Origin of the sequence: Alicyclobacillus acidiphilus NBRC 100859 (assembly GCF_001544355.1) — a bacterium.
Taxonomy (GTDB): Bacteria; Bacillota; Bacilli; order Alicyclobacillales; family Alicyclobacillaceae; genus Alicyclobacillus; species Alicyclobacillus acidiphilus.
Genome location: NZ_BCQI01000005.1, coordinates 56,718 through 114,058 on the forward strand (window position 1 = coordinate 56,718; position 57,341 = coordinate 114,058).

At 57.4% G+C, this 57,341-nt stretch carries 53 protein-coding genes, 2 pseudogenes, 1 riboswitch and 1 other annotated feature (2 of these 57 cut by a window edge); of the genes and pseudogenes, 37 read left to right on the top strand and 18 right to left on the bottom strand.

The features are described 5' to 3' along the window. Nucleotides 1-671: the final stretch of an amidase family protein gene (locus tag AAC01S_RS03310; RefSeq protein ID WP_067618743.1), read on the top strand. Its footprint begins 763 nt before the window's first position; the window shows 671 of its 1,434 coding nt (coding positions 764-1,434); its start codon lies off the left edge, out of view; the stop codon is at nt 669-671. A gap of 41 nt (nt 672-712) precedes the next feature. Next, nucleotides 713-1,081, top strand: coding sequence for a DUF423 domain-containing protein (locus tag AAC01S_RS03315; protein ID WP_067618748.1), 369 nt, complete (start codon nt 713-715; stop codon nt 1,079-1,081). Here the strand turns inward: AAC01S_RS03315 and AAC01S_RS03320 are convergent. Continuing rightward, on the bottom strand, nt 1,022-1,963 hold the full coding sequence (locus AAC01S_RS03320; RefSeq protein WP_245630051.1) for a DMT family transporter: 942 nt from the start codon (nt 1,961-1,963) through the stop codon (nt 1,022-1,024). The genes AAC01S_RS03315 and AAC01S_RS03320 overlap by 60 nt on opposite strands. Nucleotides 1,964-2,146: 183 nt before the next feature. On the opposite strand from AAC01S_RS03320, the gene AAC01S_RS03325 reads away from it, so the two are divergent. After that, the gene (locus AAC01S_RS03325; RefSeq protein WP_067618751.1) at nt 2,147-3,322 is read left to right on the top strand and encodes a trans-sulfuration enzyme family protein; all 1,176 of its coding nucleotides are present in this window, start codon (nt 2,147-2,149) and stop codon (nt 3,320-3,322) included. Between the two features lie 25 nt (nt 3,323-3,347). On the opposite strand, the gene AAC01S_RS03330 is transcribed toward AAC01S_RS03325, so the two are convergent. Continuing rightward, a complete protein-coding gene (locus AAC01S_RS03330) occupies nt 3,348-3,971 on the bottom strand; it encodes a Maf family protein (protein ID WP_169793999.1) in 624 nt (207 codons plus the stop codon). A gap of 101 nt (nt 3,972-4,072) precedes the next feature. Between AAC01S_RS03330 and AAC01S_RS03335 the strand changes: the two genes are divergently transcribed. Continuing rightward, nucleotides 4,073-4,258 carry a hypothetical protein gene (locus AAC01S_RS03335; RefSeq protein WP_067618754.1) on the top strand — a complete coding sequence of 62 codons (186 nt, stop codon included), beginning with the start codon at nt 4,073-4,075 and terminating at the stop codon, nt 4,256-4,258. A 76-nt stretch (nt 4,259-4,334) separates the two neighbouring features. Beyond that, nucleotides 4,335-5,501: an MFS transporter gene (locus AAC01S_RS03340; RefSeq protein WP_067618755.1), complete on the top strand. Its 1,167-nt coding sequence runs from the start codon at nt 4,335-4,337 to the stop codon at nt 5,499-5,501. On the opposite strand, the gene AAC01S_RS03345 is transcribed toward AAC01S_RS03340, so the two are convergent. After that, nucleotides 5,410-6,702, bottom strand: coding sequence for a BaiN/RdsA family NAD(P)/FAD-dependent oxidoreductase (locus tag AAC01S_RS03345; RefSeq protein WP_067618762.1), 1,293 nt, complete (start codon nt 6,700-6,702; stop codon nt 5,410-5,412). The two genes, AAC01S_RS03340 and AAC01S_RS03345, sit on opposite strands and share 92 nt — an antisense overlap. Before the next feature lie 89 nt (nt 6,703-6,791). Next, nucleotides 6,792-7,700, bottom strand: a complete 909-nt coding sequence (locus AAC01S_RS03350; RefSeq protein WP_067618765.1) for an EamA family transporter — start codon at nt 7,698-7,700, stop codon at nt 6,792-6,794. A gap of 185 nt (nt 7,701-7,885) precedes the next feature. Here AAC01S_RS03350 and AAC01S_RS03355 point away from each other — a divergent pair, with 185 nt between their 5' ends. Beyond that, nucleotides 7,886-9,052 (top strand): iron-containing alcohol dehydrogenase, encoded by a 1,167-nt coding sequence (locus tag AAC01S_RS03355; RefSeq protein WP_067618767.1) that lies wholly within the window; start codon nt 7,886-7,888, stop codon nt 9,050-9,052. A 96-nt stretch (nt 9,053-9,148) separates the two neighbouring features. Here AAC01S_RS03355 and AAC01S_RS03360 read toward each other — a convergent pair whose 3' ends face one another. After that, on the bottom strand, nt 9,149-10,087 hold the full coding sequence (locus AAC01S_RS03360) for an aldo/keto reductase (protein ID WP_245630052.1): 939 nt from the start codon (nt 10,085-10,087) through the stop codon (nt 9,149-9,151). Between the two features lie 254 nt (nt 10,088-10,341). Between AAC01S_RS03360 and AAC01S_RS19165 the strand changes: the two genes are divergently transcribed. Beyond that, complete coding sequence (locus AAC01S_RS19165; protein ID WP_157071030.1) at nt 10,342-10,500, top strand: hypothetical protein; 159 nt, start codon at nt 10,342-10,344, stop codon at nt 10,498-10,500. Nucleotides 10,501-10,590: 90 nt separating this feature from the next. Here AAC01S_RS19165 and acnA read toward each other — a convergent pair. From acnA to AAC01S_RS03375, 3 genes and pseudogenes are all read right to left on the bottom strand, one after another. Further along, nucleotides 10,591-13,315: pseudogene (gene acnA, locus AAC01S_RS03365) on the bottom strand (aconitate hydratase AcnA). Nucleotides 13,316-13,578: 263 nt separating this feature from the next. Next, on the bottom strand, nt 13,579-14,733 hold the full coding sequence (locus AAC01S_RS03370; RefSeq protein ID WP_067618769.1) for a THUMP domain-containing class I SAM-dependent RNA methyltransferase: 1,155 nt from the start codon (nt 14,731-14,733) through the stop codon (nt 13,579-13,581). 132 nt (nt 14,734-14,865) lie between these two features. Beyond that, the gene (locus AAC01S_RS03375; protein WP_067618770.1) at nt 14,866-15,828 is read right to left on the bottom strand and encodes a glycosyltransferase family 4 protein; all 963 of its coding nucleotides are present in this window, start codon (nt 15,826-15,828) and stop codon (nt 14,866-14,868) included. A gap of 260 nt (nt 15,829-16,088) precedes the next feature. On the opposite strand from AAC01S_RS03375, the gene cyoE reads away from it, so the two are divergent. Beyond that, nucleotides 16,089-17,015, top strand: a complete 927-nt coding sequence (gene cyoE, locus AAC01S_RS03380) for a heme o synthase (protein WP_067618773.1) — start codon at nt 16,089-16,091, stop codon at nt 17,013-17,015. A gap of 103 nt (nt 17,016-17,118) precedes the next feature. Here the strand turns inward: cyoE and AAC01S_RS03385 are convergent, their stop codons facing one another. Further along, nucleotides 17,119-18,324 carry an ornithine--oxo-acid transaminase gene (locus tag AAC01S_RS03385; protein ID WP_067618776.1) on the bottom strand — a complete coding sequence of 402 codons (1,206 nt, stop codon included), beginning with the start codon at nt 18,322-18,324 and terminating at the stop codon, nt 17,119-17,121. A 248-nt stretch (nt 18,325-18,572) separates the two neighbouring features. Between AAC01S_RS03385 and ispG the strand changes: the two genes are divergently transcribed. Then, nucleotides 18,573-19,658 (top strand): flavodoxin-dependent (E)-4-hydroxy-3-methylbut-2-enyl-diphosphate synthase, encoded by a 1,086-nt coding sequence (gene ispG / locus AAC01S_RS03390; protein ID WP_067618779.1) that lies wholly within the window; start codon nt 18,573-18,575, stop codon nt 19,656-19,658. Between the two features lie 177 nt (nt 19,659-19,835). Here the strand turns inward: ispG and AAC01S_RS03395 are convergent, their stop codons facing one another. Next, entirely contained in the window at nt 19,836-20,129 is a 294-nt protein-coding gene (locus AAC01S_RS03395; RefSeq protein WP_067618783.1) for a hypothetical protein, read from the bottom strand. Nucleotides 20,130-20,281: 152 nt separating this feature from the next. On the opposite strand from AAC01S_RS03395, the gene AAC01S_RS03400 reads away from it, so the two are divergent. The 10 genes from AAC01S_RS03400 to AAC01S_RS03445 all read left to right on the top strand — a co-directional run bounded on the left by AAC01S_RS03400 (nt 20,282) and on the right by AAC01S_RS03445 (nt 29,445). After that, nucleotides 20,282-21,589, top strand: coding sequence for an ABC transporter substrate-binding protein (locus tag AAC01S_RS03400; RefSeq protein ID WP_067618785.1), 1,308 nt, complete (start codon nt 20,282-20,284; stop codon nt 21,587-21,589). A 161-nt stretch (nt 21,590-21,750) separates the two neighbouring features. Further along, nucleotides 21,751-22,887 (top strand): ATP phosphoribosyltransferase regulatory subunit, encoded by a 1,137-nt coding sequence (locus tag AAC01S_RS03405; RefSeq protein ID WP_245630053.1) that lies wholly within the window; start codon nt 21,751-21,753, stop codon nt 22,885-22,887. Next, nucleotides 22,881-23,540: an ATP phosphoribosyltransferase gene (gene hisG / locus AAC01S_RS03410; RefSeq protein ID WP_067618788.1), complete on the top strand. Its 660-nt coding sequence runs from the start codon at nt 22,881-22,883 to the stop codon at nt 23,538-23,540. The genes AAC01S_RS03405 and hisG overlap by 7 nt, the downstream gene beginning before the upstream one ends. Beyond that, a complete protein-coding gene (hisD, locus tag AAC01S_RS03415; protein WP_370670804.1) occupies nt 23,527-24,795 on the top strand; it encodes a histidinol dehydrogenase in 1,269 nt (422 codons plus the stop codon). Before hisG ends, hisD begins: the two co-directional genes overlap by 14 nt. Next, nucleotides 24,792-25,406 (top strand): imidazoleglycerol-phosphate dehydratase HisB, encoded by a 615-nt coding sequence (gene hisB / locus AAC01S_RS03420; protein ID WP_067618795.1) that lies wholly within the window; start codon nt 24,792-24,794, stop codon nt 25,404-25,406. Before hisD ends, hisB begins: the two co-directional genes overlap by 4 nt. Then, nucleotides 25,403-26,062, top strand: a complete 660-nt coding sequence (gene hisH, locus AAC01S_RS03425) for an imidazole glycerol phosphate synthase subunit HisH (RefSeq protein ID WP_067618797.1) — start codon at nt 25,403-25,405, stop codon at nt 26,060-26,062. Before hisB ends, hisH begins: the two co-directional genes overlap by 4 nt. Beyond that, nucleotides 26,059-26,814: a 1-(5-phosphoribosyl)-5-[(5-phosphoribosylamino)methylideneamino]imidazole-4-carboxamide isomerase gene (hisA, locus tag AAC01S_RS03430; protein WP_067618799.1), complete on the top strand. Its 756-nt coding sequence runs from the start codon at nt 26,059-26,061 to the stop codon at nt 26,812-26,814. The genes hisH and hisA overlap by 4 nt, the downstream gene beginning before the upstream one ends. Then, nucleotides 26,808-27,587, top strand: coding sequence for an imidazole glycerol phosphate synthase subunit HisF (hisF, locus tag AAC01S_RS03435; RefSeq protein ID WP_067618802.1), 780 nt, complete (start codon nt 26,808-26,810; stop codon nt 27,585-27,587). The genes hisA and hisF overlap by 7 nt, the downstream gene beginning before the upstream one ends. After that, entirely contained in the window at nt 27,566-28,339 is a 774-nt protein-coding gene (gene hisIE, locus AAC01S_RS03440) for a bifunctional phosphoribosyl-AMP cyclohydrolase/phosphoribosyl-ATP diphosphatase HisIE (protein WP_067618914.1), read from the top strand. The genes hisF and hisIE overlap by 22 nt, the downstream gene beginning before the upstream one ends. Nucleotides 28,340-28,428: 89 nt before the next feature. Continuing rightward, nucleotides 28,429-29,445 (top strand): HD-GYP domain-containing protein, encoded by a 1,017-nt coding sequence (locus AAC01S_RS03445; protein ID WP_067618805.1) that lies wholly within the window; start codon nt 28,429-28,431, stop codon nt 29,443-29,445. Between the two features lie 72 nt (nt 29,446-29,517). Here AAC01S_RS03445 and AAC01S_RS03450 read toward each other — a convergent pair whose 3' ends face one another. Next, on the bottom strand, nt 29,518-30,501 hold the full coding sequence (locus tag AAC01S_RS03450; RefSeq protein WP_067618809.1) for an aldo/keto reductase: 984 nt from the start codon (nt 30,499-30,501) through the stop codon (nt 29,518-29,520). Nucleotides 30,502-30,707: 206 nt separating this feature from the next. Between AAC01S_RS03450 and AAC01S_RS03455 the strand changes: the two genes are divergently transcribed. The 5 genes from AAC01S_RS03455 to AAC01S_RS03475 all read left to right on the top strand — a co-directional run bounded on the left by AAC01S_RS03455 (nt 30,708) and on the right by AAC01S_RS03475 (nt 35,884). Beyond that, on the top strand, nt 30,708-31,565 hold the full coding sequence (locus AAC01S_RS03455) for a DUF4097 family beta strand repeat-containing protein (protein WP_067618812.1): 858 nt from the start codon (nt 30,708-30,710) through the stop codon (nt 31,563-31,565). Between the two features lie 39 nt (nt 31,566-31,604). Further along, on the top strand, nt 31,605-32,528 hold the full coding sequence (locus AAC01S_RS03460) for a DMT family transporter (RefSeq protein WP_083511482.1): 924 nt from the start codon (nt 31,605-31,607) through the stop codon (nt 32,526-32,528). Next, nucleotides 32,521-34,452: a S9 family peptidase gene (locus AAC01S_RS03465; protein WP_067618817.1), complete on the top strand. Its 1,932-nt coding sequence runs from the start codon at nt 32,521-32,523 to the stop codon at nt 34,450-34,452. The genes AAC01S_RS03460 and AAC01S_RS03465 overlap by 8 nt, the downstream gene beginning before the upstream one ends. Nucleotides 34,453-34,512: 60 nt before the next feature. Continuing rightward, on the top strand, nt 34,513-34,902 hold the full coding sequence (locus AAC01S_RS03470) for a VOC family protein (RefSeq protein WP_067618820.1): 390 nt from the start codon (nt 34,513-34,515) through the stop codon (nt 34,900-34,902). Nucleotides 34,903-35,374: 472 nt separating this feature from the next. Continuing rightward, nucleotides 35,375-35,884, top strand: a complete 510-nt coding sequence (locus AAC01S_RS03475; RefSeq protein WP_067618823.1) for a GNAT family N-acetyltransferase — start codon at nt 35,375-35,377, stop codon at nt 35,882-35,884. A 441-nt stretch (nt 35,885-36,325) separates the two neighbouring features. Here the strand turns inward: AAC01S_RS03475 and AAC01S_RS03480 are convergent, their stop codons facing one another. Together AAC01S_RS03480 and AAC01S_RS03485 are read right to left on the bottom strand one after the other, a co-directional pair. Beyond that, nucleotides 36,326-37,024 carry a Type 1 glutamine amidotransferase-like domain-containing protein gene (locus tag AAC01S_RS03480; protein WP_067618920.1) on the bottom strand — a complete coding sequence of 233 codons (699 nt, stop codon included), beginning with the start codon at nt 37,022-37,024 and terminating at the stop codon, nt 36,326-36,328. Nucleotides 37,025-37,164: 140 nt separating this feature from the next. Further along, nucleotides 37,165-37,605, bottom strand: a pseudogene (locus tag AAC01S_RS03485) (IS1595 family transposase); the annotation flags it as partial. 76 nt (nt 37,606-37,681) lie between these two features. Then, nucleotides 37,682-37,910 (top strand) — a binding site (T-box leader). Between the two features lie 108 nt (nt 37,911-38,018). Between AAC01S_RS03485 and AAC01S_RS03490 the strand changes: the two are divergent. Together AAC01S_RS03490 and AAC01S_RS03495 are read left to right on the top strand one after the other, a co-directional pair. Further along, nucleotides 38,019-38,498, top strand: a complete 480-nt coding sequence (locus AAC01S_RS03490; protein WP_067618826.1) for a YbaK/EbsC family protein — start codon at nt 38,019-38,021, stop codon at nt 38,496-38,498. A gap of 158 nt (nt 38,499-38,656) precedes the next feature. Then, complete coding sequence (locus tag AAC01S_RS03495; RefSeq protein ID WP_067618829.1) at nt 38,657-39,436, top strand: class I SAM-dependent methyltransferase; 780 nt, start codon at nt 38,657-38,659, stop codon at nt 39,434-39,436. Nucleotides 39,437-39,898: 462 nt separating this feature from the next. Here AAC01S_RS03495 and AAC01S_RS19170 read toward each other — a convergent pair whose 3' ends face one another. After that, a complete protein-coding gene (locus tag AAC01S_RS19170; RefSeq protein ID WP_157071031.1) occupies nt 39,899-40,156 on the bottom strand; it encodes a hypothetical protein in 258 nt (85 codons plus the stop codon). A gap of 205 nt (nt 40,157-40,361) precedes the next feature. Here AAC01S_RS19170 and AAC01S_RS03505 point away from each other — a divergent pair, with 205 nt between their 5' ends. The 3 genes from AAC01S_RS03505 to AAC01S_RS03515 all read left to right on the top strand — a co-directional run bounded on the left by AAC01S_RS03505 (nt 40,362) and on the right by AAC01S_RS03515 (nt 44,898). Further along, nucleotides 40,362-41,240, top strand: a complete 879-nt coding sequence (locus tag AAC01S_RS03505) for an aminoglycoside phosphotransferase family protein (RefSeq protein ID WP_370670803.1) — start codon at nt 40,362-40,364, stop codon at nt 41,238-41,240. Between the two features lie 528 nt (nt 41,241-41,768). Next, nucleotides 41,769-41,875, top strand: a riboswitch (TPP riboswitch). 96 nt (nt 41,876-41,971) lie between these two features. Next, entirely contained in the window at nt 41,972-42,547 is a 576-nt protein-coding gene (locus AAC01S_RS03510) for an ECF transporter S component (protein WP_067618837.1), read from the top strand. Further along, nucleotides 42,544-44,898 carry an ATP-binding cassette domain-containing protein gene (locus AAC01S_RS03515; RefSeq protein ID WP_067618839.1) on the top strand — a complete coding sequence of 785 codons (2,355 nt, stop codon included), beginning with the start codon at nt 42,544-42,546 and terminating at the stop codon, nt 44,896-44,898. Before AAC01S_RS03510 ends, AAC01S_RS03515 begins: the two co-directional genes overlap by 4 nt. On the opposite strand, the gene AAC01S_RS03520 is transcribed toward AAC01S_RS03515, so the two are convergent. Further along, nucleotides 44,895-46,163, bottom strand: coding sequence for a glycosyltransferase family 39 protein (locus tag AAC01S_RS03520; protein ID WP_245630055.1), 1,269 nt, complete (start codon nt 46,161-46,163; stop codon nt 44,895-44,897). The two genes, AAC01S_RS03515 and AAC01S_RS03520, sit on opposite strands and share 4 nt — an antisense overlap. A gap of 243 nt (nt 46,164-46,406) precedes the next feature. Here AAC01S_RS03520 and tkt point away from each other — a divergent pair, with 243 nt between their 5' ends. Then, a complete protein-coding gene (gene tkt, locus AAC01S_RS03525; RefSeq protein ID WP_067618841.1) occupies nt 46,407-48,401 on the top strand; it encodes a transketolase in 1,995 nt (664 codons plus the stop codon). A 345-nt stretch (nt 48,402-48,746) separates the two neighbouring features. Here tkt and AAC01S_RS03530 read toward each other — a convergent pair whose 3' ends face one another. Both AAC01S_RS03530 and mnmA read right to left on the bottom strand, forming a co-directional pair. Then, nucleotides 48,747-49,634, bottom strand: a complete 888-nt coding sequence (locus AAC01S_RS03530; protein ID WP_245630056.1) for a LysR family transcriptional regulator — start codon at nt 49,632-49,634, stop codon at nt 48,747-48,749. 50 nt (nt 49,635-49,684) lie between these two features. Beyond that, nucleotides 49,685-50,812 carry a tRNA 2-thiouridine(34) synthase MnmA gene (mnmA, locus tag AAC01S_RS03535; protein WP_281178104.1) on the bottom strand — a complete coding sequence of 376 codons (1,128 nt, stop codon included), beginning with the start codon at nt 50,810-50,812 and terminating at the stop codon, nt 49,685-49,687. A gap of 82 nt (nt 50,813-50,894) precedes the next feature. Between mnmA and AAC01S_RS03540 the strand changes: the two genes are divergently transcribed. Further along, the gene (locus AAC01S_RS03540; RefSeq protein ID WP_067618847.1) at nt 50,895-51,812 is read left to right on the top strand and encodes a hypothetical protein; all 918 of its coding nucleotides are present in this window, start codon (nt 50,895-50,897) and stop codon (nt 51,810-51,812) included. A gap of 41 nt (nt 51,813-51,853) precedes the next feature. Here AAC01S_RS03540 and AAC01S_RS03545 read toward each other — a convergent pair whose 3' ends face one another. Next, nucleotides 51,854-52,189, bottom strand: a complete 336-nt coding sequence (locus AAC01S_RS03545; protein WP_067618850.1) for a hypothetical protein — start codon at nt 52,187-52,189, stop codon at nt 51,854-51,856. A 141-nt stretch (nt 52,190-52,330) separates the two neighbouring features. Between AAC01S_RS03545 and AAC01S_RS03550 the strand changes: the two genes are divergently transcribed. From AAC01S_RS03550 to AAC01S_RS03575, 6 genes are all read left to right on the top strand, one after another. Next, nucleotides 52,331-53,119, top strand: a complete 789-nt coding sequence (locus AAC01S_RS03550; protein ID WP_067618852.1) for an SDR family NAD(P)-dependent oxidoreductase — start codon at nt 52,331-52,333, stop codon at nt 53,117-53,119. Nucleotides 53,120-53,132: 13 nt separating this feature from the next. Continuing rightward, complete coding sequence (locus tag AAC01S_RS03555; protein ID WP_067618855.1) at nt 53,133-53,963, top strand: sulfurtransferase; 831 nt, start codon at nt 53,133-53,135, stop codon at nt 53,961-53,963. 13 nt (nt 53,964-53,976) lie between these two features. Continuing rightward, nucleotides 53,977-55,065: a phosphodiester glycosidase family protein gene (locus tag AAC01S_RS03560; protein WP_067618858.1), complete on the top strand. Its 1,089-nt coding sequence runs from the start codon at nt 53,977-53,979 to the stop codon at nt 55,063-55,065. An 89-nt stretch (nt 55,066-55,154) separates the two neighbouring features. Next, the gene (locus AAC01S_RS03565; RefSeq protein WP_067618863.1) at nt 55,155-55,466 is read left to right on the top strand and encodes a DUF1806 family protein; all 312 of its coding nucleotides are present in this window, start codon (nt 55,155-55,157) and stop codon (nt 55,464-55,466) included. Between the two features lie 62 nt (nt 55,467-55,528). Next, entirely contained in the window at nt 55,529-56,233 is a 705-nt protein-coding gene (locus tag AAC01S_RS03570; RefSeq protein WP_067618867.1) for a PIG-L family deacetylase, read from the top strand. Nucleotides 56,234-56,245: 12 nt separating this feature from the next. Further along, a protein-coding gene (locus AAC01S_RS03575; RefSeq protein WP_067618871.1) for an acyl-CoA dehydrogenase family protein crosses the window boundary here: on the top strand, nt 56,246-57,341 show its 5' portion. Its footprint extends 92 nt past the window's final position; only the first 1,096 of its 1,188 coding nucleotides appear in the window; the start codon lies at nt 56,246-56,248; its stop codon lies beyond the right edge, outside the window.

Sequence of the window (57,341 nt, forward strand, 5' to 3'; positions counted from 1 at the left end):
ATCAGGCGCAATTCTACCCGGCCTATCTGCGGCGCGGCGGATTGAATGGCGCGCGAATCGGCCTGCCGACGGCCTATTATCAGGGGATGGACGAGCAGAATCGCGAGGTGTTTCTGGCAGCCGTCGAGGACCTGCGAAGGGCTGGCGCGGTCGTGATCGACTGCGACATTGCGGAGAGCGAAGCGGGTCGCAACATCGACGTGCTTGTCCACGAATTCAAGGTTGCGCTGAACCGCTATTTGCAGACGGTGGAACCGTGGCTGTCCGTGCGTACGCTTGCGGATGTGATTCGGTTTAACGAGGCGCATGCGGAGGTGGCACTGAAATATGGCCAAGCGATCTTCGAGATGGCTGAGGCGACGAGCGGGCGGTTGGAGGATGGTACATATATTCGCCAGCGACTGAACGATCTCCAGTGGTCGCGCAACGAGGGGATCGACGCCGTCATGGATGCGCATCAACTTGACGCGCTGGCGTTCCCGAACAACTACGGCGCTGCCATCGCCGCGAAGGCGGGATATCCGTCAATCACGGTACCTGCGGGATACACGACAAGCGGCATGCCGCTTGGGCTCACGCTGACGGGGCGGGCGTTCTCCGAGGGCAAGTTGATTCATCTGGCGTACGATTACGAACAAGGCACGATGCGTCGCAAACCGCCGCAATTGTGAATCCGGGTCTGCGGCGGATCGGACGAAATGGGGGTTAAACCATGGGATTTGCAGTGATTGGCGGTATCCTTGCGTTTTTGTCGGTAGCGGTGGGGGCGTTTGGCGCACACGTGATCAGCAGTCGCATATCCAGCGACATGTTGAGCGTGTATCATACGGGCGATCAGTACCAGATGTATCACGCCTTGGCCTTGATTGCGGTCGGCATCTTGATTCGCCTCAACATTGGCGGCAAGTCGATGCACGCGGCTGGTTGGCTGTTTTTCATTGGAACGGTGCTGTTCTCAGGCAGTTTGTACATTCTCAGCACCACGGGTACGAAGGCTGCGGCCATCGGTGCACTGACTCCGCTAGGCGGACTGTGTTTCCTGGCTGGGTGGGTATGTTTTATCGTCGGACTTGTTCGCTGAGTAGCGCAAAAACCAGTAGACGCTGAGCAAACAGACAAGACCGCCGATGCCTTGCAAGAGGTTGATGGGCTGATTGAGCAGCAGCATCGCGAAAACGATGGCCACCACGGGTTCGCCGAGAATCGTCATGGCCACGGTGGTTGCCCGCACCCTGTCGAGCAGCCAATTGAAAATGCCGTGGCCAAGGACGGTGGATACGACCGCGAGTAGCGCGAACATCAGCCAGTTTTGGCCTGTGTAGTGGAGCAGCGGTTTGGCTGTCGCGAGACTGTAGAGAAACAGCACGAAGCCTGCCACGAAGAACACGAGCACGTTGTACAGCGAACTCGACACTCGCTTGCGGACTTGCTGCCCAGCCAACATATACACCGATACGGCCAACGTGCCAATCAGCGACAGGACATCGCCGTAAACGTGTTCTCTGCCTCGTCCAAAATCCCCTGACGCAACCAGTACGACTCCGAGCATAGCGATGATCATCGATACGAGGCCGTGCAGCCGAATATGTTCCCGGAATAGAAAAAAAGCGCCAATGAGGACGAAAATCGGCTCCAACGAAATGATGATCATCGACGACGCGACCGACGTTTCCTTCAGCGATTGAATCCAAAAGAGAAAGTGAAGACCGAGAAACAATCCGGAGAGCAGGACGAGGCTGAAATCGCGCCGCGTCATGTCCTTCAATTGGCCCTTCGCGCGCCATGCCGCGGGCAGGAAGACGCAGACGGACATCCACAATCTGTACATGCCAATGATTGGGGCAGGAGCTGTCGACCATTCAATGAATATCGCCGAAAATGACACCGCCGCGAGACCGATCATGAGGAAAAGCATTTGTAAGGGCTTCGATGCCGCGCTTTGCTCGGGAGCCAAACGGTTCATGGAGGTTTCCTCTCTTTATCGCGCTTTGTCGCGGCCGCGTTATGGCCGCCGCAGTGAGATAGTCTCTTACCACTCTACGCCGCTTTTGGCGGTCGGTAAAGCCTTGACTGTGGATAGGATGATCTGTACAGTTTTCCTATCATTTCGACCGACCTCTGTTTGAATTCGAAAGGGCGAATGGACATGAAGTTAGAATCGAAACTCGCGCAGATTGGAAACCGCCAGGATCCGGCGACAGGCGCGATTTCATTGCCAATCCATCATTCAACCACGTATTCACACCCGAAGCTTGGGCAGAGTACGGGGTTTGACTATACTCGCACGTTGAATCCGACCCGAAAGGTGCTGGAAGACGCGATCGCCGATTTGGAGTGCGGTGTTCGCGGTTTTGCGTTCGCTTCGGGAATGGCTGCTGTCCATGCGGTGCTGACGCTTCTTCGGCCGAACGATCACGTCGTTGTATCCAACGATCTCTACGGCGGAACCTATCGGGTGCTGGAGCAACTGCTGAAGCCGATGGGGATTTCGGCGACGTATGTGGACACGGGCGATCTCGCCGCTGTCGAAAGGGCCGCGACGCCCTCGACGAAGATGCTGTTTGTCGAAACGCCGACCAACCCGATGATGCAGGTGAGCGACATCGCGGCGTGCGCAAATTTGGCCAAGTCCAAGGGGTGGCTGTGCGTCGTCGACAATACGTTCATGACGCCGTACTATCAGCGGCCGCTTGAATTAGGCGCGGATATCGTCGTGCATTCCGCGACCAAATACCTTGGCGGACACAACGACGTCCTTGCAGGCTTGGTCGTCGTCAACACAGACGAATTGGCCAATCAAATGTACTTCATTCAAAACTCCATTGGCGCGGTGCTTGGTCCGCAGGACGCGTGGCTGCTGATTCGCGGCATGAAGACGTTGGCTCTGCGGATGGAGAGACATACGATGAACGCCTCCGCCATCGCGTCCTGGCTGGAAGCGCGGGACGACGTGGCAAAGGTCTTCTATCCAGGCTTGGACGGTCATCCTGGTAAAGCCGTGTGTGCGAGACAGGCCAGCGGTTTCGGTGGGATGGTGTCGTTCGAAGTCATTCACGCGGACATGGTTCCGTTCGTTCTGGAAAATCTTCAGTTGATCACGTTTGCCGAGAGTCTTGGGGGCGTCGAATCGTTGATGACGTATCCGGCGCGTCAGACCCACGCGGATATCCCAGAGGAGATTCGTAATCAGATCGGCGTCAATGATCGACTGATCCGGTTGTCGGTTGGCATTGAACACATCGGCGATCTCATCGACGACTTGAACACGGCGCTGGATGCCGCCGCGGAACAAGCCTTGGTCGGTTCCCGCAAGTCGCGGTGAAGCAAGGCGGCGAGTCGGCCGGATGTTACTGCGGCTTGCGGGATCGGATGAAGGATCGCAAGGAAAGTCCGATTTGGGCCAGCATGACGTCCAAATGTCCGACTGGCAGGCCGACGACATTGAAGTAGTCGCCGTCAATTCGCTCGACCAGCAGACTTCCGTACCCTTGAATGGCGTACGATCCAGCCTTGTCCATCGGCTCGCCGGTGGACACATACCAACGTATCCAGTCCGAATCGCGCTGGCGCATCGTCACGGACGTCCGGACCGCTTGTGCCGCAACGTATTCGTTCATGGGTACATACACGCACACGCCTGTGAAGACTTCGTGTGTTTGACCAGCCAGTTGCTCCAGCACAGAGACAGCTTCATCGGTGTTGGCAGGTTTTCCTAGGATCATCCCGTTCATGACGACGACTGTGTCGGCAGCGACGATCACGACAGACCGCGAACCATCCGACTGAGCCAGTTCTGCCGCAGCTTTCGACTTGCGCCGGGCCAGTTGGCAAACCGCCTCTGCCGGCGTCCACGTGGGATGGATGGTTTCGTCTGCGTCGGTCGCAACGACAGAAAATTCGAGTCCGAGGCTTTGCAACAGATCGCGACGGCGGGGCGAGCCAGACGCGAGAATCAGTTCTAACGGCATCATGGGCAAATCTTCCTTTGTTCGAATGGTTTCCCGAGCATGTCCACGGCTTGGCATGGTTACATTATGCCTGATTGTTAGCTTGGACTTAAGGAGGCGGTTCCATGACTTCGCGAAGAAAGTCGATTGGCCGCGGCGACGAGGCAAGCGGTCCAGTGATGAGCGCAGAGGCGAGCGCCGCAATGCGAAAGGGCAAGAAGGCGGACCATTCGGAACGCCACGGGAATCCGGAAAACGGGCGATATCAGCGTGCGGTGGACGGCGAATACGGAGCGTCCGTTCAAGACTAGATCGGTTACGGCCAGGCTGGGCGGATCCCCAGCCTGTTGACATTGGGTCTAAAGTTGCATATTGGAGCTAAATGCGATGCGAACTGCAATCATTTGTTATTTCGCGAGTGAACTGTTTCTCAGTTGGGGCATTGGCGTTGTTCAGTATGCCCAGCCGTTTTATTATGCGTCCATGCACATCGGGGACCAAAATATCGGTTATCTCTTTGCGGTCAATGGTATCTTTGGCGGATTGGGCGCGTTCGTCGCCGGACCCGTTGCTGATAGAGTCGGCGCGACGCGTTTGTTCAAACTGGGCACGCTGCTCATCGGCGTTGGCGCGGCGGCGACAGCTTTCTTTTACAGCTTGCCGCTGTGGTTTCTCGCGACAGCCGTCTCCGGGATCGGAGGGGCAATGCTGGCGAGCACGGAGAATGTCGTCTTGAATTTGCTCGTCACGGGCTTTGAAAAGTCCCATCTGATCAGCCGTTTCACTGCCTTCTATATGGTGATTATCGGTATCGGTGCGATGAGCGCCGGGTGGCTCGTACCCAAGTTTGGACTGCAGAGTACGATGATCATCGCGGCCGTCGTCACGTTGATTGCACCCATCATCCGCGCATTCGTTCGAGCCAGCGACACACGGCGCGAGTCGCTGCGCGGCCTGCCGATGAAGCTGCTCACGCAGATGGCCGTCTACGCCGTCCTCTTCGGCGTCGCAGGCGGGCTGTTCAATCCGTTTGCGACATTGCTCTTAAGCGAACGCCATCACGCGAGCACCGCTGTGACATCCATCGTGTACGCCATCGGACTGTTCATGGTCGCGGTTGGCTCGTATCTGGTGCGGCCGCTGTTGCGAAAAATGCGGCACGGTTCAACGCTGGTCATGTCGTACCTGCTGAGCGCGGCCTTCACCGTCGCGTTTGTCGCTGCGACCACCACTGCCGCATTTGTCGGTCTCTATTTTCTACTCACGATTGCGACGGCCATCCCCCAGCCCATCGTCGACGGTCTCTTCCTCGACGCCGTCTCGCCAACCGAATTCTCGCAAATGTTTGGTACGCGCGTCTTTGGCACGCGCGTCGGCAATGCCATCGGATCGTCCGTGGGCGGGGGACTGTTGAAGGGCAATCACTTTGATTGGGTCATGCTGCTGTCGGCAGCGATGTTCCTCATTGCCGGACTGTATCTGGGGATGATTCGGCGACGGCGGACAAGGCCGCAGAGCGACCAGCCAGTCGACCTGTCGAAAACGCGACCGTGATATTGTAGCCGCCCGTATGCGCATGAACGTCCATGACTTCGCCCGCGAAGTACAATCCACGGCAGAGCTTGGACTCCATCGTTTTCGGGTTGATCTCCTTGACACTTATACCGCCGCCTGTCACGGTGGCCTGCTCCAAGGGCAGGGTGCCGGTGATTCGAAATGCCAAGGCTTTCACGGCCGTTTGCAACGCGTTCATGTGTTCGCGCGAGAGATGCGTCAATTGCGTGTCCGCCGCGACCTGCGCCTGGTGCAGCATGTACGCGACCAGCCGCTCCGGATGCGTGGTTTGCAGATGGTTGCCGATGGAGCGTCGAGGATGGTCCTTGCGCGCCGAGATCAGCGACTCCAGCCATTCGTTCGGTCGAACGTCGGGCATCGTATCGATGGTGGCCCGCAGGAGGCAAGCCGGATCGCGACGCCGCGCAGTCGACACGTAATGGCTGCAGCGAAGCGCCGCAGGACCGCTGATGCCAAGATGGGTGAACAGGATGTCGCCGTATTCCGTTGTGAGGCGCTTGCCTTTCTCGTTCCAGATGGAGATGTCGATCCCGCGCAAGGACAGCCCTTGCAGCTTGCGCGTCGCGATGAACGGCTCGTCCGACGTCAGCGGCACCTCTGTCGGATACGGGGGGACGATGGTATGGCCCAACGCTTGCACCCAGGGATACGCGTCGCCCGTGCTACCTGTCTTGGGGACGCTGCACCCGCCCGTCGCCACAATCAGCGTCTTGCCCTCGACCGTGCGCCCCGCAGCCAAACGCGCACCGCGGATCTGTCCATCCTTCGCCATCAGCCGCGCGACCGGGGTGTCGAGCATCACCTCGACGCCCAGGGCGTAGACGTGATCCACCACCGCTTTGACGACGGTCGCGGCATCGTTGGACACGGGGAACACGCGCCCCCGATCTTCCTCTTTCAACCGGATGCCGAGGCCTTCGAAGAATTCCATGATGTCGACGTTGGAAAACTGGCTCAGCGCGGAATGCAGGAACTTGGCGTTGCCAGGGATGTTTTCCATCAATTCCGGCAAGGGCTTGGCGTTCGTCACATTGCACCTGCCGCCGCCCGATATGCCCAGCTTTCGTCCCAATTTATGCCCTTTTTCAATCAGCGCGACACGCGCGCCTGCCGATCTCGCCGAAATCGCGGCCATGAGCCCGGCTGGGCCGCCTCCAATCACGATCACGTCATACATCATCTCGCGCATCCTCCGTCGCTGCCGTCCGAATCGATAACTGTCATTCTAGTGTAGTGAAGCCAGTGGGCAAGGGCAAGCTTCGACAGCCCCTATCGCGTGAGAAAGAGGACGCTCGCGGTCATCGTGATCGCGGCGACACCCGTCCACCAAGTGGGGCGCTCCAGCTTGGCGAAGAAGATTGCGGACAACAGGGTAACGAACAACGGTTCTGTGGCGACGAGGATGGCTACGGACGAAACTGGCAGGAACGCCGTCGCAAGAAAGAACAGGAACACGCCAGCCGATGAGCTCAACCCAGCCGCGATGAGCCACACGGATCCATGTGCACGGTACCATTTCACCCGTTGCCCCAACTTGCCGGTGACGGCGAGCAACGACATGTAGACGACGCAGGCCGTCGTGATGTCCAAGGCCGAAGCGACGGAGGCGGAGAGGCCGTTCTCCACGCCGAGTTGGCGCATGGCGTGACCGATGCCTTGCAGCAGCGCCGCGGCGACTCCAATGACAACGGCGTTCTGGAAGAAGCGAATTGAGCGCTCTTCCGGCGGATGGAGGACGCGTTCGAGAAAGAGCAAGGCCATCGCCACGAATACGGCAAGAAGGCCAAGATAGTCGTTCTCGGAAAGGTCTTGATCGAGCGCGATCACGACCGTCAGCATCGTCGCCAGCGGACTGATGCCCTTCAGGATGACGCTGCGAGTGGCTCCGAGGCGATCGATGGCGTTATACAGGAGCAGCCGTCCGCAGAGCGTCGCAGTCAGTCCGGAGAGGCAGGCCCAAAGCATTCCGCGGGATGTGAAGTCTGTTTCGGCCGCCGGCCTGGCGTGCTCCGCGAATGCGAACTGGATGGCCCAGACGGCGTCCAATGCGAACGCGCTGATGAAGAGGACAGGCAGCAGGCCAAAGTCCGGCGGCGTCGCCTGTGCCTGTCCCTTTCTGAGAAAGCAATAGGAGAGCGCGTAGGACAATGCGCTTGCGAGTGCCGCTATCTGCCCCATTCGAGCACCCCCTTGAAAACGTGCGGACAACCTCATGTATATGCCCGAGGCCCATGATTAGACGAAGTCGACTCAGTTTGGAGGAGACGGCAATCACTTGGTACAATAGAAATGAACCGCATGAAACCCGCGATGGCTGCAGCTTTCCGGGATACACGTGTGACGATTCAAAGGAGGCTATTTCCGTGGACGCATTCCGTTTTCACAACCCAACCACGTTGTATTACGGCAAAGGTCAAATTGAAAAGTACCTGGCCGACGAGGTGACTCGGATCGGCAAGTGTGTCTTGCTTCTCTACGGAGGCGGCAGCATCAAGCGCAACGGCCTCTATGACAAGGTCGTCGGAATCTTGAAGGAAGCTGGCGTGACGATTTTCGAGTTGGCTGGCGTCGAACCCAATCCGCGCTTGACCACAGTACATAAGGGCATCGATATCTGTCGGGCGGAAAATGTCGATTTGATTTTGGCCGTCGGCGGCGGGTCTGTTCTCGATTGCGCCAAGGCCATCGCCATGGGCGTCAAGTACGACGGCGACGTCTGGGACATCTATGTCCGCAAGGGGAAAGCGACCGGCGCTCTGCCGCTCGGCACGATTCTGACGCTCGCGGCGACGGGCTCCGAGATGAATTCCGGCGGCGTTATCACCAATTGGGAAACGAAGGAGAAAGTCGGCGGCGGATCGGAATACACATTCCCTGTGTTTTCCTTCTGCGATCCGGAGAACACCTACACCGTTCCGAAGGATCAGACCATCTACGGTACGTGCGACATGCTCGCGCACTGTTTCGAGCACTATTTCCACCCAACCCGGCATACGCCGCTGCAACAGCATTTGATTGAGGCCGTCATGAAGACGATTGTCGACAACGCCAAGTTGGCCATCGATCACCCGGACGATTACGACGCCCGCGAGACGATGATGTACTGCTCGACCATGGCCTTGAATGGCATGATCAACATGGGCTTGCGCGGCGACTGGGCATGCCACGCGATTGAACACGAAATCAGCGCCATTTACGACATTCCGCACGGCGGCGGCTTGGCCATCATCTTCCCGCACTGGATGGAGTACACGAAGAGCGTCAATCCGTCCCGTTTCGCGTCGCTCGCGAAATACGTGTTCGGCGTGGATGGCACCGGCAAGTCGGACGACCAATTGGCCGACATCGCCATCGCGAAGGTTCGGGAGTTCTACCAGTCCATCGGCGCGCCGCAGCGCCTCGCCGACTACGACATCGGCAGCGATCAACTGGATCGGATGGCAAGCCAGGCGGTCCGGTTCGGCGAGATCGGCAACTTCAAGAAACTCGGCAAAGACGACGTCTACAAGATCCTCGAAGCGGCGCTGTAAAGGCCGCCGATGGGAAGCAGGCGGGGGATGGCGACGAGATCGCGCCCCCTCCACCCGCCCGTCCCGTCCAATCCCACCCGTTCTCGCAGCTTTGGCTCACCAAGGCAGCGGATCCTTCGCGAGACGCTCTTCCCAGAATGCCTGAATCTGCTCGACCATCGCCGGCGACAACCCGTGGTACGCAGCCGCGCGGTTGGTGTCCCATTGCTGGATCGATTTGCAGCCAGGTATCACCGTCGTGACGGCCTCTTGAGCGAGGATGAACGAGAGTGCGGCTTCCAGTACGGAAGCTTGGCCTTGGAGCAATCGGGCCAACTCTTCAACCAAGGCGGCTCGCCGCTCGATCACGTCCTTCGGCCAACGACTCCGAATGCCACTGAACTCACTCTTGCGATGGTACTTTCCGGACAGCCAACCAGAATCGAGCGGAACTTTGACGACGAGCGCGATTCCTTTCGCGTGCGCTTCATCAAACGCGAGGCGCGTCTCCTGATGAAAGATATTGAACAGCACTTCCATCACGGTGCTTCCGGACGTTCGCACGACCTCGAACATCTCGCGGCTGGAGTCGACGGAAGCGCCATACGCCAGTATTTTGCCTTCTTCGCGAAGCCGGGCAAGCACTTCAAACTGTGGACTTCCACCGTTCAACATGTCGAAGGATGGATTATGTAAGAGAACCGAATCCAGGTAGTCCGTTTGCAGGCGCCGCAGGCTGGATTCCACCGACTCGCGTATGCGTTCCGGCGAGAAATCGGTCGTTCCGTCCGCGTGGTGCCCGCACTTTGTGTTGATGACAACGTCGTGTCGACGGCCCGCCAAGGCGCGCCCAAGTAACGTCTCGCTGTTGCCGCGTCCATAACCTGGAGCCGTGTCAAAGTAGTTGCAGCCATCGTCGATGGCGTGGTGAACGAGGGAGATGGCGTTGTCGTCCGACATGGCCGTCCAATCCACGGCATTGCCCAATTGCCACGCGCCAAATCCGACTTCCGACACCTCTTTGCCCGTGTCCGCATACGGTCTGTATTTCATCATCACTCACGCCTCCAGGTCCCAGTATCGTTGAATGGGTTAGAAATCGCTTATTACGACAGGAATTTCACAAAGGAGCACTGAGGGGTACACTTTTTCCGTTGGAAAGACAGGAAACACGATACACGCAGAAAGCCTCCTGAGGCACAAATCCCAAGGAAGCGATGCCACTGTGAACAGACAGTGGGCAAGCGGATTTCTCATCGCTCCTCCAACGTACACCAGCGTGGGAGTATGATCAATCAGTCGGGACTTCCATGTGTACGCTCGCCGGCACCGTCGCCGGCGGCTTGCTCGGCGACTCGATTGGCTTGCGCGACACCCTGTTCGCGGCGGTGATCCTGCGCGTTGGCGTCTTTGTGCTGATACGTTGTACGGATCTGTGGTGTGTGGGGAGGATCGAAGTGGAGGGCTGACAAAAAAGACCGCTCACGGCAACGGATTGCTCGTGAACGGTCTCTTGCCATTTCGTCAGATGTCGCGTTGGACAGCGTCGAATCAGGCGATTACGCGCCTTGTTCTTCGCGGACGAAGTTGCGCAGGACGGTCTGCAGGATACCGCCGTTGCGATAGTATTCGACCTCGATGTCGCTGTCGAGACGGACATTGGCTTTGAATGTGAAGGTCGATCCGTCTTCCCGCTTCACTTGCACGTCGACCGTCGATCTCGGTTGCAGGTCGTTGCTGAGTCCGAGAATCGTGAAGGACTCGCGGCCTGTCAAACCGTGCGTCGCCGCACTTTCACCTTGGACGAATTCCAAAGGCAGCACGCCCATGCCAACGAGATTGCTGCGGTGGATCCGTTCAAAGCTTTCGGCGATCACCGCGCGCACACCGAGCAAGAACGTGCCTTTGGCTGCCCAGTCGCGCGACGATCCGGTTCCGTACTCCTTGCCGGCGATGACGACCAGCGGTTGACCATTTTCTTGGTACTTCATCGCTGCATCGTAAATTGACGTGACTTCGCCAGTCGGGAAATAGGTGGTATAACCACCCTCGGTACCCGGCGCAACCTTGTTGCGAATTCGAATGTTCGCAAACGTGCCGCGCATCATGACTTCGTGATTGCCTCGGCGCGATCCGTACGAGTTGAAATCGTATGGCTCGACGTTGTGCTCCTGCAGATACTTACCAGCAGGGCTGTTTTGCGCGATGCTGCCAGCCGGCGAGATGTGGTCCGTCGTCACGGAGTCGCCGAGGAACGCAAGTACGCGAGCATCGCGAATTTCCTGGATATCTGGCACATCTGCCGTCAAACCCACAAAGAACGGAGGTTCTTGAATGTACGTCGACTGCTCATCCCAAGCGTACAGTTCGCCTTCCGGCGTTTCCAATGCGTTCCAGCGTTCGTTGCTGTTGAACACGCCGTTGTATTGTTCGCGGAACATTTCCGGATTGATGACTTTGCGAATCGTCTCTTGAACCTCTTCGTTCGACGGCCAAATGTCCTTCAGGAATACGTCGTTGCCATTCTTGTCCTTGCCAATCGGTTCGCTGGTGAGATCGATATCGACCGTACCTGCGAGCGCGTAGGCTACCACGAGTGGCGGCGATGCCAAGTAGTTGGCCTTGACCAGCGAGTGAATGCGGCCCTCGAAGTTCCGGTTGCCTGAGAGCACGGCCGACACGAGCAGGTCGTTCTCCTGAATCGCCGAACTGACTTCATCCGGCAATGGCCCGCTGTTGCCGATACAGGTCGTACAACCGTAACCGACCACGTCAAAACCAAGTTCAGCGAGCGGCTGCAGCAGATCAGCCTTCTCGAGATAGTCGGTGACGACGCGCGATCCCGGCGCCAGCGACGTTTTGACGTAGCGAGGCGTCGTCAGCCCCTTTTCAGCCGCTTTTTTCGCAAGCAAACCAGCGCCGACCATCACGGATGGATTGGATGTGTTTGTGCAGCTCGTGATGGCTGCAATCACCAACGCGCCCTGATGCAATTCGGCTGTAGCTCCGTCGCTGTACTTGACAGTCGCAACTTTGTCCTTCGCGTCGCCAAGGCCAAAGCCGCCTTCGCTGATCGGCTTCGCGAGAGCTTCTTCGAACGTGTGCTTCATGTCCTTCAACAGGATCTTGTCCTGCGGGCGTTTCGGACCTGCCAAGGACGGTTGAACGTCGCCCAGATCCAGTTCCAGCGTGTCGGTGAATACCGGATCGGCCATGTCGTCGGTGCGGAACAAGCCTTGTTTTTTCGTGTAACGCTCGACGAGGGCAATCAGTTCTTCGTCGCGGCCCGTGCTGCGCAAATAGTTGAGGGTTTCGGCGTCAACAGGGAAGAAGCCCATGGTCGCGCCGTACTCAGGACCCATGTTGGCAATGGTCGCGCGATCCGCAACCGAGATGTTCGACAGGCCAGCGCCGTAGAACTCGACGAACTTGCCGACGACACCCTTTTTGCGCAGCATGTTGACGACCGTCAAGGCGAGATCCGTAGCCGTTGCGCCTTCAGGAAGCTTGCCGGTCAGTTTGAATCCAATCACTTCCGGCTGCAGGAGATACAGAGGCTGTCCGAGCATACACGCTTCCGCTTCGATGCCGCCGACGCCCCAACCAAGCACGCCGACGCCGTTGATCATGGTCGTGTGCGAGTCGGTGCCGACCAAGCTGTCCGGGAAGACGACTTGCTCTCCGTTGACCGTGCGTTCTTGCACGACGCGGGCCAGGTACTCCAGGTTCACCTGGTGCACGATACCCATGCCTGGCGGAACGGCGCGGAAGTTGTCAAACGCCTTTTGTGCCCAGCGGAGGAACTTGTAACGCTCTTCGTTCCGTTCAAACTCGCGGCTGATGTTGAACTCGAGCGCTTCTTTCGATCCGAACGCGTCGACTTGCACCGAGTGGTCGATGACCAGGTCCACCGGAATCAACGGGTTGATGCGGTCCGGATTGCCGCCCAAGCGATGCATCGCTGAGCGCAGTGCGGCGAGATCGACCACGCAAGGCACACCCGTAAAGGTCTTGCAGCAGGATGCGAGCGGGCTTGAACGGAACGTCCGCCTTCTCGGGCTCTTTCGCGTTCCAGTTGGCCAATTGACGCACGTGCTCTTCCGTGATGACGCGGCCGTCGTATTGGCGAAGGACGGCTTCCAAGAGAATCTTGATGGAGAGCGGCAGACGTGAAATGTCCGCGACTCCATTGTCGGAGAGGGCGCCAAGGCGATAGTACGTATAGGACTTGTCGCCCACGGCAAGTTTCTGTTTGGCATCAAACAGATTATGATTTGTCCCCATGTGTGTCACTCCTCTTCCTATCATGTCATGTGATCATTGTGCGATTTCGGCGACAGATTGTCGAACCATCATCAAAAATACCGATGGGGCCATCGAAGGTTATCGAAATCAACCGGACGGCTTGGGCGGTATGCGACGAAGGTTGATGGCTGTCCGAGGAAAAGAGTCCTTTGTCACTCTACTACCAATTAGACGGCTGTGCAAGATAGCATTCGGTCGTCCAAACGCGTCCAAAAAGGCCAATCTTCCGGCGCTTTCTGCGATCACGGCGAAGCTGTGGAATCCGATTTCACAGGATGCGGCGGCAGCGGTCCGAGATACTGAAACAACTGGGTCTCAATGCGACCGTTGTACAATTTCCGGCGTTTGTCCGCCCGAAGGCCGTACAGCCGTTCAAATTGCGGATGAGAGGTCAGGATGAAAACGGACCACGTGTCGAGGGTGCGGAAATTGCGGCCGAGCTCCTTGTACAGCCGCTCCGTCTCGTCGATGGTCATCAACCGCTCTCCGTACGGCGGATTGCTGATGATGCACCCATACTGTTCGCGCGGTTGGATTTTGCGGGCGTCGGCGCGTTCGATGCGGATGACATCTTCGAGATCGGCATAATTGACGTGTCGGCGGGCCAACTCCAGCACCTCGTCATCGATGTCGGAAGCGACGACGTCGAGTTCAACGTGTCGCCGGGCCGCCTTCGCTTCGTCGCGAGCCTCGTCAAACGGGCGTTCGCCGACGATGGTCCAGTCTTCGGCGTCGAACGTGCGAAGCAGGCCCGGCGCGATGCGAAGGCCGTACATGGCGGCCTCGATCGCGATGGTGCCAGAGCCGCAGAGCGGATCGCGGAAGGGACGGTGGGCATCCCATCGACTCAGCAGGACGAGCGCGGCCGCCAGTGTTTCGCGCAAGGGCGCGACGGCGTTGAGCAGGCGATAGCCACGCCGGTGGAGTCCGCTTCCGCTGGTGTCCAAACGCAAGGTGGCGACGTCTTTGACGATGGAAACCTCCACTTTATATGTCGATCCGGTCTCCGCAAACGTCATCTGGTGGTACGCCTTCTGCAGACTGTCGACGATGGCTCGCTTCACGATGCTTTGGCAAGCCGGCACGCTGTGCAAGGTGCTCTTGACTGACTTGCCGACGACGGGGAAGTTGGCGTCGCGAGGCAGGATGTCAGCCCAGTCGATGGCGGAAACGCCTTGATAGAGGTCTTCAAACGTGATCGCAGGGAAAGACGCAAGTTCAATAAACACGCGTTCAGCGGTACGGAGCCAGAGGTTTGCTCTCGCGACGGCCGCGGCATCGCCTTGAAAACGCACCAGGCCGTTTTCGCTCTGCGTCTCGTAACCAAGCAATTGCAATTCACGCGCCGTCAACGCTTCGAGCCCGAACGCGCACGTCGCCACAATCTGAAATGTCATTCGCTATATCGCTCCTTATCATAAACAAAAGGCGCGTGACCCCCGCGTCGCCGAATCTCTCCAGCGACCGTCGGCCATGCGCCCGTAAACTTCGCGAATGTGCTTTTCGCAAGTGTACCTTTTCGCGAATGCTCAGCGATTCAACAACAGGACAATCATCGACGCCAGCGAGAAACATGCGCTGATGAGGTAGACGACCGTCACGGTCTGCACCTGCGTCAAACCGGAGCGGAGCAGCCAGTGGTGCACGTGGCTTTGATCTGGTTTGTACACCGGCTTGCCAGCCCGCGCTCGGACGAGGACGACGCGTACGGCGTCGAAGATCGGCACACCGAGTGCAAGGATAGGAACGCCAATCGAAATCACCGTCGCCGACTTGAACGCGCCGACCGACGCAATGGCCGCCAGCAAATAGCCGAGGACGGTGGAACCGGCGTCGCCCATGATGATTCGCGCCGGATAGAAGTTGTGGCGCAAAAATCCGATAGCGGCGCCCGTGACAGCGATAGCGAACCACGCGGACAGGGCGTCGCCCTTAATTAACGCGATGAAAAACAGCGTGGTCGCGGAAATTGCGGCAATCCCCGCCGCGAGTCCATCGACGCCGTCGAGAAAGTTGAAGACGTTCGTCACGCCGACCACCCAGAGTACCGTAAGCACGACGGAAAGGGCCGTTGGCAACGCGATGAAATGGTGATGGCCAAACGGCGACGTAAATCCTTGAATGCCGCCGCCAAACAGCGGAATGAGCAACGCTGCCAAGATTTGCACAGCAAATCGCACGGAAACGGAAAAATCCTTGCCGCGCGTCTTGTAGTAGTCGTCCAGAAGCCCAATGCCAAACAGCATGAGCGCGCCAATCATGACGCCGATATAAGGCGTATTCAACCAATTGTCCCAAACAAATCCGAATACGCACGATGCGATGAACCCAGCTAAAATCGCTCCGCCACCGAGCAGCGGAAGTGGGTCGCGATGGATTTTGCGATCGTTCGGCAGATCGACAAATTTCCACTTAATCGCTAGTCTTCTCAATTGCGGGGCCAATAAAAACGCGATCAGAAAGGCAATCACGCCTGAAAGCCACAGCGGCATAGTGTCCTCTCCTCTGAGTGACAATTCACGAGCATTATACTAAACCACAGAATGGACGGCTATACTGGTTTCGTATCTTTCTGGTGTTTTTCTGAATGCTAAGTCAATAAATTCATATTTTGCTCGGTCCTTGGGCGAATTTCGATGTTTGTCGTTTGCATGACATTTCACGCGAAATCATTGTTTTTCTGTCCAGGCTCTGCAAACATAGTGTGGTGATCTGGAGTGGACGGTTACTAGGTCCTCAAGGGAGTGAGCATATGCAGGCCAATGGAGTCGCTTACGACGAATCGCTGAATGGACTTGATGCGCCAAGGGCGACCTTTCGTGATTATATGTCGATTATGAAGTGGGGTATCACCATCGCCAACCTGATGGCGACGTTTGCTGGAATGTGGGCTGCCTCACACGGGCATCCGCCGCTGGCGATACTTTTCTTCACGCTTCTCGGCACGACGCTCGTCGTCGCAGGCGGGGCGGCGTTGAACAACTATTACGATCGCGACATCGACCAACACATGGCCCGCACCAAAAAACGCGCCGTCGCCGTCGGCAAGGTGGCCCCTGGTATCGCGCTGTGCATCGGCCTGTCGATGAGTGTGGTCGGGCTCTTCGTACTGTTCTATTTCGTCAATTTGCAAGCGGCGGCATGCGCGTTTGTCGGACTCTTCGTGTACTCGTATTTGTATACCGTGTGGTTTAAACGCCATACGACCCTGAACACCGTTCTCGGCGGGGTTTCCGGCGCGATGCCGCCGCTTATCGGTTGGGCGGCGGGCAGCGGCGGCTCCTTGCCGCTGACGGCTTGGTGCGTGTTCTTCACCTTCTTCTTGTGGCAGCCTCCGCATTTTCTGCCGCTCGCGATGAAGAAGACGGAGGACTATCGCGCGGCGGGTATCCCCATGTTGCCGGTCGTCCGCGGTTTCCGCGAGACGAAGCGGCAGATTGTCGTCTATACGGCGGCGATGGTTCCGGTGTCGTTGATGCTGACCACCCTGCACGCGGAAGGCTGGATTTACTTTATCGTCATGGCCGTATTGGGCCTTATCTTCTTGTACATGGCGATTCAAGGACTCTTTGTCAAACCGGATCAGGATTTGGTGTGGGCCAACAAGGTGTTCCGTTTTTCGCTCATTTATTTGACGGCCTTGTGCATCGTGATGGTGCTTTCGGTATCGCTGTTCTGACGTGAGTGGTTCTGATGACCGTCGTGACGCGACAGCCGCGGTACACAAACGCGGCTGTCGCAGCGTGATGTTTGGAACATGAACATCACAACGGCTGAAATCGTCATGCTTCCAACACGCTCCGGATGCGCCTCACCGCGTCGTCGAGATCGGCTTTGGCGATGGTCAGCGGCGGAGCGAAGCGAATGACATTGTCGTGCGTCTCTTTGCAAAGGAGCCCTCTGTGCATGAGCCGCTCGCAGTAGGGGCGCGCGGGCTCGTCGAGTTCCAGTCCAATAAACAAGCCTCGGCCCCGCACTTCAACGATGTGCGGGTTTTCGATTTTGCGCAACTCATTTAGGAAATAGGCGCCGAGTTCGCGAGAGCGTTTGGGCAGATCTTCATCGACAATCACTTCCATCGACGCGATCGCAACGGCCGCGGCCAACGGATTTCCGCCGAACGTGGAGCCGTGCGAACCGGGTTCGAAGACGCCGAGAATATCGCGGTTCGCGGCGACGGCAGAGACGGGGAACACGCCGCCGCCAAGCGCTTTGCCGAGGATATACACATCTGGTACAACCTCTTCCCAGTCACATGCGAACATTTGGCCGGTTCGGCCGAAACCGGTCTGGATCTCGTCGGCGACGAACAGCACATTCGCGGCTTTGCAGGCAGCATACGCGTCGCGGAGAAAGCCGTTCGGCGGAATGACGATGCCTGCTTCGCCCTGGATGGGCTCCGTGATGAAAGCGGCTGTGTTGGGTGTGATGGCCGCTTTGAGCCTGTCGAGATCGCCGTACGGTACGACCTTGAAGCCTGGCGTCAACGGTTCGAAGCCGCGCTGATATTCGGGATGCGACGACATCGAGACCGCCGTGATCGTGCGGCCGTGAAAATTCCCTGCGCTGACGATAATTTCCGCTTGGCCGGCGGGAATGCCCTTGACGTCGTATGCCCAGCGGCGGACTGCTTTTACGGCCGTTTCGACCGCTTCGGCACCGGTGTTCATCGGCAGGATGGTGTCCTTCTGGGTCAGGGCGGCCAACTTTTCGTAAAATGGGCCCAGGGTGACGCTGTGGAAAGCGCGCGAGGTCAATGTCACCTTGTCCGCCTGTTCCTTCAACGCGCGAATGATGCGCGGATGGCGGTGGCCTTGGTTGAGTGCGGAATACGCGCTCAACATATCCATGTACCGGTTGCCTTCTGGATCTTCAACCCAGATGCCTTCCGCGCGCTCGATCACGATGGGCAGAGGTTTATAATTGCTCGCACCGAATCGCTCGGTGAGTTCAATCAACTGTTGTGACGTGGACGGTACGGCTGCCATCTGACATTCCTCCTCAAAATGTTGGAGCGTGAATCGCATCCATTGGGGTGCGGGCGATGACGGCAGGCAAAGCGTTGAGGGCTTTATTGCCTCATTATCCGCCATCGATCCCGCGGCTTCAACCAGGCTTGACCAAGGAAGCGCGGCCACCGCTCCGTTCATTCCTGTAGTTTGTGGTTGAACAGCTCGTATAATTTCGATAAGATCGTGTTTGGGTATTCAGATGACATACGGGGAGACGATGAAAAATGTATCGTCGCGAAGATACAAAGCCGGTACGCGTCGGGGACGTCGTCATTGGCGGAAGCAACCAGGTCATCATTCAAAGCATGACGATGACAAAGACGGCTGACGTAAAGGGAACGGTCGAGCAGATTCATCGTTTGGAAGACGCTGGGTGTCAAGTCGTGCGCGTGACAGTCAATACCCGAGACGCTGCGGAAGCTATCAAGGACATCAAGCGGCAGATTCATATTCCGTTGGTCGCAGATATTCATTTCGATCATCGTCTTGCCTTGGAAGCAATCCGCAACGGCATCGATAAAGTGCGTATCAATCCGGGCAATATTGGCAAGCGCGAGAAGGTCGAAGAAGTTGTCAAGGCGTGTAAGGAACGCGGCATTCCGATTCGCATCGGAGTCAACGCAGGTTCTTTGGAGAGACATATACTCGAAAAGTACGGTTATCCGACCGCTGAAGGCATGTTGGAAAGCGCGGAACACCACGTAAAGATACTGGAAGATCTCGATTTTGACGACATCATCATTTCGATGAAGGCGTCGGATGTGCCGCTTGCCATCGAGGCGTACCGCCTGGCGGCTGAGCGATTCCGCTACCCGCTCCACCTCGGCATCACGGAATCGGGAACGCTGTTCAGCGGAACCATTAAAAGCGCGGCGGGACTCGGCACGCTGTTGGGCATGGGCATTGGCAACACCATCCGCGTTTCGCTGTCCGCGGATCCTGTCGAAGAAATCAAGGTTGCCCGCGAATTGCTGAAGACATTCCATATCGTTTCGGACGCCGTGACCATCGTGTCGTGTCCGACGTGCGGGCGAATCGATATCGATCTCATCAGTATCGCGAACGAGATCGAAGCGTATACGCAGAACATCAAAGCACCCATCAAGGTCTCGGTGTTGGGCTGCGCCGTGAATGGACCGGGTGAAGCGCGCGAAGCCGACATTGGCATCGCGGGCGCACGCGGCGAAGGATTGCTGTTCCGCAAGGGCGAAGTGGTCAGAAAGATTCCAGAAGCTGAACTCGTATCCGAGTTGAAGAAGGAAATCGACATCATGGCGAAGCGGTATGCCGAGACGGGTTCGATTGTTTGATCGAAAGCGCATGGCTTTTTCCGTAACACTTCCAAAACTAACTTCTGCAACTGGGTCAGTCGGTGTCAAAACCGGGGCCACCGAGGGGGGATTTTCCTCGGTCGGCTCCTTTTGTCTTTAACGGGAATTCTCTGCTTGTCGGCCGCCTGTCGCCGGTTTCGGGGGCACGCTCATGCGTCAGCGAGTCGCCAGGAAGGCTCTCAGCTGTCCCTTGATGGCTTCCGCGACCTCCTCGCTCTCCGCGCCGATGTGATAATGGTCGCCGTCGAGGTTGGTGTCAAAGCCTTGGAAGCCGCAGCGACGAAGATACGAAGCGATATCTTCGACGCTTTCCGAAGGGGTGACGAGCACTTTTTCGCCGATGAAGTCGTCGTTGACGTACACGTCATAGTGATCGTGCATCGTTTTGAGATTGTTTTCTTGCCAGCCAAAAATGGGTGAAAACCAGTTCCTCTCGTTTTCGACAGCCATGCGCAAACAGCCCTCCTCCGTTTTTCCTAGTGTCCCCTCCCGAAATCCAGCCATGTAGCCCATTTGGGATTTCCAAGGGCTGCCTACCTTTCTGCGGAAAGTCAATCTATAGTGGAAACTGAACGGAGACAAACACATGGGGGAGAGAAACGATGAAGCGCGCCTGGAAAAAATCTGCGATCACCCTTGGCACAGTTGGGGCAGCAGTTGTTTTGTCCGTCGCTTGCGCCGCAACCTTGCCCGACGCACGTGCCGACAACCAAACGACAACCCCACCGATGAATGCCGCAGCGAGCCAAGGTCCCGTAACCATTACGTTCTACGAGGCGATGGATGGGAATTTCGGCAAGGAACTGACAAAATTGACCACGCAGTTCGAAAAGGCGAACCCAGGTATCAAGGTGAACCTGGTATTCACAGGGAACTATCCGGCCCTTCAGGACAAGTTGACGGCCGCAGTGGCCGCGCACAACGAACCAACCATCGCGCAGGTACAGGATACCTGGGAGACGGAGTTCTATCAGAACCATTTGCTCCAACCGCTCGGAGATCTGCTGCCGAAGTCGCTGGTCGACGATATCATTCCGGGGTGGAAGGAAGACAATTCGTACAACGGCCAACTCGTATCCGTCCCATTCAACCGATCCGTCTACGTTCTCTATTACAACACGGCTCTCTTCAAGCAAGCAGGAATTCAGCGCGCTCCGAAGACGTGGGCCCAGCTCCAGCAGGATGCCGCGACAATCAAGAAGAAGACAGGTGTGGCGGGATTTGGCATGCAGGACGATTACTACACATGGGAGACCTTGCTTCACCAAGAAGGGGGCAGCGTGTTGAACGCCGCCGAAACCAAACCCGCGTTTGATACGGCCGCAGGCAGAAAGGCGCTTCGTTTCATGTACCAACTGGCCCATACGGGTGACGGCGCCGTTTCGGTGGTCAGTGCCAACGCGTACATCACCGACGGATTTAACGACGGATCGTACGCGACGGATTTCGATTCATCCGCAGGGGTCGCCTATCTCACCAATCCCAAACTTCATTACGCGTCTGCTCCGCTGCCCGCAGGGACGACGCACGCGGTGAGCAGCGGCGGGACGAACGTCGTCTTGTTCAAGCAGGTGACGGCGCTGCAAAAGGCGGCGGCCATCAAGTACATCGAATATCTCCTCTCCGACAAGACGACCGTGGCGTGGGCGGAGAACACTGGATATCTGCCGATGACGAACAGCGCGCTTCAGACGCCGGCATGGAAGTCGTTTGTCAAGACACATCCAAACGCAGGGGTCGCGGCGGATTCGGCCAAGTACGCGTTTTATGAACCGCGCGTCGCCACGATGTCCTCGGCCATCTCTGAGATCGACACGCAGATTGGCAACTATATCGCGGGAAAACAGACGTTGAACGCAACCATGGTGAATATGGTGCAACAAGTCGATGAGGCGCTTTCCAGTCAATAAACGCTTGAGTCAGCAGGGCCCGCAATCGGCGGGATGGCGGGTTTGGGACTCCATCCCGCGCGCTTTTGGCCGTCTGTCCGCCGGAAACGGATTGTTGCAATCCAATCCTATCTCCATTATGCTTTAATACATTAGCGAACTAAAGCGTGGTGACAACAGCAGTGGTGCAGCGTGATTGGATGGAATCGAATGGGCTGGGGCAAGGATTCGCGGAACGGCCCATGGGCATGCAGGATGGGTACCCGGACTTCGCGAAGCGCCGCCGCGCGATAGAGTCGAAGTTACTGCGATTTTTCGAAGAGATGGGCTACGAACTGGTGACGAGCGGCGTCTTTGAATATGTGGATACGCTGCTGCGGGCGAGATCGAACGAGACCTCGCGCGACTGGATACAACTGTTCGACGGCGGCGGCAACGCAATTGCTTTGCGGCCGGAGATGACGCCGTCCATTGCGCGGATGGCGGCGCCGAGGGTGGCGAATCATCGCACGCCTATCAAATGGTGCTATTGCGAGCGAGTGTATCGCCGCACGGCCGATCCGGCTTCGCTGTCGTGGGCGAGCGGCAAGGCGGCCGAGTCGACGCAGGTCGGCGTCGAGTGGATTGGCGACAGGACGGGCGTTGAAACCGACGCGAGCGTCCTCTCCATGCTGCACGAGGCGACGATGCGCCTTTGCATTTCCGACGCGAAGATTGTGGTCAGCCACGCGCATTTTGTTCCGTTGCTGTTGCAGGTGCTCGGCGTTGAGGAGTCGGCGGTTCACGCGCTTCTCGAATGTCTGACAAACGGCGATTACGTGGCGTTTGAGCAGTTGATCGCCCGGGAAATAAGCGACGCAGAAGCAAGCGGTGCTTCGATGCTGACGGCGCTTCAGCAATTGTCCCCTCACCGTCAGTCGGGAGCCGATCCGGCGGATCGGGCATCGCGTCTGCTCTGTGCGTTTCGTCCGTGGCTCGGCGAAGAGCGCGAAGCCGCGCCCGCCATCGCCGGCCTCGACGCGGCGTGGCGGACGTTGTGCGAGCTGGCCGACGTGATCGATCAGGCGCGGTTGTCCGACTGGGTCACGTTCGATCTCACCCTTCACAGAGATATGTCCTACTACACGGGCATCGTGTTTGAAGTGTTCGCGCACGGCGTGGGTGCGCCCATCGCCTTGGGCGGGCGGTATGACGAACTGCTTGGGCAATTCGGAGCGCCGGCGCCGGCGATAGGTTTCACGTTTGAAGTGGAGCGAACGATGGCTGCGCTCGCCGCCATGGGGGAAGACGGCGGACATGGAGGCGATAGCGGATGGTGACCATTGCGCTGGCGAAAGGGCGCACGGTGGATGACCTGTTGCCGCTTTGGCGCGACGCGGGCATTCCGGTCCCGGCGGACATGGACGACAGCCGGGCCTTGGTGTTCGAAGTGCCTTGGGCGGGGCACGAATGCCTGCGGTATCTCCTGGCGAAGCCTGCCGATGTGCCGACGTACGTGGCGTACGGCGTGGCGGACGTCGGGGTCGTCGGCAAGGACGTGCTGCTCGAACAGGGCAAAGAGATGTACGAGTTGCTGGATCTCGGCGTTGCCTCCTGCCGCCTGTGTGTGGCGGGACGTCCGGAGGATCGAGACACGCAGCCGCGCCGGGTCGCCACCAAGTACCCGAAACTCGCGGACAACTACTTCCGGCGTCTCGGCCATTCCGTCGAGATTGTGCCGCTGTCGGGATCGATTGAGTTGGCGAGTGTGATTGGGCTGACGGATCGGATCTTCGATCTCGTCCAGACCGGCGCCACACTCGATGCCAACGGACTGGTCGTGTTTGACGAAGTGTACGACATATCCGCGCGCCTGGTGGCCAATCGCTCGAGCTACAGGATGAAGCACGATATCGTTCAAGAGATGACGGCACGTTTAGCAGAACAGGTTCGCAAGCGAGAGGGGGATCCGCGTGGGACTGTCGGTGGTTGAACGCGAAGAATTCAACTGGCAGCGTGTGACGTCGGCGAATCCGCAGGCGGCGGCGCGCGTCGCCGAAATTATCGAGGACGTTCGCCGTCGAGGCGATGTTGCGCTGCAAGCGTGGACAAAGGAATTGGACGGACAGTGGCCCGCTTCGCTGCGCGTGCCCGAATCGGCGCTCAAGCAAGCGCTCGAGGCCATGCCGGAGGCGACGCGGCTGGCTATGGAACAGGCCGCGGCGCGTATCCGCAGATATCACGAAGCGCAGTGGCCCGAAGATTTCACCTTGTACGGGGACGACGGTGAGCAGCTTGGCCTCTTGTGGCGGGCGATGGACAGAGTTGGCGTGTACGCGCCAGGCGGTCGCGGGGCGTACCCTTCGACGGTGTTGATGGACGTCATCCCCGCACAGGTAGCGGGTGTTCGCGAGATTGTGCTCGTTTCGCCGCCCGGTGGAGACGGGTTGCCGCACCGCGACGTGCTGGCGGCGGCCCAACTGCTTGGCGTGGAGGAAGTCTACGCCATTGGCGGCGCGCAGGCCATCGCGGCGTTGGCCTACGGGACGCAGTCCATCCAGCGCGTCAACAAGATCGTCGGCCCAGGCAATCTGTACGTGGCCCTGGCGAAAAAGGCGGTCATGGGGGATGTCGGGATCGACGCCATCGCAGGGCCAAGCGAAGTGGCGATTCTCGCGGATGAGGAGGCGAATCCGCGCTATGTCGCCGCCGACATGCTGGCGCAGGCGGAGCACGATCCAGAGGCTGGCGCCATCTGCCTCAGCACTTCGGCCGCGTTGTTGGCTCGGGTCGCGGACGAACTTGAGCGGCAGGTCGCGTTGTTGCCGCGGGCTGACATCGCTCGGCAGGCCTTGGATCGGTGGGGGGCGCTCGTGCACATCGCGAGTTTGGACGAAGGCGTCGAGTTGTTGAACGAGATCGCGCCCGAGCACGTGGAGTTGCTGGTCGCCGAACCGGAGCGGTTGCTGCCCGGTATTCGTTTCGCTGGGGCGGTGTTTCTCGGCGCGTACAGCCCCGAACCAGTCGGTGACTATTTTGCAGGTACGAATCACGTGCTGCCCACGCATGGCAGCGCGCGTTACGCGAGCGGGCTGGGTGTGCACGACTTTCTGCGGCGGATGAGCGTCGTCGCGTACAGCAGAGAGACGCTCGCCAAACACGCGTCGCACATCGTCCAACTGGCGCGGGCTGAAGCGTTGGAAGCGCACGCGCGCGCGGTTCTGATTCGGGAGGAGGAAGAACGATGACCGTTGAGGGAACGAAGCCGGACGCGCCGACGTTCCGAGCATCCATTCGCCGCGAGACGGGCGAGACGCAAATTCAGTTGGCGCTGAACCTACACGGATCCGGGCAGGCGAAACTCGATTTTCCAGTGCCGTTTTTACGCCACATGCTCCATCTGTTTGCCGCGCACGGCTCCTTCGATCTCGACATTCAGGCGGACGGCGACGTCGACGTCGACGATCACCACCTGGTCGAGGACATCGGCTTGTGCCTCGGCAAAGCCATCGCCGCCGCGCTGGGCGACAAGCGCGGCATTCGCAGGTACGGCGAGCGTCACACGCCCATGGATGAGACCTTGGCCCGGGCCGTCCTCGATTTGTCCGGTCGCCCCGCGTTCGTGTTGCAAGCGGCGTTCACCCATGAGCGGATTGGGACGTTTCCCACAGAACTGGTCGCAGAGTTCTTCAAATCCGTGGCCAACGAGGGCAGGATGGCACTCCACTTGGCGGTTCTGTACGGCGAGAACAACCACCACATGGTCGAAGGCCTGTTCAAGGCGTTCGGCGCGGCCTTGCGCGAAGCCGTCGAGGTGCGCGGGCAAGGGGTGCAGAGCACGAAGGGGGTGCTCGAATGATCGCCATCCTCGATCCCGGCATCGGCAACCTTCACTCCGTCCAGCACGGTTTGGCCCGCGCTGGCGCGGACACGGTGGTGATTGGCGACGCGACGGCGTGGGAACGGGCCGCGCGCCAGGGCATCCGCGTGGACGGCGTGATTTTACCGGGGGTCGGCGCCTTTGGTGACGCGATGTTCCAGCTTCGTCACACCGGTTTCATTCCTATCGTCCGCGACACTGCCGAAAAGGGCGTTCCTCTCCTCGGCATCTGCTTAGGTATGCAGCTGCTGTTCGACTATTCCACGGAGCACGGGCGCCACGACGGACTGGGGCTGTTGCCTGGCAGCGTCGTCCGCTTTGGGCAAGGTGTGAAAGTTCCGCACATGGGATGGAACAATCTCGATCACGTCGCTTCCAACCACCCGTTGCTGACTGGGGTGAGCGTCGGCGACTACGTCTATTTCGTGCACTCGTACGTCGTCCAGGCCGAACGGCCAGAGGACGTGCTTGCCTCCGCCACCTACGGCGATACGGTGGTGCCAGCGGTCGTGGGTCGCGGCAGCGTCATGGGCACGCAGTTCCATCCGGAAAAGAGCGGCGACGTCGGCGAGACCATTTTGCGCAATTTCGTTCGTCTGTGTACACAGAGCCAAACCCGGGAGGTGCTAGCATGACGGCGAACACGGCGTTCACGCTCTATCCTGCAATCGACATTCTCGGCGGTCAGTGCGTCCGCTTGCAGAAGGGGGATTACGGCCGGAAGACCGACTACAGCGATTTTCCCGCCGCGGTCGCCGAAACCTGGTGCCGCGCCGGGGCGCGTTACCTGCATGTGGTGGATCTCGACGGAGCCAAAGACGGCCGCAGCGTCAATCGCGCCGCCGTCGAAGCCATCGCAGAGACTGCGCGTTCGTTCGGGGTATCCGTTCAGGTTGGCGGCGGCATTCGCGATCGCGACGCGATCGCGCGCTGGCTGGACGTCGGTGTCGAGCGCGTCGTGCTGGGCACCGTATCGCGCGACATCCCGTTGATGGCTTCGTTCGTTGAAACGTTTGGGTCCGAGCGGATCGTCGCCGGTCTCGACGGCCGCGGCGGCAAGCTCGCCGTGACGGGCTGGCTCGAACAAACCGACACCCCCATCGTCGATCTCGCCGCCGATCTCGCCCGCATCGGCGTCGTGCATGCCTTGGTGACAGATGTGGATCGGGACGGCACCGGAACCGGGGCGAATCTGGAGTTGGCCTTGTCCGTTCAGCAGGCGGGCCTGCAGGCGATCGCCAGTGGGGGCATCGCGGGTCCGGACGACATTTTCGCGGCTGCGGAAGCAGGATTGAGCGGCGCGATCGTCGGGAAGGCCCTGTACGACGGGCACGTCGACTTGGCGGAAGTCCTGCACCAATTGAAGGAGCGTTCGGGAGCATGTTGACGAAACGGATCATCCCGTGTTTCGACGTGCTGGACGGGCGTGTGGTCAAGCATGTCGGGTTTTTGAATGATCGCCGGGACGCCGGAAATCCGGTTGCGCTCGCGAAACAATATTGCGATGCGGGCGCGGACGAACTGGTGCTGCTCGACATTTCCGCTTCCGGCGAAGGGCGGCTGGCGACGCGCCGGGTGGTCGAACAAGTGGCGGCACAGACGAATATTCCCCTGACGGTAGGCGGGGGCGTGTCCGCGGTCGACGACGTGCGCAACCTGCTGCTCGCAGGCGCGGACAAAGTGTCGATGAACACCGGCGCGTTCCGCAACCCGAGGCTGATTCAGGAAGCCGCGCATCGATTTGGCGAACAGTGTGTGGTCGTCGCGATCGACGCCAATTTGAACCCGGCCACGGGCGACTACGAAGTGATGATTCAGGGCGGCAAGGTCACAACGGGGGCCAGCGTGATGGAATGGGCCAAACAGGCCGAACAACTCGGCGCAGGCGAAATCCTGTTGACCAGTTTTCGCCAGGATGGCACGCGCGACGGCTTCGATTTGCAGTTGACGAGACGAGTGGCGGAATCGGTCGGCGTACCTGTCATTGCCAGCGGCGGAGCTGGCCGCAAAGAGCACTTTTACGACGTGTTGACCGAGGGACAGGCCGACGCCGCGCTTGCCGCAAGCGTGTTCCATTTCGCCGAGACCAGCGTCCGCGAGGTCAAGGCGTACCTGCGTGAAAGGGGAGTGCCGATTCGATGGCTGAACAACGCGCTGTGAAGGGCGGGATCGATCTCGCCGCCGTCCGCTACGACAAATCGACGGGCCTGGTGCCGGTGGTGGTGCAGGACGTGGACACGAAAGACGTGCTGATGCTCGCCTATGCGAATCGCGAGGCGTTGAAGCGGACGTTTTCGACTGGACAATCCTGGTTCTGGAGTCGATCCCGGCAGGAATACTGGCACAAAGGCGCGACGTCGGGCCATGTGCAGCGCGTGGTGGAGATTCGTCTCGATTGCGACGGCGACACGGTGCTCTACTTGGTTCGACCGGAGGGGCCGGCATGCCACACCGGCGAGACGTCCTGCTTCCACCGACGGTTGACCTACGCGGAGGCGATCGTCGATCCATCGTCGGCGAACAGCGCCGACCCGTCGACGGCCGCACAGTTGACTGCCATACCCGCGCAGCCCGCCGAGATGAGGCCGTCACCTGAGCCTGCGTCGGCCGCGGCGGACTGGGGGCAACTGAGCAAGCTCTGGGAGACCATCGACGCTCGCTATCGGGATCGGCCGGAAGGATCATACTCGTCCTATCTCTTCGATCACGGCGCTGAAAAAATCGGCAAGAAGGTCGGCGAGGAAGCCACGGAAGTCGCGTTGGCCGCGCTGCGGGCGGAGTTGACTGGCGCAGGTCGTCACGTCGCCACAGAGTCCGCAGATTTGATCTACCATCTGTTGGTCCTGTGGCGCGCGGTCGGCACATCGCCCGAGGACGTGTTTGCTGTGTTAAACTCGCGCGAGTCGCGATAATTGGCGAAAAAGTGCGAAAATCATGTGGACGTGTTATCCCTCTTGGACTAATCTATGGGCAACGATGAGTGACATCCGGAGGGAGTTCCATGCGCGCTTATACGTTGCTCAAACAGATCGGACAAGTGTTGGAACACGACATTGTGGATGAGCACGGCGTTGTCCTGATTGCTCGGAACACGGTCATCACCGAAGCTTTGGTTCGCAAAATCGGCAACCATACGATTCGCGAAGACGTTCACTTGGGGGCGGAGGATCTGCAACATCTGGTGGACGGTTCGTTGGAAGCGATGGACGAGGTGTTTTTCCACGCTCGCTGCCAGACCAAGGTCCATCTCGAACCCGTTCGCCGACATCTGCTGCCCACCATTCGAAGGATGGCGGAAATGTCGGACCTCCCAGAACTCCTCCGAATGCTGCGCAACCACGACGAGTACACGTTGACGCACTCCATCGGGGTTGCGGTGCTTTCCACGATGCTGGGAAAGTGGCTGAAGTTCGATGACGACAAGCTCGAGCGGCTGTCGGTTGCCGCAGTGCTGCACGACGTCGGGAAGGCGAAGATCCCTCCGGAACTTTTGCAGAAGCCGAGTCGCCTGACCGAATCGGAGTATATCATCATGCAGCGGCATACGGTGTTTGGCTACCAACTGCTGCAGCAGACGGAGGGCATCTCTGAGGAACAGGCGAAAGTGGCGTTGCAGCATCATGAGCGGATCGACGGATCAGGATATCCGCAAAAGCTCACCGGCGGGGAGATCCACGAATTCGCGAAACTCGTCGCCGTCACGGACGTCTTTCACGCCATGGCGTCCAAGCGCGTGTACAAAGACGCGCTGCCCTTTTTTCAAGTCCTGTCCGAGCTGTACGAAGGACAGTTCGGCTTGTTCGATCCGGTCATCCTGCAGACGTTCGTATCGAAGCTCCTGCAAGATTTGATTGGCACCGAAGTGCTGTTGTCGGATGGCCGGCGCGCTCGTGTCGTCTTGCTGAACGACAAAGAGCCGACGCGCCCGCTCGTGCAAGTCGGCCGCCAATTTGTCGATCTCGCCGTTCAACGGGACATCCGCATTGTCGACGCGACCCCGGCGCTGCAAACGCAGTGAAGAGCGCAGGTGTGTGCACCCGCGCTCCGCGTAAGCCAACTTATTGGACTTTCGATTCCGCAGCGGTCGACATCAGCGGTTCAACGTCTGCATGTTCGCTTCTGGATAGCGCGTTCCGGCAGCTGCGCCCTTCGGGGCGATGGCGTCGATCGCCGCCAAATCATCCTTGGTCACCGTGACTTCGAGCGCGCCGAGGTTATCCTCGAGGTACTTGCGCCGCTTTGTCCCAGGAATCGGCACGATGTCGTCGCCGAGCGCCAACAGCCATGCGATGGCGAGCTGGGCTGGGGTGCAGCCTTTTTCCTTCGCGAGCGATTCGATTTTTTCCACGAGCTCAAGGTTTTTTTTGAAGTTTTCACCTTGGAACCGAGGCGAAAAGCGGCGGTAGTCGTCTTCCGCCAAATCCTCGAACCGTTTGATTTGCCCCGTCAAGAAACCGCGGCCGAGCGGACTGTACGCGACGAATCCAATTCCGAGTTCGCGAACCGTCGGCAGGATTTCGTCCTCGACGTCGCGGCTCCAGAGCGAGTACTCGGTTTGCAGCGCAGCGATGGGATGGACCCTGTGCGCGCGGCGGATCGTTTGCGGCCCTGCCTCGGACAATCCGAGATACCGCACCTTTCCCGCACGAACCAAGTCGGCCATCGCCCCTACGGTCTCTTCAATAGGAACAGACGGATCGACGCGGTGCTGGTAGTACAAGTCGATGTAGTCCACACCAAGGCGCTTGAGGCTCTTGTCGCAAGCTTCCTTGACGTACTCTGGACGGCCGTTGATGCCGAGAAATGTGCCGTCTTCCGCCCGGACGTTGCCAAATTTCGTCGCGATGATGACGTTGTCCCGATACGGCTTCAGCGCGCTGCCGACGAGCCGTTCATTTTCCCCGACGCCATACATATCCGCCGTATCGAAGAAGGTAATGCCTTGTTCAACCGCGTATTCGATAGTGCGAATCGATTCTTGATCATCGCGGTTGGCGTAGAAATCGGACATGCCCATACATCCAAGTCCAATGGCGGAGACCTGTAGACCGTTGCCAAGTTGACGCGTTTGCATGCGAACCCTCCTCGAATTGTCGTGACAATCAGCGTGACTAAACCCATGGCCCAATCGTGGCCAATCAGTATGTACTGATGAGAAAAGTGTAGTGTCCGAGTGGGCATAAATGCAAATGGCTGTCCTTTGGTTGCGCGCGATCTCGTCTGGATGGTACGATTCAACCAACTCTAGCGTTTCGTGTCGAGAATAGGGAGGTTGAGGGCGTGCGTGGGAGGAAACCTGCTGGCTATCCGGGGCTCGGTGTCGCTATCGGCCTGACGGTGCTCGTCGTGCTTGTGTCTGCCTTCGCCGGATACGCCATCGTGTATCGCGCCCGGATGGCGTTGGCGCACGTCCGGCCGTCGACCGCTCCCCTTCGGGCGGGCAGTTCCGTGCAGCAATACCACATCTCCCGTCAATATGCTTTGCCTGCTTCTATTCGCGAGATCGATATCGTCATTCCTGCCGGAAGCATCACGATCACGGGTGCACCTTCGATTCACAAAGTCGCCATCAACGGCGTCTATCGGGCCAGCACGGCGAAAGGGCTTTCGGCGGCGCGGCAGTTTTCGAACAACTGGCATGTGTCCGCGGACAGCAGCAAGCGAATCATGACATTGGCGATGAAACAGCCCATCGATGTGCGATTTCCGTCGCCTCGCTTCGACGTGAGCATCGTTGTGCCGAAGAATGTGGCCCTGAAAATACAATCAGCCAATGCTGACACCACGGTCTCCGACCTGGCTGGGCAAGTGCAAGTGGCGTCGACCAATGGCTCCGTCGTCGTCCATCGAGTCGAAGGCGCGGTGACGCTTTCGACGGTAAATGGCAACGTTAGTGACGATGTCGCCAGCGTCGAAGGAAATGTCAGCATGACCTCTGTGAACGGTTCGATCTCGTTCGACATCAAGGGGCGTCCATCCTTGAAAATGGTCGCCAAGACCATGGGCGTCGTCGACGGCAACGTGCACTGGGTGCGCCGCGGTCCCCATCTGATGTCGGCCGAACTGGGCAAAGGGAGATATCAAGCGACGTTGTCGACTCGCAATGGGAACATCGATGTCGAGGCGTCCGAGGGATAGGTATGTAGAGCAGACAGTGGAGGAACCCTCAACTTGCGAATGCCAAAATGGTTCTTGTTCGTGCTTCTGATTCTTGCGAATCTCATCTGGTCCGGCAGCTTTCCGGCCACGAGTGTCGCCTCGCAGTCCATCGCGCCGACACTGCTCGTCATGTGCCGCTTGCTGATAGGAGGGGCCATCCTCTCGCCATTCATCTGGATCCACAAACGCCGGGCCGGGGCGTTGCCTCCGTTTCGTTCACTCTTGCGAACAGCCATCCTTGGCCTGCTTGGTTTCACCGTGCCCGTCACATTGGAAACCATCGGCATTCACAGATCTTCGCCGGCGCTCGGCGCAGTCTCCATCGCGCTTGAACCGCTGTTCACACTGCTGGTGGCGGCGCTGCTCTATCGCACGAAACTAGGCCCTGTCCGGTGGTTCGCGATGGGCATTGCGGCTGTCGGCGCGTGGGTGATCGCCGGGTGCCCGCGTCCTGGCTTTGTCGGCTATTTGCTCGGCGACGTCCTCATGCTAATCGCCGTGCTGTGCTATGCTGTCTACAACGCTGTATCCGGCCGACTGACCGCGGATGTTCCGCCGACAGTCGCGACGTCCGTCATGTTGCTCACGAGCGGGATCGGCTGCATCCCCTTGTTCTGGTTGACGGGCCACCATTTTCCGCGGCATTTGTCGACGCCAGCTGTCGTCAGCGCGCTGTTTCTCTGCGTTTTGGCAACCGCTGGCGCCTATTTGGTGTGGGTCATCGTCCTGCAGGACCACGACGTGTCCAGTGCCGCCATCACGCTCTACCTGCAGCCAATCTTTGGTGTGCTGTTGTCGATCGCGATCGTGCACGTTCGCCCCGAATGGTACTTTTATGTCGGAAGCGTCTTGATTTTTGGAGCACTGTTTCTTGGGCGAAACCGCGCCGTTCAATCCAGGGCGGCGAACGCGCCAGACATAGGAGGCATAACGAATGAGTAAACGCGTACAAGCGTATGGAACGTGGGAGTCGCCCATCACCGCCGACTGGATTGTGTCGACGCAAGTCAAGTTGGGAAGTCCCATCGCTGTCGGGGATAGTTTGTATTGGTCCGAACGACGCCCGCAGGAAGGCGGACGGACGACGATTGTCCGGCGCACGCGAAGCGGGGAAGAGATCGACTGCCTGCCGCAGCCGTACAGCGCAGCGTCCCGCGTGCACGAGTACGGCGGAGGTTCCTACGCGATCGGTGACCAGGCCATCTATTTTGTGAACGCGTCTGATCAACGGATCTACAAAGTCGCCATCGACGACAGCGCCGTGCAAGCGCCGCAGGCGGTGACGCCTGAGAGCCATCGACGCTACGCGGACTTGGTCATCGCGGGCGGCAGCATCCTTTGCGTCATGGAGGAACACTTTTCGGATCGGGAACCGGAAAACACGCTCGTTTGCATCGACATCGCGACCGGTGAGACGGCCGTCATCGCGTCTGGCCACGACTTCTACTCGTCTCCTCGACTCAGTCCGGATGGCCGTCGACTGGTGTTCACGGCCTGGGATCACCCGAACATGCCGTGGAACGGCACATACCTGTACATAGCGGACTGGGACGGCAGGCAGTTGTCCCAGCTTCGACGGATCGCCGGCGGCGAAAGCGAGTCCATCGTGCAGCCGCGATGGAGCCCGGCAGGCTCACTGTATTACGTATCGGATCGCTCAGGATGGTGGAACCTCTATCGTTTCGGCGACGGAGCAGGGGATGTCGCGATGGCGCCGATGGAAGCTGAATTCGGCAGGCCGCAGTGGACGTTTGGCATCTCGACGTACGATTTTCTCGGCGAGTCCCAGATTGTCGCGAGCTATGTGGAACAGGGACTGGATAAACTCTGCGTCGTTGATATCGACAGCCGGCGCGTGACGCCGTGCGATCTTCCATATACCAGTTTCGCTTCCGTCTGTGCGGCGGAAGCGGGCACAGTCTACGTCCTTGCCGCGTCGATCGATACACCTGAATTCATTGGCGAATGGCGCCCGGGCTGGACCGATCTCGCCACCGTGAAACCATCGACGGCGAATCGGCTGCCTGACTCGTTCATCTCGAGGCCCGAAACGCTCACATTCCCCACGTCCGGCGGCGAAGTCGCCCACGGGTTCTACTATCCGCCGACCAATCCGGATTTCGCGGGACGACCGGGCGAAAAACCGCCTCTGCTCGTGATGTCGCACGGCGGACCGACCGGCGCGACGAGCGTGATGTTCAGGCCAGGGATTCAGTACTGGACGTCGCGCGGCTTTGGCGTGCTCGACGTCAATTATCGCGGGAGCACGGGGTATGGCAGGGCGTACCGGGATCGATTGCAGGGCCAGTGGGGTGTGTTGGATCTCGATGACTGTTGTTTCGGCGCCCAGTTTCTCGTCAATCGCGGCGATGTCGACGGCGACAAACTCGCCATCGAAGGAGGCAGCGCCGGCGGTTACACGACGCTTGCGGTTCTCACGTTCCGCGACACATTTCGAGCAGGCGCCAGCTATTTTGGCATCAGCGACTTGGAACTGCTGGCCAAAGAGACGCACAAGTTTGAATCAAGGTACATCGAGCAACTGATTGGCCGCTATCCGCAGGATATCCATCTCTTCCGGGAACGCTCGCCCATCCACCATGTCGATCAACTGAACAGCCCCATCATCTTCTTCCAGGGTGCGGACGACAAGGTTGTTCCCCCGAACCAGGCGGAACGCATGGTCGACGTTCTTCGCGAGAAGGGATTGCCTGTCGCGTACCTCCTGTACGAGGGCGAAGGTCACGGATTTCGGCGCGCTGAAAACACCAAACGGTCGCTCGAAGCACAATGGTATTTCTTCGCACGCGTATTTGGCTTGCCAAGCCCGAACGTCGATCCGGTGCATATCGATAACTTGAGTTGATCTCCAAGGCGCATCTGCAAGCAGTGTAGATGGTGCGGACGAAGAAAGGAGGGGAGTGGTGTGATAGCACACATCATTCTCAATGTGAAGGATTTTGATGTCTCGGAGAGGTTTTACGATGAAGTCCTTGGCGGCCTCGGATTCACATGCAATCTCCGAGAAGTGGAAGACGGCGTGTCCGTCAAATCCTACATCAGAGACGGGCACAATATATGGATTCGGCATGATGTGGGCAGCCGACATCACGCCTTCGTTCGCGATGTCGGGTTGGACCATATTGCGTTACTTGCCGATTCCAAAGAGAAGGTCGACGAATTATATCAGGCGGTATCGGCGTTGGATGCACTCGTAACACAAGCGCCAGAATTCTACCCTGAGTATGCGGAACATTATTACGCCTTTTACTTCCGCGATCCAAGTGGAATACCCTTGGAGATATGTACCATGTAAATTCTCGAATCAATCGGGCCAGCGGTGTCACCTGAATCGCTTGATCATGGGGAGTGTTTGTCCCTGTTCGAAGGGATGTGATGCGTCTTTGGATCGGAGAGCGTTGAGTTTACGGCTGCTTCAACCCAGGCGGCTGGAATGGCACGAGATCACCTTGCCTTCACTCGGCCATCACGACGTTTGCATCCAGACTCTCGCCTGTGCGATAAGTATCGGTTCAGAGGTTCCAGTGTATCGGGGCGATCCCATGGCGACCGAGTGGTTGCCTTCTACGGACAGCAGGATTACGCGGCATGCCATGAAAGGGGGATCATACCGGCACCGCAGGAGTTTTTCCGATGTCGCTTCCATACCCCAGGATTACAACGCAGGTTTCGAGTGTTCAGCGAAAAATGCAGGATTCCACGCCCTTGATCTGCGTGATGATTAGTATAATCGAATAAATATACATTTCTTCCGGGAGGCGATCAAAGTGGACATTCGACTGGCAACATCAACTGACGCCAATGCCATTCATTTGATCATGATGGATGCTTACTCGGAGTACAGGGTTGTCCCTGGTTCATCAAGTGCTTTAGGCGAAACGGTGGACGATATTCGGGATGCCATAGAATCAGGAAACGAGAAAGCATTGGTAGGATCGGTGGAAGGCTCAACGGTTGCATGCGTTCGCTACAGCTTGAAGGATGGGGGGGTGTACTTCTACCGCTTAGCAGTTCGACGGGGTTGGCAAGGTATGGGCTTTGCGAAGTTGCTGCTTTTCCACTTGGAGTCACTGGCGAAGGCGGAGGCGCAACCGAAAATTTGGTGTAAAGTTCGATACTCGGTGCCGAGGAATATTTATTTATACCAATCCCTAGGTTACGTGAAATCCGGCGAAGAACTGGTTCATAAAGATAAGGGTGTCACTTTGGAAGTTTGGACGATGAGTAAGAGTTTGTCCATAGGACGCAGTTCACATGGAGTTGATGTTGGGCCATAAGGGTGAACACAGCGAATCGAGGATGTAACGAGCGGCACGGGCGTTCAGAGAGTGAACGGACAAAGCGTCGCAAACGAATCACCAAGCGTATCTATCAGGTGTTCGGGAAATCCCGCCAGGTTATGGACCGGCGTGCAGATTCGCGGATGACCAAGGAGCCGTGCATCGCATCGCTGCGGCGGCGTATCAGCGTCAGAGGCAGACAGAGCCCGCGTCACATCATTTTTTGGACCGTGGAAGCCAGTATGCCTCTCACGACTACCGCGACAAGCTGCGAGAGTACGAGGTGCGGAATAGGTAAACTTACATCTTCTCTTGTTTTGGGGTGTCCATGCTATAGATTTAATACCAATTGGCTGTTTTCGTAAAGATTGTTGCTCCAAGCCATATATAAACGGGAGCTTCTACAGATGAAGCACCCGATAGCGACGGAACATTGTGTTATCCACCCAAAAACACTGTCTCGATCTCTTGTTCCAGATGTCCTCCATCGCCGGCACTTACGAAATAGGCTTTAGCATTCAGGCGTGAACTCACCGTTCTTGCTAGCTCCGTTTCAACGAAATGAAGTGCAACTCCGTCGTCCACCGCATACCCAGCTTGGAGTTCTCCGGATTGGATGTAGTTTCGGTACACCGGTCGTCTTGCTACTTCACCATCGTAATGCGGACAATTACTACCTTTTAGCAGACCAAGACATTTGAGTGGCATCAACTTATCGCCGTACGAATCCGTTAATCCTTCCTCAAACCAACAAATCGATCCTGCACTCAAGCCTGCAAGAATGACACCATGTTCCCAAGCCTTTCGTAAAATCACATCCAACCCCCATTCTCTCCAAAGGGCTAACATACTTTTTGTATTTCCTCCGCCAACGTAGATGACATCCTTTTCGAGGATATAACTCTCTAGATCACTAGTTGGCAATCGAAATAGAGATAAGTGCGATGGATCGCAAGAATAATGTTCGAAAGCATTACGAAATTTAGCAACATAGCTGTCTGCGTCACCGCTCGCAGTAGGCAAAAAGCAAACTTGAGGTCTTGTTTTGTTCGTTTGCTTTAAAATATATAAATCCAGTAAAGGATTTTCAGGTTCCATGGAAAAACCGCCGCCACCCATTGCAATTATGTGCCTCATTGACATATGACTCATCCTTTCCCCGAAGAAGTTGTTCTTTCATTCGTTAACGATTGTACGCTCATACTACAACATTCCACTATTTACAAACGAAAACTGTTACTGCTCGGTTAAACTGCCCCATACCTGAAAAACCTCTGTTACACCGTCCGAAGGTACTCTACTGTAATATGATTTGCCCGCCTCGTCATATCCTGAAGAAGTGAGCGTTTAGCATCGTATGGCTGTAGGTCTTTGTACCGCTCCAAAAAGCGAAACCAGAACGGGTAATTGTCGAGATATTTCGTCGCAACACCTTGGAAACGCTCCATCCACGTCTTTAAGCGTTTGTGATACGAATTGACATGCTGTACATGATAAATCCCTTGAAGCAGGTACACGCCCTTATGCACGTTGATAACTTCGTGATGGAGTCCCTTCATCCTCGCGAACGCCATATAATTTCGTGCAGAGTCAGTGCATAGAAGAGAATCTGGGGCGAGACGCGGACCCGGCACAGCATCAATTTCTGTTGCCGTAATCCGACCGCGCCCCGTATTTTGAGCAATGATGTCACCGTCGCGATCGATAGCGACCACCACATGCGAATCAGCAAGTCCATCATGCCAATCACATATTGACACGGTCGGTGACGTACATTACATTTGAGGACAATAGCGAAAGGTCATGATTGGGACTAGTAAGTGTGGGCTGGATCTCAGAGAGCCGATGGTTGGTGCAAGTCGGTGGAAGGCCAATTCTGAACTCACCCATGAACTGCAACCCGAAACGTAGGGTGCGCCGGAATTCCTCCGTTACAGGAATGGATGGTGACGGCCATCCAAAGAGTGGATCCTGCTTCCAGGGTCAATTAGAGTGGTACCGCGAGTGACGCCTCGTCTCTAACCAATAGAGACGGGGCTTTTGTCATTCATGTGTACACTCGGGAATGAAGAAGGGTCTAGCTTTGTCACGAGTGTAAGTATCGGAGCCGCTGACGAGGAGGGGGATTGGTTTGACAAAACAGTTAAAACAAAGTGCCCAAACTGTGCAAAACAGGTTGAGGGAATTGGGATACTCAAACGAAGTGGTGGAACTGCCGGATAGCACGCGAACTGCTCAAGAAGCGGCAGATGCCATTGGATGTGACGTTGCACAAATTGCAAAGTCCATTATATTTCGCTCGAAGCACTCTGGTAAGCCACTTTTGGTCATTGCAAGTGGTGCAAATCGTGTGGATGAGAAAACCGTTTCAAGACAGATAGACGACGAATTTTCGAAAGCTGACGCAGACTTCGTACGCGAATGCACAGGATTTGTCATAGGAGGAGTTCCGCCACTGGGTCATGTTCGGACTATCACAACAATCATTGACGAAGATCTCTTACAGTTCAAAGCAATATGGGCGGCGGCAGGACACCCTAAAGCAGTTTTTAAACTGACGCCTAATCAATTGATGGAAATGACCAAGGGGAAGGTGCTGCCCATAAAATAAGATCCCAAGGTGACGTTGACAGGCTGTGAATTTCAACTGAACTCTTGCTTTCGTGCACGTAGGAAGGTTTGGCGACTGAACAGACGATAAAATCGGCTGGATGTGCGGTCTTCCTCTGTCCTGACCACTGAAAGTCAACTGGAAGAAGGGGTGGCATTGTGGGCAATCAACACGAAAAAATCAGAAGTCAGTTTCAGAAACAAGCTAGTAATTTCTCGCGTAAAGGTTCCAGTCAAACGAATGACAGGTACATTCAGTGGATTTTGGAGAGTCTAAATCTTGGAAGTGACGATCGAGTATTGGATGTTGCCGCTGGAACCGGGATTCTTAGTCGAGCGATGGCTCCCCGATGCCGACAAGTTACTGCAATCGACCTTTCGACCCACATGTTGAAGCAAGGACAGAATGAAACAATGGATGCAGGAATTACGAACATTAACTTCGTTGAAGGCGTCGCGGAAAAACTCCCTTTCGAAGACCACCAGTTCGACATTGTGGTTTGTCGTTTTGCATTTCACCACATAGAGAATCCTCGCCAAGTCCTGCGCGAAATGGTGCGCGCCTGTAAAGTGGGTGGAACTATCGCGGTGATTGACATTGTTTCTCCCGAGGACGATCATTTGGCAGCGGTCTATAACCGCTACGAAATATTGCGAGATCCATCCCATGTAAGGGCATTGAAACGATCCGCCATGTCCGCACTTTTCCGGCAGGAAGGAATATTTGTTATCGTGGATGAGTCTATCGATGTCGAGTCGGATTTTGAAAAATGGTTAAGTTTAACACATCCTGCCAAGGAGATAGCGCATGAACTTATCTGTGATGTGACAAATGAAATCGAAGGCGGTAGTTCGACAGGATTAAGGCCCTTCTACAAAAATGGCAAATTGTATTTCCACCACACGTTCATGAAAATTGTCGGTAAGGTTGATGGATAAAAATAGTTCCGTCTTAAACGAAGTGATCCGTGTTACTCAGTGGTTGCACGTAAAGAATTTACACCACTAGTATGTTCAACTCGTACCTCAAAATTTTTGAGATACAATTCTCGTAGTGGTCGGGTATCACGAATTACGCCATGAGACTCGGTTCTCGACGTCAAGACTGCGAACCCGGACCTTGCGAGAGTGTACGAATGAGCTGGATGTTGGGAGGCTAGTTTGGCTTCCTCTGCGGACCTGAAACGGAAAGTCATCAGTATCCTGGACATGCTATTCCCCGAGTATGAACGCGTGTTTTCTGACCTATTTGGCAAGACATCCTCCAAGTTGCTTATGGAATACACGACGCCAGAAGAAATCCTAGCCGTGGACAGGGAGGAGCTCGCCGCATTTATTGCACAGCATAGTCGGAATCGCGTTGGCCTAGGCAAGGCGGTGGAGCTGAAATCTGCTGCTGAGTCATCGTTCGGGATCGATATGGCTCTTGATGCGTATCGCCTGTGCATCTCGCTCAGGGGCAAGAATAAAGAAACCAACCAACACAAAAACAACACCCCATGACACCCATGCAGCTGTAACTTTCTCTCGCTGCTTCTCATCCTTAATGGAAAATATATCAAGGCCTATCAAGGAGTACAGGATGAGAAATATGGCTACGTCATGACGTGTATTGGCTTCAATGCGTTGAAACTCCCGCAGCGCTTCATTTAGTGCCATTCAATCGCCACCCCACCTGCCGTATAGGTCACAAAACACAGTATGCGACACTGTTTGTTCGGACATGGACAAATAACATGTCGCTCAGTACCATAAAAATTGCCTTGTGTGCTGAATTGGACGATCGGGCAGTTCGATAAGGTGCCTCGAAACATGGAAGGGCAAGTGATGAACGATGAACCATCTCCACGGTTACCCAAACGATATGATCGATCTCTTGCAATCCAAGTTTGGAGATTTCATCAGCGTCGAGTCACTGAGAGGCGTCGCAGGATCGAAATCATCCACATCTCGGCTGCAATTTGCAGGTGGCTGTGCGGTGGTAAAGTCGTCATCTCACAATCGGGAACGCCTATTCTATGAACGATATGCAAATGCCCTTCGTGAACACGGCGTCCATGTTCCACAACTTTATTGGGCCGGGATCGATTCGGATCATACCAACTGGATAGCTATGGAATACATACCTGGCGTTTTTCCGCAAGAACAGTGGCGGAACAATCCCGCTCAAATCAGGATGTTGTGCAATCTTCATGCCTACTGTTCGGGACCGATCTCGTTACGAGACGACGCCACGTGGTATCGTCCAAAATGGGATGACGAAATGACAGAGCTGGCTTTCACCTGGTTCGAGGGCAGTTCCGAAGGCGAACTGATCAAGCAACGATTAAGAGATGCACAGCAAAAATCTCAAACTCTTTTTGTTCCGCATTGCTGTTTGTCTGGAGACCCAAACCCCACGAATTGGCGCGTACGCTCCAACGGAGAACTGGTGATGGTTGATTGGGAAAGATTTTGCGAAGGGAATCCAGCCATTGACTTGGCGATCACGATGCCTAATTTGGGAACTGAAGATCTTTCTTTGGAGACTCAACTCGCTCGGACCTACAACCGCCTCTATCGGGAAATGAACAACGCTGCATTCCAATCCGACTTGGATTTTGCGCTGCAGATTCGTGCAGCGAAGATATGGACAGTTGTTGAGTTTATTGCAAATGCGGCTCGTGATATGGACAATTACCCGAAAGCGACGATCGATTACATCGTAGCGCATCTTCCCGCCTTCATTCCTAAGCTATCGTGATGCTCACTGTCTTTGTGGTTGGTTTGGTGGTCTTGATCCGAAGAAGCAAAGAACGTGCTCGTCATTCTGAGTTAGCGACGGCGGCGCGATCGCAATAGACGGCGGCCGGCGGCGCAGGTGGAGGCAGAGGTGAGGCGAATGGGAAGGCGAAATAGGCGTCCCTGAGCTGCTTATTTCGACGAAGTGGCCGGATCGAACGCAAATAGGCGTCCCCAGGCCGCTTATTTGCCTCCTCGCCTTTCGGAATGGGGTGTTTTCAGCCATTTAAGCCGCTGTCAGCTGCTTATTCGGCGCACATCAGACGATTCGACACACTTAAGCGGCCTACGGCTGCTTATTCGCCTCGGAGGTCCCCCGGTCGCCCCAGCCCCGCCTCAGCGCGATCCCGCCCCAGCCCCGCCCCAGCCCCGCCCCAGCCCCAGCCCCGCCTCAGCGCGATCCCGCCGCCCCGCTCTCTTTCCACGATCGCACTTGCCCAGGCAGGTACGTGATGCTACACTCCTCTATGTAAACTGAAAATATCGTGAAGAGGGGCGCTAGGGGTGCCGACAATGGCTGAGAGGCAAACGTAAGATTGCCAACCCTGCGGACTCGACCTGGATAATACCAGCGTGAGGAAGTGCCCGTCGATAATGAACAGCACCCTTTTCACATGCTTGTGAAAAGGGTGTTTTTGCTTGTATTGGGCGCGCTTCGAGCGGATTCCCCTTCACGGCAAAGGAGGAAGTAGGATGGTTAGGAGCTGGAAATTGCGGGATGTCATCTTGATGGTCGTCTTCGCGATCGTGTGCGGTGGACTGTACCGAGTGTGGGACCTCGTGTACGACCTGCTGCCGGGTACGGCTTATGCGGCGCAGGCCGCGACGACGGGACTGTGGATGATTGCGGGCGTGATCGTCCCGTATATCGTGCGGCGCCCGGGTGCTGCGTTGTTGGCGGAACTGATTGCGGCTGCAATCGAAAACATGCTGGGCGGACAATGGGGTTTGTCCAACATGGTGTCAGGACTCATTCAAGGGATTGGCAGTGAACTTGTGTTTCTCTTCTTCGCCTATCGTCGATTCAATCTGCTTACCTGTGTGCTCTCCGGTGCTTTGGCTTCGTTCGCTGGCGTCGTGCAGTGGTACTTCCAATACGGCGGGGACAGCATGAGCGCATGGGTGATCTTCGAATACACGGTGGTCGCGTTGGTGAGCGGCGCGATCCTCGGCGGCTGGCTGCCCAAGAGCATCGGCGACGCGTTGAAACGGGCGGGGGCATTGCGCCGCTTCGCGATTGGCCAGACGGATCGGACGATGGCGCAATGAGCGGCGCGGCCAAACAGCCCTGGACGAGTGCTCCGTTCGTGCGTGTCGACAACGTGTCGATCCGCTACGAACAGGATCATCGAGCAATCGTGCGCGATTGCTCGTTCTCCTTTTCTCGAGGCGAACTGGTGCTGATTACGGGGCCGAGCGGCTGCGGCAAGAGCACGTTGGCGATGGCGCTCGCGGGGATCATTCCGAATTCCGTCGAGGCTGAGGTGGATGGGCGTATCTGGCTTGACGATGATCTCAAGGGACCTGGGAAAATCGGCTATGTGTTTCAGGACCCCGAGACACAATTCTGCATGCGCCAAGTGGGCGACGAAATTGCTTTCGGGCTGGAAAACCTGAAGGTCGAACGGGACGACATGCCGGAGAGGATTGAGCGGAGTCTCGCGATGGTGAATTTGGACGTGCCATGCTCCGCAAATCACGCGTCGTTTTCGGGCGGGATGAAACAAAAGCTCGCGATTGCGTGCGCGCTTGCGATGGACGCGGAACTGCTGATTCTCGACGAGCCCACCGCCAATCTGGATCCGCAGTCAACGCGAACCGTGTTTGAGCAGATTGTCGCTTTGCGTAGACAAGGTAGAACGGTCGTCGTGATCGAGCACAAATACGAACCGCTCTTGCCGTACGTGGACAGGATTGTCTCGCTGTCCCGAGAGGGGCAGGTCGAGGGCGTGTTCGAGTCGGCCGAGGCGTGGCGATCCGCGGTCGAACCCAACCCAGTACCCGTTCGACAGCCAAGCCGCGAAGCCTTGAGCGCGGCAAGCGGCGCTTTCGCGGGGGACGATGCGGTGCCGCTGCTGCTGGAAGCGTCGGGTGTGGCTTTGTCGTACGGGCAGCGCACGGTTTGGACAGGTGTCGATCTCGCCCTTCGCAGGGGAGAATGGGTCGCGATTGTGGGCCCCAACGGCGCAGGCAAGTCTTCGCTGCTCGAAGTGTTGGCGGGGCTTCGCAAGCCGTCCGCGGGCGAGGTGCGTTTGCAGGGGCAACCGCTGGCCAAGATTCCGAAGTCGAAGCGGTATGCGGCGATTTCGTATGGATTTCAAAATCCTGAATACCAGTTTCTGTTTGAACGTGTGATCGACGAGATGGCAGGACGTGTCGTTGGCGACGACAGGCCTGCGGATACGCTGGAACAACTCGCGGAATTCGGCTTGTCCAATCTCGCGCTGGCCTCGCCGTACGAGCTGAGCCAGGGCCAAAAACGTCGGCTCGCGGTAGCGACCATGCTCGGCAAGCGCAGCGACGTTTGGTTGTTTGACGAGCCGACTTATGGCCAGGATGCCCAGACAGAGCGATTGATTCTGGAGAAGTTGAAGGCTAGGCAGATGCAGCAGGGGACGGTGGTCACCGTCACGCACGATATGGACCTGGTGAGAGCGTGGGCGACGCGTGTCGTTGTCCTCGCGGACGGTGGAATTCTCTACGATGGAAGTGTGGACGGACTGTTTGAACGCGGCGACGTCTTGGCGGCCGCGCATCTGCTGGACGATGTCTTGGACATCGAGGAGGATGGGAACCGCGAGACCTCAAACAAAGGCCGTTCGCTATCTCCGCAGTCGTCTCCGCAGTCGTCTTCGCAGCCGCGGCGCATGCCAGCGCCTCGCAGATCGCCCTTCGGCATGCTGCACCCTGGCTGCAAAGGGCTGGCCCTGGTGGCGATGGCGACTATCATCCTGTTCGCTTGGAACTTCGCGCAGCTTGGTCGACTTTGGGCTTTGGTGATTGTCGCCGCATTTGGACTCAGTTGGTGCAATCCATGGAAGATGATGGTCAGGCTGTCTCCAGCCTTGGCCGCGTACTTGATTTACCTGTGGACGTTCGCTGCCAACGCCGCCGTTCCTCCGGGGACTCCGTCCGTTCATTGGCTGTGGTACAACATCAGTTGGTACGGAATGTGGAAGGGCGTGCTCGTCGCGCTGCGCACGCTTTCCACGGTCGTGTTGGGGTATGTGATGCTTGTCAGCACCGATGGAACGGACTTCGCGGTCAGTCTGAGCCAGACCTTTCGCGTCAGTCCCAAGTTGGCTTATGGCATCATGGCGGGCACGGGGTTTATCGGAAGTTTCCAGCGGGATCTGGAAGTTTTGCGCATGGCCCGCAGTTTGCGGGGGCGTCAAGGATGGTGGATTTTTCACCCTGTTTCCTATGCGCTGCCACTGCTCAGCCAGGCAGTTCGAGTAAGTGAGCGGATGGCGGTTGCGATGGAGGCGCGTGGGTTTTTCGGCGATCCGGCGCAGTTCGCAAGTCGAAGAACGTATTTTCGCGTCCTTCGACTGCGCCCGTGGGATGTCGCCTTCTCCGCCGGATTGGTCATCGTGCCGCTTGTCTTGCTGTTTGTCTAACTCTCTGCTTCGACGGCGGGATCGACCTGTCCGCGCATCTGCTTCCAGGCCACCGCGAAACCGACTCCGGCAAAGATGGCGAAGAGCGGCATCAGCGGGTATCGGAAGCGATCCCACGCGGGGAAGAAGAAAAAGAAGCACGTGTTGTATACGATGAATGCGAACGGAAACATGGCCGTTCGCCATCCAGGAATTCTGCGCACGAAGAGAACCATCAGTCCGATCACGGCCGGCAGCATGAACAGGAAATAGCCCGTCGTCGCAATTCCGTCCACGTACTTCAGCCAGGAAGCGACGTGCGGGGACACGCGGAACGTGTACCACGCCGAGTTGACGTCCGCTTTGTACAAGTCCCAGATCTTCTTAAATCCGTTGATGATGGTCTGCGGAATGTGATGTTCGATGTAGTGAATCGCGTAACTCTGCGCGACGGCGTTCTTCTGCACTTCGTTTTTGATATGAAGGATGGGGTTCAGGTACGGATTATACGACCACCAGTATCCTCCGTTCGTGTGGATGCCTTGGAATAGGTTGGTGCCGCCGTTCGTCGAGACGAGAACCCAGTGGTGCAAGGCAATCTTGTTGCGGATGGTGACCGGCAAAATGGTGAGAAACATGCCGACAAACAAGACCACCGCGCGCCACAGCGCTTGCACGACGCGATTCCGCATGACAAGCCACTCATATAGGAACACAAACGCCGGAAACGCGAGCGGGATCGGGCGAACGTCGCAGGCGAAGCCAAGAATCAGGCCCGAGCAGGCGATCCACCAAGGGAATCGCTGCGCGTCACGGCGTTGTCGTATGTAGAGAACGACGGAGAGGAGCAGCAGCGCGGTGAAGATCTCCTCTGAGCCCAGCACACTGTTCCATATAATTTGGCTTGGCAAGAGCGAGTAGATAATCGCTGCGGCCATGGCGTAGAATGTGCGGCCAAATATTTGGCGGGTCACGACGTAGATGAGTCCGACGATCACGGTCGACAGCACCGCGTTCAGAACCAGTCCGACGATGACCGACGGCCCTGTCACTCGGAAAATCAGCGACAGGAAGAACGGCCAGCCGATGGGCCAGTACGCGGTCGCTTGGCCCATCCAATAATAGCCTTTTCCGTTCGCCAAGTCGGACGCCCGGTCAAAATACCAAAGAAAGTCCGCTTGCTGCGCGGGGTGCATCCACGCGATCCAGAGGCATCGAACGACGATGTTTGCAATCAGGAGAATCCATATGGCTTTCGTCTGCTGCGAAGTGGTTTTGACGTTCAAGATAGTCCCGTGCTCCTTTCAAACAGAATCTATCGTACCTTACTTTTGCCTCGAAGACGAGATTCTTCGTGGCAGAACCCGACAAAATCCCTGAAAAGTCGATCCCGGAAGAGAGAAATCATACGATTGTGGTATCATAATAGAAGCGTGTGTTCGATGCGGGACCCGACTCGGAGAGACGGGGTTCGTCATGCTTCGAACTGCACTGAAAGAGCCTATACTTTATGTAATGGGAGTGGAGTTATGCCCTACACAGAACAAGATCAACTCGCGGTAAAGACGATTCGCACGTTGTCTATCGACGCCATCGAGAAAGCCAATTCCGGTCACCCGGGTTTGCCAATGGGTGCCGCGCCGATGGCCTATGTGCTGTGGTCACGGTTCATGAAGTACAATCCGTCGAATCCAAGCTGGATCGATCGCGATCGCTTCGTCCTCTCCGCAGGACACGGTTCCATGCTGTTGTACAGCCTGCTTCACCTGACGGGCTACGACGTGTCGATCGACGATTTGAAACAGTTCCGCCAATGGGGCTCCAAGACACCTGGACACCCAGAGTACGGCCACACGCCGGGCGTGGACACGACGACCGGACCGCTCGGTCAAGGTATCGCGACCGCCGTTGGTTTTGCGATCGCGGAGCGATTCTTGGCAGCGAAGTTCAATAAAGACGGTCATACCCCAATCGATCACTATACATACGTCATCTGCGGCGATGGGGACCTGATGGAAGGCATCAGCGGCGAGGCGAGCTCGCTCGCGGGCCACTTGAAGCTCAACAAACTGATTGTGCTGTACGATTCCAACGATATTTCGCTCGACGGCCCGACGAACTGGGCGTTCACGGAAGACGTCAAGATGCGTTACCGCGCGTACGGCTGGAACGTTCTGCGCGTCGAGGACGGCAACAATTTGGACGAGATCGAAGCGGCTATCGCGAAGGCGAAGTCGTTCAACGATGCGCCGACCTTGATTGAAGTCCGCACCATCATCGGCTACGGAGCGCCAAACAAGCAAGGTACGGCAGGTGCACACGGCAGCCCGCTCGGCAAAGAGGAAACGGCGCTCGCGAAACAGACGTACGGGTGGACGTATCAGGAAGATTTCTACGTGCCGGACGAAGTCCGCTCGCTGTTCGCCGAACTGAAGGCGCGCGGTGAGAAAGCTGAACAAGCGTGGAAAGACGCGTACCAAACCTACGCCCAAAAGTATCCTGCGGACGCGAAGACGTTCGAAACCGTGATCGCGGGCAAGGTCGACGTCGACTTCGATGCGGTGCTGCCGGAGTTCAACGAATCCGTCGCGACGCGCGAAGCCTTTGGCAAGGTGATCAACGCCATTGGCCCGCATATGCCGACGCTGCTCGGCGGTTCGGCCGACCTGTCCAAATCGAACAATACGATGCTCAAGGACGAAGATCATTTCAAAGCGCCTGACTACGCTGGCAAGAACGTGTTCTACGGCGTTCGCGAGCACGCGATGGGCGCCATGGTCAACGGCATTGCCCTGCACGGCGGCGTGTTCCCGTATGCGGGCACGTTCCTGGTCTTTGTCGACTATCTCCGCCCGGCTGTCCGTTTGGCCGCGTTGATGAAGCAGCCGTCGCTGTTCGTGCTCACGCACGATTCCATCGCGGTCGGCGAAGACGGTCCGACGCACGAACCTGTGGAACAACTCGCGTCGCTGCGCGTCATTCCGGGACTGCGCGTGTTCCGTCCAGCAGATGGCACGGAAACCGGCTTGGCCATCAAATACGCGTTGACACACCGCGATGCGCCTGTCGCGCTCGCGCTGTCGCGGCAAAAGCTGCCGACGTTGCAGGAGATCAAGGACAACAAGGCCAACTTTGACAAGGGCGGCTACGTGATCTTCAAGAACGGCGACGGATCCGATTTCGCCTTGCTGGCATCTGGATCGGAAGTTCAATTGGCGCTCGAAGTCGGTAAGAAACTCGCTGACGAAGGTGTCAAAGTGCGCGTTATTTCGTTCCCGTCGCTCGAAGTGTTCAAGGCACAGGACGCTTCGTACCGCAACGAGGTGCTTCCGCCGACCTTGAGGAAGCGCGTCGCAGTCGAAATGGCGCATCCGATGTCGTGGTACGAGTTCGTCGGCTTCGACGGCGAAGTGGTCGGTATTAATCGCTTTGGCGCTTCGGCACCTGGCGACATCGTCGTCAAAGAGTACGGCTTCACGGTCGACAACGTCTACAGTGTCGCAAAGCGCGTTCTCGGTAAATAAGCTTCGGGGCGGCGACTCGCTGTGGCAGTACGCGCGTCTTCTGCATATGTCCAAAATCATGGAATGTTACGGCCCATGTCCGTTGAGCCAGGAAGGAAGTCTGAGTACGATATCCCATACTCTCTTGAGGAGGCGTTACGTATGGGTGTATTTGGCGGATATACGCAGTGGGCTGTCGTATTCTTGATCATTTTCGTCCTGTTCATCTTGTTGGTGCCGTATGCAGGTGGCGCGTATTAAGTGAACGTCATAGCGAGGGCCATCCCTTTGGCAAGCGGCCATTCTTGTGGATCAAACGATCCGCTGGGATGGCCGCTTTTGCACGGGGACGGCTTTTTTGACGCCCTAATCCTCTGTGTCGTTGTTCCGGAATCGGGCTTGGGAGGCATAATGATTGCTGACAATCTGGATCAATTGCTTCGTGAACGCCTCGTTTTCAATCGCGTCGGGGTAGGCGAGAAACGTTGGCCGGCGGAAGTGTTCGTCGTCGATCGGCACCGCCGCAATCCCTTTCGCGTGGGCGTCCGCGAGCGTCCGGCGCGGCAATAAGGAGATGCCAAGTCCTTGCGCGACCATCGCTTTGATTCCGTCGATGGAGTCCAATTCCATTCGCACTTCTGGGTACACGTCGTATTTTGCCAGCAGCATCCAGATGCGCCGACGAAACGGGGCCGTCGAATCGGCGAAGGCGATGAACGGTTCGGTCGCGATCGCCGCGATGCCCGGAAAGTCGTGTGTAAATCGATGGTGCTGCGGGACGACGAGATCGATCGCGTCGGCCGGAAACTCCACCAGACGCACGCGCGGGTGGTGAACCGGCTCGCCGAGGAAACAAAAATCCACCTGGTTGCCGATGAGCGCGCCGACCATGTCTTCGTAGAGGCCCATGCGCACTTGCAGGCGCACTTCTTCAACCTGCAGCATGCGGTGCAGGCACTGCGGCACGTCGGTCGACACGAACGCCCGGCCCGACATCACACGCAGCGTTCGGACGGGGCGCTTGAGCGGCTCGACCATCCGTTGTTCGATACTCATCATCTGCTCGGCTAACGGCAGCAGACGTTGGCCCGCCGCAGACAATTGCACGCCGCCAGGCGTTCGTGTGAACAACTGATAGCCGAGCTCGCGCTCCAGACGCTGCAGGCGGGTTGTTACGGTGGATTGCGACATGAACAGCTGTTCGGCCGTGCGCGAGATCGATTTATTGCGCGCAACCGCCATGAATAACTGCAAGTCTTTCGTCTCCAGCCACATCGCCCCCATGCCCAATCAACGTGCTTTGTTCAGTTGCTTTCCACCAACTGTCTCGATTCGATAATACCTCCGCCGAGACAGATTTCACCGTCGTAGAACACCACCGACTGCCCAGGCGTAATGGCTCGCTGAGGCGTGTCGAACACGACTTCGCATTGATCAAGGCCAGTCATGCGGACCTGAACACCTTGGTCGTCCTGCCGATAGCGGAATTTGGCCGTGCAGCGAAACTCGTCGGGGTGCGGCGGCTTGCCGTCGACAAACGACAGTCCGCTCGCCCGCAGGCTTGTCGAAAACAACCTCGGATGATCCGCGCCTTGCGCCACAATGAGCACGTTGCGCGCCAGATCCTTGTCGGCGACGTACCACGCTTCGCCAGAGCTGTCGTTGCGGCCGCCGATGCCAATGCCGCGCCGCTGGCCAATCGTGTAGTACATCAAGCCCTCGTGCTCGCCGATCACGCGCCCGTCGGTATCTTCGATCATACCGGGCTGCGCTGGCAGATATGTTTTCAGGAACTGCCGAAAGTTCTTCTCGCCAATAAAGCAGATGCCTGTGCTGTCCTTCTTCGTCGCCGTCGACAGGCCGAATTCTTTGGCGATGGCCCGGACTTCCGGCTTTTGCATGCCGCCAATCGGGAACATCGCGCGTTTGAGCGGCACCTGATCCAACGTGTGCAGGAAATAGGTCTGATCCTTGTTCGGATCGGCGCCGCGAAGGAGTTCAACCGTGCCGTCGCCGTTGTGTCTCAGTTGCGCATAATGTCCGGTTGCGAGGTAATCTGCGCCGAGATCGAGCGCCCTGTCGAGCAATTCTTTGAACTTGATCTCCTTGTTGCACAACACGTCGGGATTCGGCGTGCGGCCGCGTTCGTACTCTTCGAGAAAATATTGGAACACGCGCTGTTCATACTCGCGTTCAAAGTTCACGCCGTAGTAAGGGATGCCAATTTGTTCGCACACGTGTGCCACGTCTTCGAAGTCCTCCGTCGCGGTGCAATGGCCAAATTCGTCCGTGTCGTCCCAATTTTTCATAAATACGCCAATCACGTCGTAGCCGGCCCGCTTCAGCAGCAATGCGCTGACCGATGAATCGACACCGCCAGACATGCCGACGACCACCCGTTTGACCGTCATCTTGGTAGTCCCCCTTTCCAGCAATTTTGTGTACAATCTATAAGAAGTTGTCCGACCCTAGTTCGGACGTGTTAGGGAGCAAGAAGGAAAGGCGGACAATCCATTGTTTGAGTTGAACCGTTCTGCCATTTTGGAGCATCCTCGCCTGCGTTTTCTGTCAGATCTCGTGCCCATCGCGGAGCATCTGGACAACATTGAAAAGTTTATTCGTATCTGCTACGAAGAGCAAGGATGGCGGGTGGCGCAGTCGGGACGGATCGTTGCGCTGCGGGCCACCGATGAAGACAGGTTGTCCAGCGCCTTCAAGGCCAGCTTGTATTTGGGCAAGTATAACGATATGGCGAACACAAGTCGATTTTTGCGGAATATGGTTTCTGCGGGCCATTCGTACGAACCCATTCGCGGAGAGACCGTGCTGTTTCTCGCAATTGGTGTCGGTAAACCGGTGTACGATCACCTCGTGACCTACACGGTCGGGCGTCCGACGCGGATTGCGGGCGGGCAGCGGGCAAATGTGCCGTGGGGATTCGAGTTGCCGGTTGAAGCGAAAAACGCGGATGAATACGAAGAAGAGCTGGAGCGAATTCGCAATGTGATCCGGCTTGCCAAGCAGGATCGCGTCGAACAAATGCAAGCGGCGCGGGCGAAATTGCCTGTTGGTTACATCATGCCGCCGTTTCTGATGGAGTTTTCGGAAGAAGCCTTGATTAAAACGGTGTTTCGGCAAAGACTGTTTGAAAAGGGCGCGCAAGGCGCGACGGTCGACGTGGTGTCGGATATGCTGAACGCGTGTATGCAGATTGACGAAGAAAAGTGGTCGTTTTTGATTGACTACCACGGGCCGCACATCCAGCAATGGGAGAAGGCGATGCGCACCTTGCGCAAAGAGCGGTACACACTCGCCGACATCGCGCAGAAGTTGGGGATTACGGAAGAAGAGGCATTGACCCGAGATTTGTATGATATGCTCATTGAATCGGTCGGGAAACTGCCTCCATCGATGTGGGAAAAGTCCCGATAAAGTGCCGGTACAAAGGTTCTATTGGATGAGCGAATCGGCGGCTACCGGTTGGGCGTGACATCCGTCACAGATTCCACAATCCAGATGCCGCCGCGACCTTGCCGCTCAGGCTGAAAGAGTTCGACGAGATAGCGACAGTTGCGATGTTTGACGCGGACGACCGCGTGCATCAAACCGCTGTCGGTATCGCGGTATTGTTCGACCAGCGTATAGGCGTCGTTCATGCGGAGGCCAAGATGAACCGTTCCGACTTCCTGGGCGGTCCGGATGGGGCTCAAGCGCCACATGTTCTGTCCGTTGTCGACGGAGCGTTGGATACGGCCGTAATCTTCTCCGGGAATGACGACAGTACCCGTAACGACTTCTTCGCATGCCATGTGCTGTGTCCTCCTTTATGACTGGCTGTGACCTGTCGGACAACTCTTGTGCGGGCAGTTCATGCCACATAGTATGGGGGCACTCGCCGCTGATCGCATGACGAAGGCCTACATAAAGGCCTACATAGAGGAGGAACGAATATGGCGATTTCAGGTGAAGGAAAGGTTGCCATTGTCACGGGTGCCAGTGCGGGCATCGGTCAGGCGATCGCGGTGGGGCTCGCGCGCGTTGGTTTTTCGCTGGCCGTAGGCGCTCGACGAAAAGAACGTCTGGATGACGTGAGCAAGGAGATCGAACGGATCTCCGGAGCCAGACCGTACGCCGCCGCATTGGACGTCACCGACACGACGAGTGTCGAACGGTTTATCTCCGGTGTGCTGGATCACTACGGAAAGGTAAATGTGCTCGTCAACAACGCCGGTAAGGCGTTGGGGCTGGATCACATCGACGCGTCGGCGAACGAGGACGATTGGCAAGAGATGTTGGATACGAACGTGATGGGCCTCTTGCGAATGACGAAGCGACTGGTTCCGTATCTCATCGAGAGCGGAGACGGTCATATCATCAATATCGGATCGACCGCGGGACATGAAGCATATGCTGGTGGAGGGGTGTACTGCGGCACCAAGTTCGCTGTCCGCGCTATCACAGGAGCCTTGCGGCAGGAATTGCTCGGCAAACCGGTCCGCGTCAGTTCCATCGATCCCGGCATGGTCGAGACGGAATTCAGCATCGTGCGTTTCCATGGGGATGAAGATCGGGCTGCCAAAGTGTACGAGGGCCTTCGACCGCTGCGGGCGGAGGACGTCGCTGACTGTGTCGTGTTTGCAGCCACACGGCCGTTTCACGTCAACATCGATGAGATGATCCTGAAGTCCATCGATCAAGCGGATTCTCGCCGCGTCGCCCGCCACGGACAGCCAAGCTGAACGGAGGAAATCCATGTTAATCTCAGCGGACGAACTCCATCAACGGTTGATGGAGCCCGAATTGGTCATTTTCGATTGCCGTTTCAAATTAAACGATCCCGATTGGGGACAGACTGTTTATCAGAAGTCGCACATTCCTGGCGCCTATTACCTGGATCTCGAGCGCGATTTATCGGCGCCGGCCCGCGAACACGGCGGACGGCACCCGCTCCCGGATCCAGAGGTGTTCGCGAACAAGCTCGGCCAGGCCGGCGTGACCGATCAATCGGTGGTCGTGGTCTACGACAGCGGCGGCGGAATGGCGGCACGGGCATGGTGGCTGGCTCGTTACATCGGGATCGAAGAAGTGTACATCCTCGATGGCGGATATCAGGCATGGGTCGAAGCTGGCTACGCGTGCTCCTGTAAAGTTCCGGAAAAAGTCGATCGCAACCTTGACGCCTCGCCGCAGCCAGGCATGACGACCGTGGGGATGGAAGACGTCAGACGGATCGTCGACGGCGAGTTTCCCGCTGTGTTGGTGGATGCTCGGGCCAATGACCGATACACGGGAGAAGTGGAGCCGATTGACAAAGTGGCCGGACATATCCCTGGCGCGGTCAACTACCCGTGGCAGAACGGATTGACGGATCGCGGCACTTGGAAGCCGGAATATCAGCAGCAGAAGCGATTTCGCGAGATCATCTCGGAAAAGTTGCCGATTGTCGTCTACTGTGGCTCCGGTGTAACGGCATGCGCCACGATTTTTGCGCTGAAAATGGCCGGAGCGAAGGACGTCCGTCTTTATCCGGGCAGTTGGAGCGATTGGGTGTCATATCCAAGCAATCCTGTAGCCAAGTCGTAAGTTGGAGGACGACGTGGGAACTCGCAAAAATAGACATCGTTCAGGGCAGCGCGAAGAACGGAACGTGAACCGCGGTCGCCAAGGCACCCGCAGAAAGACGTGGAAACGGCCTTTGCTGCTCGGGATTACTGTCTTTTGCGCCGTCTTTATTTTTTGTATCGGCGCCTTCGTGGGTTTTTTGTACAAGACCTCGACGGGCACACAATGGCGGCTGCTGCTCGCGGAAACGGTGGCATCGACCCGCCATTATCAGTGGGCTCGTTGGTTGACCACACCAGAGGAATTTGAGCAAATCATGAAGGGTCTGTCCGGTATCGCCGTCAGTCAATCAGACATCAACGCCGTTACGCCCTCGGAGACCACTGCGAACGCCGATTCGATTCAGGTGATCCCCATCCACGGCAGCGGGTACAATGGAGACGTGATGTTGATTCACAATCCGAAGTTGATTCGGCTCGTTCCGGCCAAGGTCGTTGGCGACGAGGGAGAGTACATTACGGATATGGCCAAGCGGGTCGGTGCCGTCGCGGGCATCAACGCCAGCGGCTTCGAAGATCCCAACGGCGAAGGTTGGGGCGGCATTCCCGTCGGCTTGGAGTACGTGAACGGGCAAGTCATGCAGGCTTCGAAGGACGATCCCAGTTGGGCGACCGTGGGATTTACCGACAGCGGCGTGATGGTCATGGGCAATTACACGGAAAACCAGCTGGCGTCGCTTGGCGTTCGGGACGCGATGCAGTTCCACCCAGAACTGGTCGTCAACGGTCAGCCCACGATCACGGAAGGTGACGGCGGTTGGGGAACGGATCCGCGCACGGCGATTGGTCAGGCGAAGGACGGGACGGTCATCTTCGTCGTGATCAACGGTCGTCTGCATGCGGGATCGATTGGCGCGACGATGCGGCAAGTGATGGATATCATGCTCCAGTATCACGCAGTCAACGCATGCGCCATGGACGGAGGGTCGTCATCGGTGATGTACTACAACGGCAAGATTATCAATTCGCCTTCGACCATCGATCCCAACGGCCAGCGGCACCTTCCCGACGCATGGATGGTCTTCCCGACTGTCGCGGCAGCGAACGCGATGACCACTCCGTGACGCGCCGTATTCAGGCGGATTCAGCATGGACGCTGAATCCGCCTGTCTTCTTTTGGTACAATGGTAGCGATGAGAGGGGAGGGTAACGAATGCAAACACTGTCGTTGGATGAAGCGAAAAATGTGCTTCAATCGTATGTGAATCGCCCCGTGTATATCCATTTGGAAGTGAATCCCGAAGCCTATCTCCGCAATGCGCTCGTTACCTATACGAAGTGTGAATTTTTTGGAGAGGACTCGTACAGAGTGCACTTCCTTTTGACCAATCCCGAAGGAATGCTCAGCATCAAGGACGTTACGGACGCGTACGACGATGGCGGCGTGATCGTGCTGTGCGGCTATGACGATCAATCGCGCATCGCCCAAACGCTGAGCGTGAGCCCCCAGCCGTTGCAGGTGTGACTGGCGACCGCCGCGGGCTTTGGCGAGATGCCTCGAGTGAGAACGGAAAGTGGGGATGAGATGTGGCGACAGTCGTAGCGGTATTCGCGCATCCGGACGACGAAACGTTTATCTGCGGAGGAACCTTGGCGAAACTGTCCGCGGAAGGTCACCGCGTTGTCTTGGTTTGTGCAACGCTGGGCGAAATGGGACGGCGTATGGGGATTCCTCCGATTGCGACAAGGGAATCGATTGGCCAGCTGCGTGAAGCTGAGTTGCGCGCCGCCTGTGACGCATTGGGGATTGCTCGATTGGTGACACTGGGCATTCGCGACAAGTGGCTGGAAATGTGTGATGAGCGCGAAGTTGCGTCACGGGTGCTGTCGGTATTTGAGGAAGAGCAGCCCAAGGCGGTGATCACCTTTCACGATCCGATGGGGGGACACCCTGATCACTGTGCCATCGGCCGCATCGCGACCGATGCGTATGAACGGTACACCGCTTCTTCAGGCATGTCCGTCGGCCTGTTCTACGTGGCATGGGGAGAGGGCCTGGATACATACAAACGGTTTGAACAGCCTGTCATTGGCATGGTTCGAGTGGATGTGCAGGCGCACAAAGCTGCGAAGTTGAAGGCGTTTCGCGCCCACCGCACGCAGTCGCAATTGGACAGAGGCGTATGGGGAAGCGAGAAACAAGGGATGTTGCGAATGGCTTCGAGTGAATTCTTCGTACACTCGCAAGGACCGCGACTGAGTCGACCTGGTGTTTTGTTCGAGCACGAATAGGAGGTCTGTGAGATGGAATTGGACCATTATTTCGCAGTGTCGGATGACATGCGCAAGCGCCTGGAAGTCACGCGCGAACTGGCAGCGACGTTCGCCGGACGCGCGAAACATTACGACGAAACCAACCAATTCCCCCACGAAAACATCGAGGACCTGAAGCGGTCCGGGTATGTATCGTGGACCGTCCCGCGCCAATTTGGCGGTCTGGAGATCAGTCTCCGCGAGATGCTGATGCACCAAGAGCAACTGGCCCGCGGCGATGGCTCGACGGCGCTCGCAATTGGCTGGCACGTCGGCATGATTCTCAACTTGCGATCCACCGGCGCATTCCCGGATCCGCTCTTCCAAACGATCTGCGAGAGTGTCGTTCGCGACGGCGCGTTGATCAACTCCTGCGCGAGCGAACCCGCGACAGGCAGCCCCAGCCGCGGCGGCCGTCCCGAGACGACCGCGGTGCGGGTTGCTGGCGGCTACCGGATTACAGGCAGGAAGACGTTCAGCACCTTGTCGCCTGCGCTGACCTGGATTATGGTCACTGCTGGGATCGACGGCGATGAGCGCGTCGGTCAATTCGTCGTGCGCGGCGAAGACGTCGAGATCGTCGAGACGTGGAACGTGCTCGGCATGCGCGCGACAGGCAGCCACGATATCGTGCTTAAAGACGTGTTTGTGCCGGAGGATCGGATCGTCGCGATCGCGAAGCCCGGCGAAAAGACCGAGCGCAACAACGACGGCGGGGGCTGGATGCTGCACATTCCGGCGTGCTATCTCGGCGTCAGTCTGGCCGCCCGCGATTTCGCGATGCAGTACGCCGCGACCTATCAGCCCAACTCCCTCCCGCACCCGATCGCCGACGTACCGCACGTCGAGCAAAAGTTGGGCGAGATGGAACTCAAGCTGCTCGCCGCGCGCACGCTGATGTACGATCTCGCCACTCGCTGGGACGAAGCATCCCTTGCGGACCGCGCATCGCTTCGGCCGAAATTTGGCGCCGCGAAGACGCTCGCGACGAATGCCGCCAACGAGGTGGTGGATCTCGCCATGCGCGTCGTCGGCGGCCGAAGCCTGTCCAAAGATTTGCCGCTGGAACGCTATTACCGCGATGTCC

Bases quoted from the DNA above. Each gene is read 5' to 3' on its own strand.
- hisF (WP_067618802.1), top strand. From the start codon at position 26,808: ATGTTGACGAAACGGATCATCCCGTGTTTCGACGTGCTGGACGGGCGT.
- AAC01S_RS03325 (WP_067618751.1), top strand. From the start codon at position 2,147: ATGAAGTTAGAATCGAAACTCGCGCAGATTGGAAACCGCCAGGATCCG.
- AAC01S_RS03315 (WP_067618748.1), top strand. From the start codon at position 713: ATGGGATTTGCAGTGATTGGCGGTATCCTTGCGTTTTTGTCGGTAGCG.
- AAC01S_RS03555 (WP_067618855.1), top strand. From the start codon at position 53,133: ATGTTAATCTCAGCGGACGAACTCCATCAACGGTTGATGGAGCCCGAA.
- AAC01S_RS03465 (WP_067618817.1), top strand. From the start codon at position 32,521: ATGAGTAAACGCGTACAAGCGTATGGAACGTGGGAGTCGCCCATCACC.
- hisB (WP_067618795.1), top strand. From the start codon at position 24,792: ATGACCGTTGAGGGAACGAAGCCGGACGCGCCGACGTTCCGAGCATCC.
- AAC01S_RS03550 (WP_067618852.1), top strand. From the start codon at position 52,331: ATGGCGATTTCAGGTGAAGGAAAGGTTGCCATTGTCACGGGTGCCAGT.
- AAC01S_RS03360 (WP_245630052.1), bottom strand. From the start codon at position 10,087: ATGATGAAATACAGACCGTATGCGGACACGGGCAAAGAGGTGTCGGAA.
- AAC01S_RS19170 (WP_157071031.1), bottom strand. From the start codon at position 40,156: ATGGCACTAAATGAAGCGCTGCGGGAGTTTCAACGCATTGAAGCCAAT.
- AAC01S_RS03510 (WP_067618837.1), top strand. From the start codon at position 41,972: ATGGTTAGGAGCTGGAAATTGCGGGATGTCATCTTGATGGTCGTCTTC.
- AAC01S_RS03445 (WP_067618805.1), top strand. From the start codon at position 28,429: ATGCGCGCTTATACGTTGCTCAAACAGATCGGACAAGTGTTGGAACAC.
- AAC01S_RS03345 (WP_067618762.1), bottom strand. From the start codon at position 6,702: ATGATGTATGACGTGATCGTGATTGGAGGCGGCCCAGCCGGGCTCATG.
- AAC01S_RS03450 (WP_067618809.1), bottom strand. From the start codon at position 30,501: ATGCAAACGCGTCAACTTGGCAACGGTCTACAGGTCTCCGCCATTGGA.
- AAC01S_RS03545 (WP_067618850.1), bottom strand. From the start codon at position 52,189: ATGGCATGCGAAGAAGTCGTTACGGGTACTGTCGTCATTCCCGGAGAA.
- AAC01S_RS03370 (WP_067618769.1), bottom strand. From the start codon at position 14,733: ATGACATTTCAGATTGTGGCGACGTGCGCGTTCGGGCTCGAAGCGTTG.
- AAC01S_RS03385 (WP_067618776.1), bottom strand. From the start codon at position 18,324: ATGGCAGCCGTACCGTCCACGTCACAACAGTTGATTGAACTCACCGAG.
- AAC01S_RS03565 (WP_067618863.1), top strand. From the start codon at position 55,155: ATGCAAACACTGTCGTTGGATGAAGCGAAAAATGTGCTTCAATCGTAT.
- hisIE (WP_067618914.1), top strand. From the start codon at position 27,566: ATGGCTGAACAACGCGCTGTGAAGGGCGGGATCGATCTCGCCGCCGTC.
- AAC01S_RS19165 (WP_157071030.1), top strand. From the start codon at position 10,342: ATGTGTACGCTCGCCGGCACCGTCGCCGGCGGCTTGCTCGGCGACTCG.
- AAC01S_RS03335 (WP_067618754.1), top strand. From the start codon at position 4,073: ATGACTTCGCGAAGAAAGTCGATTGGCCGCGGCGACGAGGCAAGCGGT.
- AAC01S_RS03480 (WP_067618920.1), bottom strand. From the start codon at position 37,024: ATGAGGCACATAATTGCAATGGGTGGCGGCGGTTTTTCCATGGAACCT.
- tkt (WP_067618841.1), top strand. From the start codon at position 46,407: ATGCCCTACACAGAACAAGATCAACTCGCGGTAAAGACGATTCGCACG.
- AAC01S_RS03460 (WP_083511482.1), top strand. From the start codon at position 31,605: ATGCCAAAATGGTTCTTGTTCGTGCTTCTGATTCTTGCGAATCTCATC.
- hisA (WP_067618799.1), top strand. From the start codon at position 26,059: ATGACGGCGAACACGGCGTTCACGCTCTATCCTGCAATCGACATTCTC.
- AAC01S_RS03340 (WP_067618755.1), top strand. From the start codon at position 4,335: ATGCGAACTGCAATCATTTGTTATTTCGCGAGTGAACTGTTTCTCAGT.
- hisG (WP_067618788.1), top strand. From the start codon at position 22,881: ATGGTGACCATTGCGCTGGCGAAAGGGCGCACGGTGGATGACCTGTTG.
- AAC01S_RS03330 (WP_169793999.1), bottom strand. From the start codon at position 3,971: ATGATGCCGTTAGAACTGATTCTCGCGTCTGGCTCGCCCCGCCGTCGC.
- AAC01S_RS03400 (WP_067618785.1), top strand. From the start codon at position 20,282: ATGAAGCGCGCCTGGAAAAAATCTGCGATCACCCTTGGCACAGTTGGG.
- AAC01S_RS03350 (WP_067618765.1), bottom strand. From the start codon at position 7,700: ATGGGGCAGATAGCGGCACTCGCAAGCGCATTGTCCTACGCGCTCTCC.
- AAC01S_RS03505 (WP_370670803.1), top strand. From the start codon at position 40,362: ATGATCGATCTCTTGCAATCCAAGTTTGGAGATTTCATCAGCGTCGAG.
- AAC01S_RS03515 (WP_067618839.1), top strand. From the start codon at position 42,544: ATGAGCGGCGCGGCCAAACAGCCCTGGACGAGTGCTCCGTTCGTGCGT.
- ispG (WP_067618779.1), top strand. From the start codon at position 18,573: ATGTATCGTCGCGAAGATACAAAGCCGGTACGCGTCGGGGACGTCGTC.
- AAC01S_RS03375 (WP_067618770.1), bottom strand. From the start codon at position 15,828: ATGCCGCTGTGGCTTTCAGGCGTGATTGCCTTTCTGATCGCGTTTTTA.
- AAC01S_RS03395 (WP_067618783.1), bottom strand. From the start codon at position 20,129: ATGGCTGTCGAAAACGAGAGGAACTGGTTTTCACCCATTTTTGGCTGG.
- cyoE (WP_067618773.1), top strand. From the start codon at position 16,089: ATGCAGGCCAATGGAGTCGCTTACGACGAATCGCTGAATGGACTTGAT.
- AAC01S_RS03320 (WP_245630051.1), bottom strand. From the start codon at position 1,963: ATGAACCGTTTGGCTCCCGAGCAAAGCGCGGCATCGAAGCCCTTACAA.
- hisH (WP_067618797.1), top strand. From the start codon at position 25,403: ATGATCGCCATCCTCGATCCCGGCATCGGCAACCTTCACTCCGTCCAG.